Raw genomic sequence first — 57,671 nt, 5'->3', positions numbered from 1 at the left:
TAATAACGTTCAAGAGATCAATAGCGTGAAAGTCTCATTAAAGACCAAATAGGCTCTTAGATTGCTCTTTGCGAATTTCTGTCTCGTCCGCCCATTCAATCAAGCCCGTTTCCAAATCCATTAAACGCATGGTCATTTTGTAGTATACATCTTTGTCACTGCCTGCATTTTTCACGATGCTTGAAAGGTTACCATAAAGCATGTATTGCGCACCGACCATTTTACCGAATTGAATCGCCGTGCTTTGGTTCACCAGTTGATCTGAATTTTGGAAGTTCAACTGCTCACGAACGGACTCTACACGGTCCATGTCAACAAAGCGGAACTTACCTGAGTTCAGCATCTTAGTAGAGATTGAATCCGTGATCGATTCTGTATCAATGTGTTCACTTGTCTTATTCTTGATGCGCTCAACAAACACAATAGGACGTTGGTCTCGAGTGATCGCAGCCACAGAGCCTGACATCATCATGCTGTCGACCATTTCACCGGCAATTTTTTGCAGATCAGTTGAACCAAAATCAATCGTCGTCGTTTCAACCGCTTGCGCATCACCATAAGAGACTTTGTTTGAACAACCACCCAAAATGACGGCAAGACCTAACAGAGCAATAACACTTTTCTTCATGAGAGTTCCTTAGTTTGTGTTTCGTTCCAAGGCGTTTCCACCTTGGTAAAGCAGCATAACCGCTAAAAATTGTATCCACCAATGAGTGGGTTAATCATCTTGTGCTTCACGGATTTGAACGCGAAATTGAGTGCCATTTGGATTTACGGTTACCTCAGATAACGTAACTTGGTCAAATCCTCGCACGGTCATTTGTCGCCACGGGCCAGGTTTTGTGTTCACTTCCAAGCCCGAATTATCGTACCAATAAAAACGGTAAAGAATATGCTGGTCGCCTTTGTAATTGCTCGTAAGTTGCACCACGCCTCGCGGCCGATCATCAACATACGTCGTGGTAATTTTGTCAATCAGTAAACGACTACCTAGTACATTATCACCAAAAAATACGTTCTGGGTTTGACCATCGATTCGAATACCTGCGGTGTTGTCAGCACACCCCACTAAACCAATCATCACAACCAAACCAATAAGCCATGCTTTCATTACAACCTCCCAAGTTGTTTATGCCACACTGTTGAATGTGCCCCCTGACGAGATACCCAAACCAACGTTGTTTGTTGTGCTGGCACGTCAAATTGATACACCTGATCACCAACATTAAGGCTCTGCTCTCCCGGTTTAACAACTTTTGAAGCGGTTTTCACCGTTCCCGGTAGCGTTTGCCAACTTCTGGTATCAGGTTGCTCAGTTAATGTATTCCATACGTTGAAAATAAGATTACCAACGTCATCTCCTTGTGCCGCTTCTTTACGAATACGGTCTTTTGCCCAAACACGAATGGCTTGACGTAGAATGATGGTTGTTAAACGCTCATTTAAATCATTCTGTGCCATGTCGTTCACATTCACTAACGTGCTTGATGGTAATTTCTTACCGTTCAAAGCGACATCACCAAAGCGTTGTGTGCCACGCTTGGGATAATAAGGTAACGCTAATGAGTAGATGGCCCCATTCCCTCGACTGTCATAAATAGGTAAGTCAACACGCCAACCTTGCAACGCTTCCACCACTCCTTGCTCATCTATCACAATCACACGACCTTGTGATTTGCTTAGAGCTGATGGGGCCTTACCATAGCGTTTTTCCAACATACGCAAATCTTGGTTCATACCCAATTTTTTCGCGGCGTACATGGTACTTTCAATCACTTGCTTGTTTTCTGGCATAACCGCCAATGCACGACGGTAGTCCACATACGCACTGTTCAAATCTCGTGATGCTTCATAAAGCAAGCCAGAGAGATAAAACAAGTAACCATTCTGCACGGAACTTAACTTTTTCCCTGCGTCTGGATAGTTCGCTAATACACTACCCAAGTTAGCCGACATCCCTTGTTTGTTAAGATCTTTCTCCGCTTGCTTTAGTTCCCTTTCCCGAGCTTTTTTTGCAGCTTCTTGTACTTGGTTAGCACGACGCACCTCAACTAACGCTCCCTCAAGATCATTTTTCTGCAGGTAGTTCAGGCCAAGATACAAATGCAAAAAGCCGAGTTCATAATCGGCAGGCTGGTAATCATTTAAGTTATCGTTAATGGCGAGGGAACCAACACTTGTTGCGGTTTCTGATACGGAGATAGTCGCTCGATCTTGCTGTTTACGTACAGCTCGATCACTGTTTTCCAATGCACTCAAACTTTTGGGATAATCTTGAGCAAGAAAAGAAATACGGCCTAATTCGAAATTGCCAAGAATTTCACCGCCGACATCACTCGATTGCAATTGCTCAGCTTGTGCATATTTGCCCGCCAAGACGGCTTGATACACTTCTTGGTTTTGATCGCTGTAATGACTAAACAGATTGCCAGCAGATAAGTTTGCACACCCTGTCGTCAACAAGGCCCAGCTAATCAAACCGAGTAGCTTCAAAGCATATTTCACATTTATCTCCACAAATGTGTTATTCGACCAAACTGAAAAGTGGATGGCAAATTCGGCCATCCACGGTTCACATTCAAAATCATATCCTGCCTAATGGGGACTACTCAAGATAGCGACTACTGCTGAATTTTCGCTGACAGCGTCGCGCAGCAGAACATCATTTTAATTCGAGTTAGCTTAACACCATTGGCCCAAGAGGACGACCGCCCAACAAGTGCATATGAATATGGTAAACCTCTTGTCCACCATGGGCATTACAATTCATGATGAGACGATACCCATCTTCGGCAATGCCCTCTTCCTTAGCAAGTTTCTTCGCTACCGTGAATAAGCGTCCCATCATCGCTTCATCTTCCGCCTCTACATCGTTTGATGTTGGGATTAGCTTATTTGGAATGATAAGAATGTGGCTTGGCGCACGAGGGTTGATATCGCGAAATGCCGTAACTAAATCGTCTTGATATAGAACATCAGCAGGAATCTCTTTACGAATAATTTTGCTGAAAATTGTTTCTTCCGCCATGGGAACTCCATTTTATATAAGTGTGTTACCTATTTAGTATGCGCTATGCCAAGATTGAGCTCAATAAAAAACAGTGTTCACTTAACACTATCAACAGAACGCGAATCAGAGAATCTTTTTTTGTCGTGTGCGTCATAAAACGTGTGGAAGGAACTCAATACAATCCAGAGAATTTTGTAAATTTTTAAGTCATTACTTACTTATTTGGCTATTTTTTGGGAGAGGGCGCTCACTTATGCAGGGTTCAGTTATTAAAAGGATGTATGCAGGCTTTGCTCTGATCATCATCTTATTTGCTGTCACAATTGCCATTATGATGGGAGGTATGAATGACATTCATGGAAAATTCGAGAATGTTTCCAAGTCATCCTTACCACTCGTATCACTATCTAACCAAACCAGTGTAGAGCTTCTTTCTGCCGATAAGTCATTTAAAGACTTTCTAACTACTGAGAATAAACAACGTATGGAGGAGATGCGTCAAGAATTTGCCAAATCTCAGCAACAATTTGGCGCAACGCTAAATCAACTTGAAGAGGCAAGCCAGATTTATCCATCCCTTGCTGAACCTTTCTCTCAATTGAAAGAACTAGAGCAGAGCTACTTCAACGAAGCGCTGGAAGCCATGAACAATTACGAAGCGATGTTCGTTGCCCAAGAAGAAGTACAAAAATCTTCTCGTCGATTCCAGCAATTAAATACCGAGCTGTCCGTTGGCTTAAAAGAATACATTGCCGATCAATCAAGTATCTCGGTCAAAGTCATGGCTAAGAGTTATTTCATAAAACTCAATGACGCAGAGCTCATCACGTCTGATGCACTTGCTAGCACAAATCCTGAGCAAGTGATGCAAGCGCTCGCTAAAAACCGTAAGGCTGTGACTCATTTAAATTACGCATTTAACGGTCTTGTTACTCAACTTCCGGAGTTAAAAAAGGCGTTTGGAGAAACCGTTACGCAGTTTACTCGTGACGTTGGTCAACGTGGTGGTGTATTGGACCAACACAACAGCTACTTAGCCGCTCGCGCAGCACTTTATGACAACATTGCCAACTTAGCGGCAAAAGTCGATTCGACAATGACTATTCTTGAGCAGTTCAACACGACGGCGACTGACAAATTGAACGAATCATTGACAGAAGCCGGGACGATTTATTCTCAAGGGGTGACAAAAGCGATTGTTATCGGTGTCATCGTTGTTGTTTTTGCCACTGCGATTGGCTATCACATCGCAAACAGCGTTCGTGAACCTCTGACACGCATTTTAAAAGCGCTAGAAAGTTTAGCCAATGGAGACATGACACAGCGCATCGATATTCGTTACAACAATGAATTCAGCCGTGTGAGTGGCCATATCAACACTCTCGCCGACAGTCTTCACGACATTTTGGTGAAAATTAACGATGCATCAGAAAACTTAACCACCACTGCATCCAACAACGAGAGTACCTCTTCCTTTGCACAAATTAAGCTAAATTCACAACGTGCCCAAACCGCCAGTGTTGCCACTGCAATGACGGAGATGTCTAACTCGGTGCAAGAAGTCGCGCAAAGTGCACAAAGCTCGTTAGAGATGGTACAACGCGTTGAGTCGGCTTCGGATCAAGGCCGCAATGTGATGAACAGTAATATCTCGACCATCAATCAATTGGAGAGTCGTTTAAATGAATCCGTCTCTGCGGTATCTGAATTACAAAAAATGAGTGGTCAAATCGGTTCTATTCTTGACGTGATTCGTAATATTGCAGAACAAACCAATCTACTTGCGCTCAACGCGGCAATAGAAGCTGCCCGCGCAGGTGAACAGGGACGCGGTTTTGCGGTGGTCGCGGATGAAGTTCGTGTTCTGGCCTCTAAAACGACCCAATCAACCACCGAGATTGAGTCTATGATCAGTAACTTACAATCAAGTTCACAATCAGCAAACCAAGTGATTCAAAGCTGCATGAATGATATGGATATGTCCGTAGAACAAGCCTCTAAAGCCAACTGCTCGATGGAAGAAATCCAAGCTCTCATTCTGGAAATTAGTCAAATGAGTACGCATATTTCTCATGCGGCGGCAGAGCAAAGTGCAACATCTGCAGATATTGCCCGCAACATAGAAGAAATCAACAGTATTGCTGACGAGAGCTATCACGCAATGTCGAGCATCGCACAAACCAGCGAGTCATTGACACAGTTAGCACATCAGCAAAACGAATTGGTTCATCGATTTAAGTTATAGTTATTGAAATAGATAACGCTAAGAATCCATACAACCAACTGTACAAGGGCGACTTTTTACCAAGTCGCCCTTGTTTTTTTATGGCCCTGTCTACATATGGTTATTATGGCTTGCTCATCTTTTTCATTTATATTTTCGAGCAAGCCAAATATGAAGGATAACTTATGGCTGTTCATGTTGGTATAATCGACCAAGATCCCGTGAGATTGGTCACTCCGCTTTTAGATAATCGTACAATCAGTACTCATATCGTATTCATCGGTGACAAGAACCAAGAAGACGCCTACCATCGACTGAGTGCCGTATTAGAACAGCGAAAAATCACCTCTGAATTTTTTGAGATTCCTTCTGTCGTCAATACGTCTTTGATCAAACAATCAATTCAGACACTGGCTCAAGACTTACACAACCGCGGCGAAGAAGTTAAGCTCAATGCAAGCTGTGGGCTTCGTCATCGCTTACTCTCAGTTTATGAAGTTTTTCGTACTTACCATTGGCCTATCTTTGTTGTGGAACCAAACAGCGATAAGTTATGTTGGCTATACCCAGATGGCAAAGAAGACACGCAAGTGGAAGACCACATTACGATTTCTGATTACCTCACTATTTTCGGTGCGCGCGGTGAATTCCACCACGTAGATCTTCCACCTCAACTCGATCAAAAGCTTTATGAACTGGGTGAACGTTGGGCATCTAACGCGTTGGAGCTTGGCCCTGGCCTTGCAACGCTGAACTATCTTGCGACCACTTGTCGTAAAGAACAAAAGTTGGATGTAGAGCTTTCTGAGAAGCAACAAGGCTACCGTGAGCTCAATATGCTTCTGAGTGATTTGGTTGAGGCACAAATTGCAACTTACGAAAATGGTATTTTAACGTTCACGAATGAGGACGCTCGTCGTTTCTCTAACGGTGAATGGCTTGAAACACTGGTGCATAGCACGGTGAAACAAATTCAAGACAGTATGCCGACCATTCAAGATCGCTCATTAAACGTTCAGGTTTATCGCAAACTCGGTGAAAGCGAAGTTCGCAATGAGCTTGATGTTGCGACGGTGGTGAACAACAAGCTTCACATCATCGAATGTAAAACCAAAGGCATGCGTGATGATGGCGATGATACGCTCTACAAGCTGGAATCATTACGTGACTTACTAGGCGGTCTACAAGCTCGAGCCATGCTCGTCAGCTTCCGTCCACTGCGCCACAATGACATCACTCGTGCAGAGGATTTAGGGTTAGCCTTAATCGGTCCGGATGAGTTAAAAGACCTGAAAACACACCTAAGTGCTTGGTTTAAAGCCGCTGGCGGTTCTGACGAAATCTAATCTCTGAACACTATCAAAAGCAGCTCTCGTGGCTGCTTTTTCGTGTATGGGCCCAACAAACGAATACTAACGGTAATGCTAATTGTAGAAAATAACGGCTCACTCTCGCTTGTTATAACGCCCCTCCGAATAAAGCGCAGATAGAAAAAGCCAGAGGCGAACCTCTGGCTTTTCCCGTTTGTTTTACTGTCAGCCAAACCCTTTGGCAAAGAAGACTTAAAGCATCTTACGAGCGGCTTCAACTACAACCTTAATTGAGCGAGCTTCCGTTTCTTTTAGAGTTGAATGATCTGGAATCTCTTTTTGTGTACGGTTGATGATTACACCCGCCACACAACCTGCTTTAAGGCCAGAACTTGCACACATGGTTAGCAATGTTGCTGACTCCATTTCAAAGTTCAGGACACCCATATCTTGCCACTCTTGCATAGAGCCTTGGAAACGCTTAACCACACGGCCGGAGAACGTGTCGTAACGCTCTTGACCTGGGTAGAAAGTATCACTTGAAGCAGTCACCCCCATATGAACAGTTGCACCAGATTCTTCAACTGCCGCTTTCATTGCGGTTGCAATTTCGAAGTCTGCTACTGCTGGGAACTCCATAGGAGCAAAGTGCAAGCTCGCACCGTCTAGGCGAACAGAACCTGTCGTCACGATCATGTCACCCACATTAACATGCGGCTGGATTGCGCCCGTTGTTCCGACACGTAGGAAAGTGCGAACACCTAGTTGCGCGAGTTCTTCCACTGCGATAGACGTTGATGGGCCACCGATACCTGTAGAACAAACCACAACAGGTTTACCATCTAGCTCTGCACGGTAAAGCGTATATTCGCGGTGACTTGCTAGAAAGACTGGATTTTCCATTTCTTCTGCGATTTTTTGTACGCGTGCTGGATCGCCTGGAATGATGGCCAGTGTCGCACCATTAAGATCCGCTTCAGTAACACCTAAATGGAATACAGCTTGAGACATAAGTCGCTCCTTGTTGTGGCCTATTTTGTAAACAATAAGCTCATTAATAAGTTGTTGGGTACAGAAGCACTGTAGCGAACCTTTCCCCAACATTGAGTGATCACAATCACAATGAAACAATGTAATAAATCCACACTTTCAAATAAAAACGGTTTACATCACACTTTATGAGAAAGGATGTCACTTCGTTGCATAAGAATAAGTGATTTACCAAACGAAACATTCAACAAAGATATTTTTTGCTTAGCAGTTACAGCAAAGCCTGACGCATCTAAACCTCAGGCTAATTATTAAAGGGCTTATCTTGCTATTTTACTTGCTTAGATTCAAAACGAAGCAATCTTAAAGCATTCAACGTAACCAGTGCGGTTGCGCCACTGTCGGCGAGTACTGCTACCCAAAGGCCCGTAATACCAAGTAAACTCGTCACTAAGAACACACCTTTCAAGCCGAGCGCTAATGCAACGTTTTGACGAATGTTGTTTAAAGTCGCGCGCGATAGCTCAATCATTGCTGCAAGCTCAATCAAACGGTTATGAGTAAGCGCGGCATCTGCTGTTTCCAGCGCAACATCAGTACCACCACCCATCGCAATACCAATGCTGGATGCTTTCATTGCTGGCGCGTCGTTAATGCCATCTCCGACCATTGCAACGGTATGCTGTGCAGAGATTTCTTCAACGTAATGTACTTTGTCTGCTGGCAACAAGCTTGCTTTATAATCCAACCCAATTTGGCTTGCGATCGCTTCTGCGCTTCTTGGATTATCTCCGGTTAACATCACTGATGAGATTCCCAGTTTTTTCAGTGCTGCTACCGCTTGCTGAGCATCTTGACGGAGAGTATCTTGCCACGCAATCAAACCAATCACTTGTTCGTCATAACGGGCGATAACCACCGTTTTTCCTTGATCTTCCAACTCCACGACTTGCTTCTCAATCACAGATGACAGAGGGAAATCGGCTTTTGACGGTGCAATAACTTGAACCAACTTACCATCGACCACACCTGTTACACCCGCGCCAACCTGAGCGGTTTTATCATCGGCCTCCGGAATCATGATTCCCTGCCCTTGCGCTTTATTCACTAAAGAAATTGCCAAAGGGTGGCTTGAGCCAATCTCTATCGAAGCAGTCAAGCTCAGTAGTTGTTCTTCCGTCACATCAAATGGCACCACGTCAGTCACTTGTGGTTTGCCTTGTGTCAGTGTACCTGTTTTATCAAAAGCGACGGATTCCACACGACCAAGCAACTCTAGTGCAGCTCCACCTTTAATCAGTGCACCACGTTTTGCCGCTGCCGCTAAACCAGACGTAATGGCGGCTGGTGTAGAGATAACCAAAGCACACGGACATGCGATCAATAACAATGCCAATCCACGATATACCCAGGTTTCCCAAGGCTGAGCAAACAGCAATGGCGGTGTGATGATGACTAATAGTGACACAAGCATCATCAATGGTGTGTACCAACGGCTAAATTTGTCGAGGAAGCGTTCAAGCGGTGCTTTGCGTGATTCTGCTTCTTCAATCAAATGCAAAATACGGTCAATCGCATTTTCACCTTGACGAGATGTCACCTTAACTTGCACAACTTTATCGATAACCACAGCGCCGGCCATGATTCTTCCGCCTTCACTATGTTCAACCGGAACCGACTCTCCTGTCAGCGCACTTTCATCAAAACTCGCCGCAAGGGTCATCAATAAGCCATCTGCTGGCATTCGACCACCAGGCGAAACTTCAATAACATCACCCGGTTGAAGCTGTGACGCTGGTACCTCTTGACGCTCACCGTCTACGATCAGCGTTGTATTCTCTGGAACGAGATCCATCAGAGCTTGGACACCACTTCGAGCGCGAGATGAGGCATATGCTTCCAACTTTTCACCAATAAGGAAAAGCAATAGCACCATCGCCGCTTCTGCAGTTTCACCAAGATAAAGTGCGCCTAACGCTGCAACGCTCATTAATGTTTCTATTGCAAACGGGGTTCCGCTGCGAGCGAGCCTAGCTGCTTTCATGGCAACCGGATACAAACCAAGCAAACAGGTTAAAGTAAATAGCCAAGTACTCAGCGTTGGATTGAAGTCAGAAATGACACCAGCAAACGCCATTGCACCGGCAATTGACAAAATTTGGACATTGTCTTTAACAATGCCTAGCCAACCTTTCTTTTCCACTTTTGGACGAGGTGCATCTGTAGAAGTGAGTGGGAAACCCGTTTGTTGCGCGATTTGTTCAATTACAGAAGCCAGTGCGCGGTTATCAAAATCCACCACAAGCTTTTCTGTCGCGAAGAGCACTTTAGCGTTGATGACACCATCAACAGAACCGATTGCTTTTTCTAGCTTCTGCGCACAGGCAGGACAATCCATGCCAGAAACTAACCAGCTATTACGAACGGTAGATTCGAGGGGTTCGGCAGGGCCTTCTTCTTCAGCAGGATCCGTACTACAACCTCCACTGCTACAGCAAGAATCCTCTGACGGAATCACGCTTGCTTGAGTAATGTTAAGTGCTGGTTTCGCCGGTACGCAGCAAGCGTCATTTGCACCTACTGCCACCGCTGATTTGATTTTGCCAGATTGGCAGCCCTGATGTTTTGTACACATAATTCACTTTCCTTATTGGTGATAAGTCTCTATCTACCACTAAGCATAAACCTTAGAGCTAACTCTAAGGTCAAGCGTATTTATGTGCAATTCGTGTAATTTATGTTTTTTCTTCTTCGAGCACAGTCACCACATCTTCAATCAACACAGCATCATGGGAACAAAATGGTTGAGAGTTAACACATGTGATTGCAGGATCATCATCGATCGCTTCCTCGCCAAAGTTCTGCATTAGGTCCTTGATGTGTTTGTTTAAAACAACCAAAGAGAGCAAACCAAATATAATAGTGCCGACTGCTTGCCCGTATAGAACCCCCAATGCCCCAAACCATTGCGAACCAAAATAAACGAAAGGTAATGTACCTAGGGTTGCTTTTCCAAGATTGAGTGCCGTTGAATACAGTGGCTTACCTAAGTTATTGAAAGAAGTATTCGCCACAAACAGAGTGCCATTAAACACAAAGGAAATGGCCACGTATGTGCAAAACGCTGAAACGATGATCGCCGCATCACCGGTTAAACTAAACATTGCCACGATGTAATCTTGAAGACGGTATAACAAGACGCAAACGCCTAGCGTATACACCGTCGTAACAAGTAAAGAATCGCCTAATGTTCGTTTCACACGATCCATCCGCTCTGCACCAAAGTTCTGTCCGATAATGGGCCCTACGGCGCCAGATAACGCAAAGATGACCGCGAAACAGACAGGTGTCAAACGGCCAATGACAGCAAAGCCTGCCACAAAGTTCTCACCAAATTGTGCGATATGAGTGGTGACAATGGCATTACCTATTGGGGTCGCGGTATTGGTAATGATCGCCGGAACAGCAATCGCCAAAATGGTTTTTAAGTTACTTCTAATGATAGTGAAGTTCGGGAAAGAGACGAGGTTGTGCACTTTAACCAGTGGGTACAGTGAAAAAGCTAAAACCGTAAATCGTGCAATGACGGATGCCGCTGCTGCCCCTTCCACATTCCATTTGAAGACAAAAATAAACAAAGGATCGAGAATGGCATTAACTATCCCACCCGCCAATGTTGCCCACATGGAACGCTTCGCATCCCCCGCAGCACGCAAACCAGCACCAGCCGACATTCCCAAAGCAAGGATCGGCGCACTCGGAAGAAGAATATTCAGGTAAGCTTCCGCATGCTCTGCCGCGCCCCCTTCTGCACCAATCGCAGCCAGTAGTTCTGGGATATGGATATACATACTGATGGTGATGACTAAACTGATCATAAAGGCCACCAGCATGATGCTGCCACTCATCAACCTTGCCCGCTCAAAATCCTTTGCACCAATGGCTTTAGAAACCAAAGCACCCATGGCTATTGACGTACCGATTGATGCGGAAGTTGAAAAGAAAATCAACGTGCCTGCAAACCCGACCGCAGCAGCAAGTTCTACTTGCCCTAGCATACTGATGAACAGCATATCGAGCAGATCAACAATAAACAGAGCCATCAAGCCGACAGAGCCTGCTCCAGACATCACTAAGATGTGGCGCATCGTAGAACCTTGAACAAACTTAGCGTCTTGCGTGGACATATTTTTCCTCAACAACAAAAAGACGCCGAAGCGCCTTTCATCAAATATCTTAATTTTGGGGGATTAAACAGGGTGCTTAAAGCACTCGTTGAGCGTTTTACCAATAGCACGCAACACATCACGACGCGTGATTACGCCAACAAGTTTCTCTTTATCGTCCACAACTGGATACATCTTCGGCTTACCTATCTGCATCATATCAGCCAATTCAATGATCGACATTTCAGGAGAGACAGACAATACATCATCGTGCATACACTCTTGCACGGTATGCGTATCCTGACAATGGTAACTGGCTTTGACAAGTTTATCTAAAAGATCTTGTTCTGAAAGGAATCCAATCACTTTCTCATTTTCATCAATAACTGGACCACCGAGCGTTACACTTTGCATCACCTTGTCGAGTGCAGCAGTCAATGACTGATTTGGTGTAAAGGTCACAGCTTGTAATGTCATGTAATCTTTTACTTTTAGTGAGTGCATGCTTATCTCCTTATCGGCACGTTTTAGCTGCCTTTAGGATAAGTGTCGTCTAATTTCTTGATTTTACTAAATTGAAATTGGCAATTTTATTTATAGATTGTGCCTATTAATCGCCATCACAACGAATCCATAAGGTAAAACAATAAATATATAATTGCATAATTATTTAGTAAAAAAGCGAGGTTTTTCTTAGGAGACAAAGGGGAAGAAAAGATTTGAACATATATCTGATAACGGTTGCCCCAATTTATTCACAGCGACAAATGATCAACTAGCTATGCAGCCGAAATAAAAAAGCCAGCCTCAAAATTGGCTGGCTTTCGGCGCATCATTACGCAAAGAAATTATGCATTTTCCATCGCTTCAACGATGTCACGAGCAACGGCTTCCGCCACTTTAATGCCATCAATACCTGCAGATAGGATACCACCAGCGTAACCTGCACCTTCACCCGCAGGGAAGAAACCTTTTAGGTTAACACTTTGGAAATCTTTACCACGCTTGATACAAACTGGCGAAGATGTACGCGTCTCAACACCAGTTAAAAGACCATCTTCCGATGCGAAACCTTTGATCTTGCGATCGAACGCAGGAATTGCTTCACGAATCGCTTCGATAGCAAATGCTGGCAGTGCTTTTGACAGGTCAGTCAGTTTGATGCCTGGAGTAAATGATGGCTCCACATCACCAAGTGCACTTGGATCGCGACCTTTCAGGAAGTCACCAATTTTCTGTGCTGGTGCGTCGTAGTTCTCGCCGCCTAGCATGTAAGCGCCTGATTCCAATTCACGCTGGAAACGGATACCTGCTAGTGGATCGCCTGGGTAGTCCACTTCCGGAGAAATACCCACAACGATTGCACTGTTCGCGTTGCGCTCTGCACGTGAGTATTGACTCATACCGTTAGTTACTACGCGCCCCTCTTCAGACGTTGCCGCTACTACAGTACCACCAGGGCACATACAGAAGCTGTAAACCGTACGGCCATTCTTACAGTGGTGAACCAGCTTGTAGTCCGCCGCGCCAAGAATTGGGTGGCCTGCGTTTTTACCAAAACGTGCTTCATCGATCATCGCTTGCTTATGCTCGATACGGAAACCAACAGAGAACGGTTTCGCTTCCATGTAAACACCGCGGTCATGCAGCATTTCAAACGTATCACGAGCACTGTGACCTACCGCTAGCACTACGTGACGAGATTTAATTTCTTCACCGTTTGATAGCGTTACACCTGTAATTTGACCATCTTCCATATGAAGATCATCTACGCGCGTACTAAAGCGGATTTCCCCACCTAGCTCGATGATTTTTGCGCGCATCTTCTCAATCATAGTAACCAGTTTAAAGGTACCGATGTGCGGCTTACTTACATATAAAATTTCTTCTGGTGCACCAGCCGCGACAAACTCAGTGATCACTTTGCGACCGTAGAAGTTTGGATCTTTCACTTGGCTGTATAGCTTACCGTCAGAGAACGTACCTGCACCCCCCTCACCAAACTGTACGTTTGATTCTGGGTTGAGTGTGCGCTTACGCCAAAAGCCAAACGTGTCTTTAGTACGCTCTCGCACTTCTTTACCACGCTCAACGATGATTGGGTTAAAGCCCATTTGAGCCAAAACCAAGCCAGCAAACAGACCACAAGGACCAAAACCGATCACCACTGGGCGCTCAGTTAGATTCTCTGGTGCTTTCGCCACAAACTTGTATTCCATATCTGGCGTTTGGCGAACGTGCGGATCTTTTTCAAATTTTGCTAGCAACGCTTCTTCATCACCTTCAACAATGATGTCTAGCGTATAAATCAGGTGAATATTGGTTTTCTTACGAGCATCATAGCCGCGTCTAAAGACGTTAAAAGAGATAACTTTCTCGGCAGCAATACCAAGTTTGTTAGTAATCGCGTCAAGTAGCGCGCCTTCCTCATGATCAAGAGGAAGCTTAATTTCATTAATACGAATCATGTGATGTCTCGATGTAGTAGGTGTCTTAGCCAAACCACACGCTCTCTCATCATATTTGAGAAATAATAGGGTTCAGCTCACAATGGCGCGCATTTTACGAGAATTTGGTTTGTCTGTCATACTAAATCCAAGTTGCTGGCCGATTTCACACCTCGAATGTTGAATTTTACTTTGGGACGAGTATTATCCCCATTCTTCAATTTTGACTAACTTAAGAGCGGATTATCATGGCATTTGTCGTAACCGATAACTGTATCCAATGTAAGTACACCGACTGTGTCGCGGTATGCCCTGCAGATGCCTTCCATGAAGGCCCAAACTTTATGGTAATCAACCCGATTGAATGCATCGATTGTGGCTTGTGTGTGGATGAATGTGCTGCAGCTGCCATCTTCCAAGAAGACGAGCTACCAGAAGATCAAGCGATCTACAAAGAGCTCAACGCGGAGCTTGCGGAAATCTGGCCAGTACAGACCGAAGTGAAGCCAGCGATGGATGAAGCGGAAAAGTGGAATGGCGTGCCAAACAAGTTGAACATGTTAGAAAAATAAGCGCATTAAAACGAAAAAAGCGTAATGACCCTCAATTTGACATAATCTGAGTCATTACGCTTTTTTTGTATTTGAAATTCGCGGATTCACTTAGCTGTGTTGACGACGCATGTTATCCAGAATGATACCTGTAGCCATTGCTACGTTCAGTGACTCTGCACCGCCAAATGCTGGAATAGTAATCTTATCGGTCACAAACTTTGATGCCGCTTCACGCACGCCGTGAGACTCACTGCCCATTAACAAAACACCCTCTGCAGAGAATGCTGTTTTATGCACACTCTCACCCTCAAGGAATGCGCCATATACTGGCAAATTCACGCTTTCTAAATAACTTGGTAAATCCACAAGGCTAACTTGCACACGACCAAAGCTGCCCATGGTGGCACTGATGGTTTTTGGGTTATAAGGATCGGCACAATCTGTGCTCGCAATGATGTGCTTAATGCCGTACCAATCCGCAACGCGGATGATTGTGCCCAAGTTACCCGGGTCAGACACGCCATCCAGTGCAATCATCAAACCTTGAGCTTGTGGCACTTTTACATTTGGAATCTCCACCACGGCGATGGCTGCATTGTTACTCACAAGTGTACTTGCTTTGGTCAAATCATCGAGTGACGCTTCAATGCATTCGAATCCATTTAGCTCTTGGCGGTGCTGCTCTAAAAATTCAGCTGTCGCAAAGATCTGTTTGACCGTTAGCGAACTGTTTGCCAATTCCAGTACGTTCTTTTCACCTTGAACCAGAAATAAGCCGTGCGCTTTACGCTGCTTCTTTTGACCCAAAGCACGAAGCAGTTTTAATTGGTTTTTTGAAATCATGAAAATATCCCAGGTGAAAATGGTGAAGTACCGGATGAAAACGGGGGGGATTATATACCTAAGTGGCTTCAGGGTGCTAGATTCAGGAAAAGAAAAAAGTAACGCTAACAAGAGGCATTGGTAGGCTAAGACCAGCTCATTATCCTACCACTTACAGTGAGTTATTTTGCAAAAATTAAATACAAGAGCCTAAGATGAATAAAAATGACAGTAATGACCATAACACAAAAATACGCACTTTTATTTTTAGTTATTTTTGTCCATAAATATCAATCTCTCATCTCTCATCTCTCATCTCTCATCTCTCATCTCTCATACATTCTAGATGTCACCAATTAAGATACAAATATAGAGTAATTAGCCTCAACTCCCTCCAATAAGCAACGCCAGATAATTCCTACAAGCATTGAACTTCCAATCATACAAAATAAGTGTAATGATAGTAATCTTTAGAACTTAAATATATCCTGTAACATTTATTATCATCTGTAAAAACAACTTATTCATTTCCTTTGTTAAAGTGGATACATGATTATGGTGCTTTCATCACAAACTGAATCAATACACGAAATCGGTCATGCAAACTTTAAATTTTAACTATTCAAGCGATGCATACTACATCAGTAACGGAAAATCTTATATAAAAACTGAATTCCATTTTCAAAAAATTATTGATATTCGCTCTCATTCTACTATTTATTATGAAGTGCTATCCCTACTAACACACCAATCAGGGGAAACTTTTGAAAATTCCGACTTTTTTGATAGCGTGGATGGACAATTCATTAAAAAGTTATCTTTAATCCAACTCAAATATGCTCGAAGAAAGAAATTACCACACCCTCCCACTATTAATTTGACATTATCCTGTTTAGAAGATAGTGACTTTATTACAGAAATACTAAGTTTTTCTGATTTAAAATACGCATTAGAAATTAATGACATAGATGTAAACATAGATAATCCGCTGCTACGAAAAAATCTATATATGTTAAAATCGGCAGGAATTAAGCTTTGGTTAGACAACTATAGCCTCGATAATGTAAAAGCAAATACAACACTTGGAGAGATAGAATGGGATCGAATAAAAATCGAAATTTCTACCATTAAAGAATTTGGAAACACACCAAATATGCTTTCATCACTTCTCTTTGTGCTCGCTCCATTTGTTGTCGAAGGAATTGTCGTTGAAGGGATAGAAACTGAACAAGAATCGGAGTCGATCTCCAATTTTAGTGCATTTGGGCAAGGGTATTATTATCATTTCCCAACAAAGTTGTCACTTATTTAGCAAGAGAAAAAAGTGAGCAAAGTAAATAATTTCGTCGCACGCCAGTTCAAATTAACGAAAACCTCCTGCCTAGCGATCCAAAAAGAGTGGTGTAATAAACGTAACCATGTCATATCTACAAATGGAACGGGATTTATATCGTACAGGCACAATATTATATCGTTTAAATCACACGATTTTATTTTCATACCCAAAGGAACTACAGTACGTATAGCTGTGTATCATACTGATGAAAATATTTTTTCAATTACTTTTTATAGATTTACTAATAAAAATATAGCATCCATCGATAATTTGATAAAGCACTTACTAGAAACTCGTAGATTAAAGAACTCAATAAAGTCAGAAGTTAGACACCAATCTATCAAAAAAATCATGTGTAATATAATCCAAAAAAACATCATTGCAATAATTCGTTCAGACTTAAAGTATCGGTGGGCCGTTAAAGACATATGTAATCAGCTATTTATTTCAAAATCGACGCTTTATCGAATTCTAAAAAAAAATAACGTAACATTCTCTGAAATATTGATATTTGAGCGTCTTAATTCCGCCAAAAATCTGTTAATTCAAACAAATCTGTCAATTAAGTCAATTGCATATGAATGTGGATTTCAAAGTCCGTCATACTTTGGAAAGCGATTCCGAAGCACTTTTGGTGTAACTCCATCTTACTACCGAAAGTCTATCTCAAACTAACATTTACAGCAATTGATACCAACAATTGATGTGATTTTTATATTTTAAAATACTACTCCCCTATTTGTGTATTATGTTTTATTTCCCTAAAATAATTATTCTAGTTTGTTTATTTTATTCTTCCTTTTCTTTTAGCAATGAGTTAGGAATTAAAAGAATTTCGAGCATAGGCCTTACGCCAAATATAACATCTCATTTAATAATACTACTTTATGGAGAACGGGATTATTTAAACCGTGAACAAAACATAGTTCACTCTCTCTATGATTTGAATAATCAGAAAAAACAAATTGAGTTCGCATTCAAACTAGCCACAAGAACTCTGTTTGAAATGAGGTTATCACATCTACTCATCAATAAATTAGGCCTAAGCATTCAGAATGACCACATCCATGCACAGAACCTCACATCACAAAAACATCAAAACATTCAATATTCTTACGAGAACAACAAACAGTTTCTCAAATGCATATCGATTGTATTTGTGCTGTCAATTATAATTTCTGGAATATTATTTCGAAAGAAAATTCATCTAATTTCTTTGGAAGTAAATAAAAAAGATCTGCAACTAAAACGTTCTTCTGAGCAGTTAATGTTATTAAATACTGTGATTGAAAAATTTCCTGGCATGATCGCTATTGTTGACCAAAATAATGAAACCATTATTGCCAATACCGAATTTAATCAATGTATGCGAGGGTGTAAACAAAGCAAGTGCACGAGTAAACTAACGTTATGTCAATTCTTAGATTCTCTCAACTCGAATCAATCTAATCAATCTAATCAAGACTTCACTGTTTGGAAAAATAACTGTTCAATCAATGGCAAGTATTACCAAGTATATCGCGAACGGATCATCAGCCCGTTCACTCATATCGAATATCGAATATCGAATATCGAGTTTTAATGTACACGGACTGTACGAGTCATCAAATCCATCGAAAAGAACTAGCCGAGTCGAGGGCGGAAGCCATCAACGCGCTGCATGTTCGAGAAGCATTTCTCGCGACGATCAGTCATGAACTTAGAACACCATTAGCCGCAATCATGGGGCTTCTTGAGTTACTCAACCCTGAAATCAAAACACTCGAAAACCAAGAGTTGCTATCAAGTGCACAGCAATCAGCGAAACGCTTAAGTCTACTTGTTAACGATATATTAGACTTTTCTAAAATTGAAGCTGAGCAATTTATACTGGACTCCGAGGACGGAAATATTTTCGATGAGCTAGGCCCAGTATTGAGAACTTTTGAAGCCATGGCTAAAAACAACAATATCGACTTTATTGTAAACTGGTCTTCTACACCATTGGCCATCGCGAGCCTTGATTGGTCAAGAGTTATTCAGATACTGAGCAACGTCATCAATAATGCTATCAAATTTACTCATGTAGGAGCTGTCGTCATCCGCATCCAACATACCTCAACTATACTTCAAATCACAGTGCAGGACTCCGGTTGTGGTATGACGCAGAAGCAATTATCACTTGTCTATCAACCATTTGTGCAAGCCGATCGTTCTATATCACGAAAATTTGGCGGATCTGGACTTGGTATGGCAATAGTGAAAAAGTTAGTAGATCTCATGTCCGGAACAATTACCATCACTAGCCAACTTGGCTTAGGTACAAGCATAGAAATATTATTGCCTGCCAAATTCAAAGCACTATCACTTTGTAAAACAAAAAGTATTTATACTGAGAATGAGCAACTTATGAATTGGTTATTAAGTTGGCAAGTACCTGTCGCAGTAATTCCTAAAAGCAATATCCCTAAGCTAAAACATTGCTTTGACAATATTTATCCAGATCTACTTCTCAAGCAGATCTGTGAAAATGAAAACAATCATAGTGTCAATCAAGCCATGCCCTCCTACTGCGGCTTTATTCTAGTTGTCGACGATGATCCTATCAACCGATTGATCTTTACAAAACAACTCAAATATTTGAGGATTGCATTTTATTGCGTGTCTGACGGTCAACAAGCGTATGAGTATTTATTGAACAATGTTGGAAAAGTCGATATGGTCATAACGGATTGCCACATGCCGATAATGAATGGTTATGAACTCACACAAAAAATACGACAGAATCCAAACACGAAACACATACCTGTGATTGGTTGTACCGCAGAAGACTCCCGAATCAATGCCGACAAAGCCATCAAGACAGGTATGAATATTGTTATTTACAAGCCCTATACTTTGGAGACCCTCATTAAAACGATCACAGAGTTTTATATCTCACCTTAGGTCATCGTGAATATTCCTGCTTCAAAATTAATGGTCGAAAAATATAACTACGAGTTAACACAAACTAAAGCATCCTCAGTAATGCCACTCAAGTAAAAAATACTAATTAGGGAAAGTGTGTTCGAATTAAGGCTACAAAAACTAACAGTACAAGCTGAGGATGAATAGCCTTAATAATACCGACTTCAGAAAACTCACCATAACCAAACCTATTAGAACAAGTTTGGAGTTATTTAAGGCGACACTACTTCGCCAATCAAACGGTCACTGATTATAACGACATTATTTCCAAGGCTTATTACTCTTGAAATGGCTTTCTTGAGTGCAAAGATCGCATCACAAAAATATGCAAAAGAAACTGGATAAACCTGAGCAGTTAATTTTTCGGATTGGAAGTGCTCTTGGTAAAGAAAGAAACACATTGAAACGAAAAAGCCTCGCTGTTATAGCGAGGCTTTCAAAGGGTGGGACCCCAGCCACATCCCGGCACACAAGTCACCCGCTGCGGCTGCTTCCTTCCGGACCTGACCGAGTTCACGAGCTATTGTTGCGAGAGGACCAGAGCCCCATAATTCTGTTTTGAGAGCTTGTCTCAAATGATGGGTGGATTATTCAGTATCCCCCCATAGATTGCAAGTGCTAAAACGATGTATTTGTTGTTTTTACTTCTGTTTGAACAAAAGTCATTCAATTACTTCCCTACCACCTCGCATGCTGTTGCCTGATTGGTGTCCACTGGCTTTGATCTCATTTTGCTGTTGTACATATCAGCGTCTGCTAAGTGCAAACCTTTCTCCAAACTAACAAAGCGTTCCCGCTGTCTAGACACGCCAACCGAGATAGTTACCTTACTGATATCACCAACGAGGCCATCTTTAGCACCCAACTTGCGTAACTCTTTCAATGCCAGCGCTAACTGCTCGTCTGATGGGTACCCGAGGAGAATAAACTCATCACCACCAATCCGATAACCTGTTCCATCCCATACCCGACGTATTTTTGCAGCGATAAGTTTTAGCACTTCATCCCCTGATTGATGACCATAAGTATCATTGATTTTCTTAAACTTATTAATATCTAAATAAAGTATGGTCAGGTCTTTAGAAAAGCCATTACGATACTTAACTTGCAATGCACGTCGGTTCCTTAACCCCGTCAGATTGTCTGTATTTGACTGTCTATAGAGATACAAGGAGATTCCAACTGCCACAACCAGCACGGAAAAAAACAACACTTGTGTCTGATTAGCTAACCGTATTTCATATTCCAACGCGGTTCGCCAATCTGGCCGTAAATCATACGTAGCAATGATTTTTTCTAAATCCAACATTGAAATCGCACGGCTAAAGTACGGTGCCAATAATCCGCCTCGTTCATTGTCCACCAAACCAATGGACAATTGAGAATGATAAAACTCACCTATCGCGTTGTCCTGCTCTATTGGGATCAGCTCACTTTGGCGCAATAAATGATTCAGCATCGCCGTATCCATCGGAATATAGTCCACCTCTTTTGCGAGCATGGCATCAAGGAGCTCAGGCTGGGATGGGTAACGATGAATGTCTTTAAGCGGTAACATTCTGGTTAGCATCTGATCAAAAAAGTCGTCTTTAACGACACCAATACGCTCAGAAATCAATTGTGACACATGGGAATACACGTTGGTTTTATACCCCAGTCTTTTCACCATGACGGCTGCGGGAGAATAATGAGGTTGTGGGAAGTGGCTAAAATGTTGGCGTTTTTGACTAATCGTAAATGGAGCAAGAACGTCAAAATCACCTTTGATAAACTCTTGGTACATTGACTCCCAACTTTCATCAGGGTTACTGATAACCTGACAATTCAGCGCCAATATATCGCAGCTTCTCAACACAACATCTGCGGTCAGTCCGTTAACTGAGCCATCTGGTTGATAAACAACATAAGGGTAAAGTGGCTCAAACTTAATTGTGATCGGCTTATCCAAATCAAAAGGTAGTGTTTTGATCGATTCTCGTAATGCCGTTTGACGCAATTCAAATTGATATTGCGTAATTTCATGTCGCAACAGCTTTTGAACTTTTTCACTATGAATAAATGAGGAAAACTTCTCTAGCTCATCAATGTGAATCCCTTTTCGACTGACAATCGACACCGGTTTAATGGAGATATGATCATTAAGTAGTGTCGCATCAAACCCCTCAAGCAACATTGGTTTTAGCTGATTGATTGCATCGACAACACCATCAACCCGCCTAGTGCGCATTAGTGATACTGCTTCTTCATGACCTTGATAAGCGATTAACGTGATGTATGGATAATTCTCTGTAATAAGATCCGCATAGATAGTGCCGTGCGGAACGCCAATAACGGAAGTATCACGCAACGAGAGGTCACTGATAGCATAAAGGTAGGTATATTCAATATTGGTTGGCCTAGAGTAACTAAAGCGCTTTGCCCTTGCCTCCGTATAGGTGATATTGCCAGCAAAATCGGCTTCACCCTTTGCGACCGCTTCAAGAATCGCGTCAAAATTTGAATAAGTAACATATTCGATGTGAATGCTAAATTCTTTGGCAATCGCATCAAACAATACTCGTGTAACAACATCGTCTGCTTCTGTCGCTACTTTATAAGTACTTAGCGTTGTTACTTCTGCCTTAACGCATAAACTGAACAACAAGCAAGCCAAAAACAACAAACTTCGCACAACTTTAACCATGATAGACATTTCTAATACTTATCTACCTACATAACAGCTTGGAAACGTGTCTAAACAAAGATAGATACAGCGTCCGGATAACGCTATGCCCTCCTGACTCATTGATCTGACTAATTATATAGGTGGCGACGTATATTTATTATTGTAAGTGATTTTTTCATTATGAATGACTAACCATATAGCATTACTATCTCTAATGCATAACTAAATCAATAGAGTGTCGCTTCTGTCACTATTCAATGATATATCACAACTCATTGTCAAAGTTCCGCTTGCTCATCGTTACTGCGAAGAATGTAGTCTGTCATCCAAGCCGTGCCAAGCAAGCACAACCAAACAACAAAAACCGGGTTCGGCACTTCAATATTAGGACTGACGACTAGCACGGCAAAGCCCACCGTTGGTAGAGTCCAACACAATAGTTTCCCCCAACGCATTGGATTTTTTATCCTGGTCAGTACTTCCACTGAGGCCAATATTCCAGTGATACTAAGCGCGATAAGTACCGCATAAGGCAAATCGGCCAGCCAGAGAGGTAACAGTAACAACAATGACCACCAACCATGTTTCGAAGATGGCTTCCATTGAGTTGCAGCCCACCACATGAGAATTACAGAGACCGTTTGTACTATGGTCAACCATGCCGATCCTCCCAACTTACCCGCTTGCTGTGTCACCATAATACCGATTTGAAGCGTGACAACAATTAAGCCAGCGGTGAGCAATACACCGAAAGAGCTGCGTCGAGAAAACACGACCATGAGAAGTGGAAAAAGAATCAATATTCCAATAGAAAGCGCGATAGGTTGTGTCGACAGCGTGAGCCCATAAACTGTCATTGCACCAAGCAATAATAATCCTGCTAACCCACCTTGAGGCAGGATCCATAGCGCAGGAATCATTAATGTGAGAACGGGAATATCCCCATCACTTAGACTGATCGCGCGAGCACAAACGACCGCTAGTAATGTGGTAACCAAAAATTGAAGTGTCGAAAAAATCATAATGCCTCCTGGCTTCCCCAACCGACTTGGTAACCCAACCGCATATGAAACGAAATAGAAACGGCGATTGAGTGGGTTTTGCTTTGAGCTAAGCTCAAACTCCTATTTGTACTTTACAATTATTTAGATAATCAACAACCTACTCAAAAAAGGCGACAGTGCCAAATAAAATGATGAGTAGCAGGTGACGTTAAGGAACAATATCAATAGAAAAGTACAAGCCATGTATATTACCATTCCTTGGTAAATCACAGTGGATACTTTGAGTATGGACCAATTTTTAATGCAAATCTTTGCTGTAATTCACCAAATTCCAAAAGGAAAAGTGACCACTTATGGGGAAATTGCAAAGTTAGCTAACTACCCAGGCTATGCACGACATGTAGGGAAAGCCCTCGGTAACTTACCTGAGGGTAGCCAGTTACCTTGGTTTCGTGTCATTAATAGTCAGGGTAAAATTTCTCTAAAAGGTGAGGAGCTTCAACGGCAGAAGCGCAAACTCGAAGCTGAGGGCGTTGAAGTGTCTGAAATTGGGAAAGTATCTCTCAGAAAGTACAAATGGCAGCCTTAAGCTGCCATTTTTAGTCCTGCATTGGTAACAATTATCGCGTACCCACTAGACGAATATTCGCTTCATGTGTTTGATCAGGATCAGTAATCACTGGAATGCTAGTATCATTAATAAAACGCAGTTTACCATCAACTTCAATACGAGCGCGTAAGCTGTAACGATGATTTGGTTTGATATCATTACTGTTGTAGCTTAATTCAAATGCAAAAGGCACTTGCTTACCTGCGGTTTCGAATGTCTGTTTTGCTAGCACTTTTGCTGGAGCATCAGCTAAAGACACGTCTTCAAGTGCAACGGTTACAACGGCATGGGGAGGTAATGCAATGCGCTCTCGGTATGCCACTGTACCTGTAATTGTATTCATTGATGCCTCCGCGGATTCAACTTCAGTCACTTGAGATGATTGACAACCCACAAGCGCTGCACCAAACAATAAAGAAGTAACAAGTAGTAGCGTTTTTTTCATATTAGCCTCATAGCATGTATCAATTCGAGCTAAGTATAGAGATTGTTTATTAAACTGTCTGCATGAAATGGTTTTATTTGACAATAGTTTAACTAAGTTAGAAATTATCAAACAATTGAATTTGTTTCATAATTGAAGCAACTAAAGTCACAACGGTGAGGAAACATCATGAGTAAACCACTACGAGAATTACTGAGCCTATTACAACTCGAAAAATTAGAAGAAGGCTTGTTCCGTGGACAAAGCGAGAACCTAGGTTTACCTCAAGTTTATGGCGGTCAGGTGATTGGGCAAGCATTATCAGCAGCACGATATACCGTCGAGGAAACACGTACTGTCCATTCTTTTCACAGCTACTTTCTTTACCCTGGTGATCCTGAAAAGCCTATCATTTATGATGTTGAGAATTTAAGAGATGGCCGCAGTTTTAGTACTCGACGCGTTAAAGCCATCCAAAATGGCCGTCCGATCTTCTATCTTACGGCATCATATCATGGAGAAGCGCCGGGCTTTGATCACCAAAATACAATGCCTGACATTCCCGGACCAGAAAACTTCCCCTCAGAAACCGAACTCGCAAGCCACATTGCCGAGTATTTGCCTGAGAAGCTTCGCAAAACTATATGTGGTGAAAAGCCGATAGAGACACGACCAGTCAATATCATTAATCCACTCAATCCAAAAAAAGCAGAAGCAAAACAGTACCTTTGGATACGTGCTAATGGTGATATGCCAGAGAACCAATTGATTCACCAATATTTGCTTGGTTATGCTTCAGACTGGGGTTTTTTAGTGACGGCGCTATTCCCCCATGAAGTGTCACTAATGACACCAAACTTCCAAGTCGCAACGATCGATCACTCCATTTGGTTCCATCGCCCATTTAGAATGGATGAATGGCTTCTCTACGTAATAGAAAGCCCAACAGCGAGTAATACCAGAGGCTTAGTGCGTGGCGAAATTTACAACCAACAAGGTCACCTTGTCGCCACAGCCGTGCAAGAAGGTGTTATGCGTTTTACCAAATAAACGGCATACCATGATAATAGCAAGTAATGTAACAATCCACGTGATGCGATAGTTTACGCGATGCAATCGTCCGTGTGACGAGGGATAGCAAGGGAGCAGCTTCACTCCCTTGCTATCCCTCTTTACACCGTTGATATCGCTCTACTATCCCGTCCTATTAAAAACTAATAGGCAGTTCTGTTGTGTACTTAATCGGCTCCATCGCAAAGGTAGAGGTCACATTAGATAAGCCTTTCACGCTATTCACTAAGCGTTTATAAAACTCATCAAAACGCTTCATATCCCGAACCAACACTTTCATCATATAGTCGTATTCTCCCGCCATACGATAAAACTCCATCACCTCTGGAAAATCACTCACCGTCGTAACAAAGTGATGATACCAATCCTCTGAGTGATCGCTGGTTTTCAATTGCACAAAAGCGATAAAGGACAGATCGAGTTTTTCTGCGTTGAGCAATGCCACTCGCTTTTCAATATATCCCTCATCTTCTAGCTTTTTAAGGCGTTTCCAGCATGGTGTGGTGGTCAGATTGATGCGTTCAGCTAAGTCATTCAAAGACAAAGTAGCATCGGTTTGGAGTAAAGAAAGTAACTGCCTATCTAATTTATCTAAGCTCATTCCTAGAACTTCCGTATTTAGGAGAAAAATTTTCTACCATTGATGAATAACAAAGCAATATTAGCAAAGTTTTTCTCTAAGTTTATAGGTAGATTAGCCTTATAGACAAAAAAAATACCCTACAAATTTCCAAGGAGCCATGTTATGTGCACAGACCACAACTGGATCAATAACGCAGTCCGTAAAATTGAAGCTGACTTCCAACGTTCTGCCGATACTCACCTATTCAAACTCGATCTTCCATCTTTAGAAGGTATTGATATCTATCTGAAAGATGAAAGTACGCACCCAACAGGTTCATTGAAGCACCGACTAGCACGCTCACTATTCCTTTACGCAATTTGTAATGGTTGGGTTGGTCCTGAGACAACGGTTATCGAAGCTTCATCAGGCAGCACTGCCGTTTCTGAGGCTTACTTCGCACGCCTTCTTGGTTTACCTTTTATTGCGGTGATGCCAAAGAGCACTGCTCGTAAAAAAATTGAGCAGATCGAGTTCTATGGCGGTAAAGCACACCTTGTTGATCGTTCAGACCAAATCTATGATGAGTCTCGCCGTCTGGCAGAAGAGCTTAACGGTCACTACATGGATCAATTTACCTACGCAGAGCGCGCGACAGACTGGCGTGGTAACAACAACATCGCTAACTCCATCTTCAGCCAAATGAAGCTAGAAGATCACCCTATCCCAAGTTGGGTGGTAATGAGCCCAGGTACTGGTGGCACATCTGCAACCATCGGACGTTTTATCCGTTACCAAAAATACGACACAAAACTGTGTGTCGTTGACCCTGATAACTCCGTATTCTTTGACTACTTCCAGTCAGGCAATGCAAACATTCGAGGTGAGAATGGAAGTAAAATCGAAGGCATTGGCCGCCCACGCGTTGAGCCTAGCTTCATTGCTGGCGTCGTTGACGAAATGCGCAAAATCCCGGATGCAGCAAGTGTTGCAACAGCACATTGGGTATCAGGCCTAATTGGTCGCAAAGTTGGCGCATCTACGGGAACTAACCTTTACGGCGTTCTTCAACTTGCTTGCGAAATGAAACAACGCGGCGAAAATGGCTCTATCGTGACTCTACTTTGTGACTCAGGTGAGCGTTACCTAGATACGTATTACGACGCAGAATGGGTAAAAACAAACATTGGTGATATCCAGCCATACTTGACTCAACTTGAAATCATTCAAGCAAAAGGCTGTGTCGAACCAACATGCTGCGGCCCAGTTACTAAGTAAAACGAACACGCTAGAGAAACAACAGCCCGCAAGTTAGCGGGCTATTTTGTATTTGATGCAGAATGATACTAACCGGCGTTCAAACGACATTGTCGAGCATGATAACAAACTAGGATGCCCCTTTATTTACCACTAGTGATTTACTACTAACTATTCACTACTATTGGTATTACTTCTTTTGACGCGCTTCAAATGCGGCAAGCTGCTCCGGTGTAGCTTCAGGCTGATGGTTCTGCTTCCATTCATCATAAGTCATACCGTATACGCGCTCACGAGCGTCATCAATACTAATATCCATACCACGATCTTCCGCCTCAGCTTTATACCACTTGCTAAAGCAATTTCGACAGAATCCCGCAAGAATCATCAGATCGATATTTTGCACATCTTTGTTCGCATCCAAGTGCGCCAATAAACGACGAAATGTTGCTGCATCCAGCTTATCTTGCTCTTCTTGCGTTAGATTTTTGTATTTAAATTCAGCCACTTTACTTTCCTTTATTGAGCTAACCACACATCTCAGAGTTTAGAGCAGCAAACTACGCGCAACAGAATGAAGCAGAAAATTTGTGCAAACAGAGCAAATTCTCACCTTAAATCACGCACTCACCCAAAAGACTGATATGATATGGCCAGTTATCTTATTGATTAATTTAATACTAATTAAAAATAGTCTTTTCCAAAGGTTACCGCTAAGTTATGAAAAACGCTATCCTATTATTGTCCGCATTGACAGTAGCCATGCCAGTATTCGCAGCACAAGAGCAAGCTCATCAATCTTACCTCTATTTGGGTACAGGTCATGTTGGGTTTGATACGCCAGACTTTGGTACGGATCGAGATAGCGAATGGTCAACACCTCATCTTACCGTTGGCTGGGGTTATCACGTAAATCAATACCTCGCTTTTGAAGGGGTATTACGCTATTCACAAAGTGAGCTGAAAAATAGCTCAGCAAACCTTGATCTGGACTTGCATTATTATCAAGCGGGTATGTCGGTAGTGATGACCAGCGACAATCTAGGTGATACACCTCTGTCCCTATTTGGTCGAGTCACTGCATTAGGTACTCAAGCTGAAATGTACGTACCTGAAGTTCAAAAGGTGACGGATGACTCAGGTGCGTTGTTCAACCTTGGTGCGGGCATACAGTGGGATATGAACAAAGACATTTGGCTACGAGCCGAATACATCTACAACGTTGCAGAGATGGGGTTTGATGACTTCTACGACCGTTATGATGGTTTACAAGTGAGCTTAGGTAAACGTTTCTAAACACTTTCCCAAGCCCCCATGTAAAAAAGCCCGCTTTGGTATTTCAAAGCGGGCTGACTCATTGAATAAATTTAACCGACGGAAGTCCCATCAGTTAAAGCAGCACTATGCATCTTGTTTATCGTTGCTCACCATATGCAAGTGAACATCTTGTTGGGGGAAAGGAATAGAGATCCCCTCACGATCAAAGCGCAACTTCACTTCTTTGGTTACGTCCCAGTATACATCCCAATAATCATCCGTTTTTACCCAAGGGCGGACAATAAAATCAACAGAAGATGTATTCAAAGTGTGTACTTTAATCATCGGCTCTGGGGAGCGAAGAACCGCAGGATGGGAAGTGATGATGTCATTCAACACAGACTCGGCTTTCAACAGATCGTCAGCGTAGCCAATACCAAAAACCATATCGACTCGACGAATACGCTCATGCGTAACGTTCTTAATCACATCGCCCCAAATCTTACTGTTTGGCACCATAATGATCTGGTTGTCGAAAGTACGAATTGTGGTGTTCACCAAACTCATGTGGCTTACTTTACCATCTACGCCACCCGCGTAAACGAAATCGCCAACATCAAACGGGCGATAAATCAACAACATCATGCCTGCCGCAAAGTTTGATAGCGTATCTTGCAATGCAAAACCAATGATCACACCAGCAATACCGAAACCGGTCAGGATAGGCGCGAGGTTCAAGCCTATCTGAGACAAACCGACCATGATACCAATCACCCATACTGCCTTGCCAGACATCGAAATAAAGAAATCTTGCATTAGATGGGACAATTTTAAATTCTTAGACGCGACGGCTTTGCTCACCACTTTTCGTGTCAGTTTCGAGAGCGCTCGTGCGATCAAAAGAATTAAGGCAAAAACAAAAAGCTGAAATATATGTTGTGCAGCATTTTCTGCAAACCAATCCCCAGCAGAGCTAGACCAATGGCTTAGAATAGACAGCACTACTTTGGCATTGAGCAAATCATGCGTGATGCTGCCCGTTACTTCAAAGATCTGACGTTGGTATTCTGAAGTTTCTAGCCCTAGTCCATCTCCTATCGAAATCAATGAACGTAAGCTATTCGTCGCAATATCCAACCTTTGCTTGAGGATAAGTTCATTCAACTGCAACGCCGTTTTTTCTGACTCAGGGCTTGACGATATTTGTGCGCCAATAAACTTTTTTTGCTGATTTAGGTACTCAATAGAAGCCGACAGCAGACGCATGCGCTTATCAACGCTATCTTTAAATACTTCCTCTGCTTCATTATCTTGAACACCCAGCTCTTTCAGCCAAATTAAGTTCTGCGAACCTGCTTCGAAGCTGACATCTAAGTACTGCTGAAGCTCGCGGTAAACATTAACAAGAGAGAGCTTATCTTGATCTTTCGCCGTGTTAATTTGTTCATTGAGCACTTTGACACGATCATCTAAATAAGCAAATGAACCATCTGAATATTTTTGTTGCGTTCTAACGAGTGCAATGAGCTTTTCTTTGGGAATGGATTTGTTATTTATTGCCGCTGAAAGACGATTTCTCAGCTCTTCATTTTTCTGAAAAAGTTGCAGTTGCAAAGCATCTCGCTCATCTCCAGTGGCTTGTTTAAGCGTGGCAGACAAATCCAAAATATCTTGATTAATATTATCAATCGTTCGCTCAGCGAGAGAGGTTTGTTGTTCACTATTCGCCTCTGTTGCATGAATCGTAATAGGCCCCAAACTCAGAATACAAGCAAGCAAAAAACTGAAAAGTGCGGCCGCACGAGAACGCGGTGTAAAAGAATATCGGCAGGTCATATTTACCTCACAAGAGACGGTCACCGAGTTAAAACTCGCCTATTAGGCAGTGAAAACATATGCCTAGAGTCTACTACATCAATAAGCACGTTGGGCGGTAATTCATAATTAAAATGTCAAACTTGCGCCAACGCCTTTATTTACTAACGCCTTTGTACTGTTCTTCAAATTCTGCATTTTTAGTATATGAACCGACACAGCAACAATTAAAAATCTTTACTACAGTAAAGATACCCTTATGACTTCAAAATATAAGGTTCAACCAATTTGAAATTATTTGGGAATATTGAGCAGTTTACCCCTTGCTAGGCACTCAATCAAAAAATCACTAAACGCGAAGGAAATGCATATACCTCTGCACAAAAAGTCAGCCGTACGCGGCTCAATTCTCGATGATGTTTACTCTTCAAAATATTTATCTGTCGTCATGCCAAAATATCGCATTCCCGAAAATGAACACTCCCCAAATCACGCTTATCAGGTGGTCCATGATGAGTTAATGCTTGATGGAAACTCACGACAAAACCTGGCTACATTTTGCCAAACATGGATGGAAGGGGTCGCTGCAGCACTTGTGCCACCTCTTCTTGCTTGGCTCTATGGCTTGTATTTTAGGAAATTAAACCCAGCAATTCTTGCCGGCGCTTGTGCTGGAGGAAGAAATAGCACACCAGCAATGAAAGGTGCCCAAGATGCAAGCCATAGTGATATGCCTGCCATTGGCTACTCTGTGCCCTATGCATTGACATCGGTACTGGTTCTTATCCTTGGCTATATTGCTATGGTTATCAGTTAATTATTATTTCAAATAAACAGTTAAATATGAACTATCATTGTTAACGTAAGAATCATTAAAAAGGAGTATTTATGGGGTTTTTATCTTGGATTATTTTGGGGTTGATTGCCGGTGCATTAGCAAAATGGCTCATGCCTGGTAACGATGGTGGCGGATGGATAGCTACGATGGTGCTCGGAATTTTAGGGGCGTTTGTAGGTGGATTCTTGGGCAGTTTTATTGGTCTAGGCGGTGCTGATGGCGTGAATATCGGCAGTATCGTCACTGCGACATTAGGTGCTTTCGTTCTTCTGTTTGTTTATAACCGATTTATTCGGGGTTAGCCGACGACGCTAAAAAAATCAATACAAAGAAGCCTTTCACATCGCGACCTGTAAATGACCTTAGGTACCGTTGAAAGGCTTATTGTTTGAATCACTGTTTTAACATTTCAGTTTTAACGTTCTCGTTTTTAGCTACTGACGATTTGGGTGATTCAAAATGTGGTCTTCCCAGTTCACCACATCAATTTCATACACCACTTTGTTTCGCACACTTTCACCTGCTGCATGCATTGCCGACTTCGATCCGGTGATCAAAGGATGCCATTCTGGCAAAGACTGTTTTTCTGCCAGTAAACGATACGCACAGGTATGAGGTAGCCACGTAAAGTCTTCAATATCTTCTCGAGTTAACTTTGTGCACTCTTCACCCGATGTGAAACGGTTCGGGTAATCTTTGCATGAACACGTTTTACTATTTAGCCAACTGCAAGCCACATTGGTGTAATAAATCTCATCCGTATCTTCATCCATCAGTTTATGCAGACAACATTTACCGCAACCATCGCAGAGAGATTCCCATTCCTCTTCTGTCATGTGTTCCAACGATTTACTTTGCCAAAATGGAGTACTCATTACGTTTACTACTTATTACGATGTGGGATTGGGTGCGTTTTATACCCCTCTAACAGAAAAAGTTCAAGTTTTGCTGAATATCTGCATAGGTCTAAGCTTGACCCAGTTGACAAGACTTAAATAGATAACGCTTCCAATCTAGTCAGAAATCGCCATAATGCCCCCTTATTTTTTGCGAGGGTTTTATGATGGATTGTCGATTGGGTTGTGGGGCGTGCTGTATCGCACCGAGTATTTCCTCTCCTATTCCTGGGATGCCAAACGGCAAACCTGCAGGTGAACGTTGTATTCAATTGAATGACGATAATCTATGCAAACTCTTTGGTAATCCCGAGCGCCCAAAAGTGTGTCATGACTTTAAGCCATGCCCTGTCGTATGTGGCAAAAGCAATCAAGAAGCACTGACGAATATTACCGAACTAGAGCAAATTACCTAATCCTTCAGTTATGTTGATGAGATAGTAGACCGCTTATCTGCGTTCTATTGCCTTTAAATCCGTCTCAATTATGAAACAGCCAATTCAATATCACTGTTTTCATCCAACTTTTCTATCTCCACTCACACGCAGCTGACAATTCTCAACTATGTTCAGCGGGTAATCTCATCCCGAATATAGGAAATAATATGAATAAGTATATGGCAGAGTTATTTGGCACGTTTTGGTTGGTGCTTGGTGGCTGTGGTAGTGCGGTTTTGGCAGCAGGTTTTCCAGATTTAGGTATCGGTCTACTAGGTGTGTCTCTTGCTTTTGGTTTAACCGTCTTAACGATGGCGTTCGCAATCGGTCATATTTCTGGATGCCACTTGAACCCTGCTGTTACTGTCGGCTTATGGGCCGGTGGTCGTTTTGATACCAAAGATGTCGTGCCTTACATCATCGCACAAGTGATCGGAGGCATCATCGCAGGCGGTATTCTTTACGTCATCGCGACAGGGCAAGCTGGTTTTGATGTGGTTGGCTCAGGTTTCGCTGCGAATGGTTATGGTGAGCACTCTCCTGGTCAATACTCTTTAACAGCAGCACTCGTAGCAGAAATTGTCATGACGATGATGTTTCTAATCGTCATTATGGGGGCGACAGATAAACGCGCACCTCAAGGGTTCGCTCCTATCGCAATTGGCTTATGTTTAACTCTGATCCACTTAATCAGCATCCCTGTAACCAATACATCAGTTAACCCTGCACGTAGTACGGGTGTCGCTGTATTTGTTGGTGATTGGGCTGTATCCCAACTTTGGTTATTCTGGGTTGCACCAATCGTGGGTGGCATTCTCGGTGCGCTGATTTACAAGAATCTTCTCGCTGGTGAATCAAACGACTAGCACTCTCGAATAAACCTAGCTACCTCGAATAGAGACTTGCTTTCTTGTATAAAACAGACGCTCTCACACAAAAAAGCCGCTTTCGTAAAGCGGCTTTTATTAAATCTTATGTCGACCCAGTAGTGAATGAGACAACGTTGTCCCATCAACAAGCTCCAACTCACCACCAACAGGAACACCATGAGCGATGCGACTCGCCTCAACTTGATGTTCTCTGCACAGTTCAGCGATATAGTGTGCCGTTGCTTCACCCTCAACCGTTGGGTTGGTGGCAAGAATCACTTCCGTAACATCACCACGACGAAGACGATAATCCAATACATCAAGCCCAATATCACTTGGACCGATGCCATCTAGCGGCGACAAATGCCCCATAAGCACAAAGTATCGACCAGAATATTGTCCAGTAGCTTCTACTGCCGCAATGTCCGCCGGGCTTTCTACCACACAAATCTGGCCGTTTTCTTGGCGTTTTGGGTTGGCACAAATATGGCAGACGTCTTCCTCAGTGAAAGTTCGGCATTCATTACAATGACCGATTTCCGTCATGGCTTGGCTCAGCACATCTGCAAGTTGCAGACCGCCTTTTCTATCACGCTGTAACAAATGAAAGGCCATACGCTGTGCCGACTTGGGGCCAACCCCAGGTAGACAACGTAAGGCCTCCATCAATTGTTCCAGCATATGGCTGGTACGCATTTAAAATCCGCTTAATTAGAGTTCAGCAGATTAGAATGGCATTTTCATGCCTGGTGGTAATTGCATACCGCCAGTAACAGAAGCCATTTTCTCTTTTTGTGTCTCTTCAACGCGACGAGCAGCATCATTGAACGCAGCAGCGATCAGATCTTCTAACATCTCTTTGTCGTCTTCCATCAGACTTTCATCGATGTCAACACGACGCACGCTGTGGCTACCAGTGATCGTTACTTTAACTAGACCAGCACCAGACTCGCCGGTTACTTCCATATTCGCGATTTCTTCTTGAAGCTTTTGCATGCGTTCTTGCATTTGCTGGGCTTGCTTCATTAGGTTGCCCATACCGCCTTTACCAAACATGTTTATCTCTCTGGTTTCATTAGGTGTTGCATCTGTAAATGGGGCTATCAATAGACATTTTCAACCCCACTCCGTTCAATTTTTAGATAGGCCGAACACTATCTTTATCAAGCTCTGCGGCGAATCGACGTTCAATAAATTGAACATGTGGATCGTTTTCTAAACTGTTGAGAGCTTTTTGTAATTTCTCTTGATAGAGCCTATCTCTAAGCTCTAAAGGCGTTTCACCATTTTCACTTATATCGATACTTAGGTGGCAATCTTCACCTAACACTGTATTCAGCGCACTCAGCAATTCACTTTGTGCTCTGTCAGTATTTAAATGTGCTTGGCTACTTCTTAATTGTAGTGAAACACTCGAGTCTGTTTTGTCAAAGTGCGAGTTAAGAGCCAATTGTTCCACCAATTTTGGTGTCTCCATTTGGCTAATTAACTTCGCCCATTCGCTCTTCTCGAGTGATTCATCAACCAATTTTTGCGCCATCTCTGGCGTTTTTTCATGCTCTAAAGCTTGCTTGAGCTGTGTCGGTGTCAGTTCCGTTTTGGCTTTTTTTTCTACTGGCTTACTAGGGCGCCAACGGTATGCTTCATCCTCAATTTTTTGCTTTTCAGCTTGAGGGATGGCTTTAGACGACACCTGCGCAGAATTGCCATGAAGTTGCGCTACACGGTTGATAACCGAGTCTTTACTTGCAGATGTCGTTCTAGACTTTTTTGGGCCACCACTTTGGTTTGTCGCTTGTTGCTGTCCCTGCCGTTGGGAGCGAAGCTGATGACGAAGTCCGCCTAAGCCAGTGCGTACAGGTGCTTCAGACGCTGCCTGACGCTGCTGATGCGCATGTTCTACGGACGTAGAGCTTCCACCCACTGGAGGCGCAATATCATACTGTGCCGGTGCCACATCATGTCCAGGCTGGTATTCCGGCGAATAGTGCGAGGCATCAGGCATCGGGGGAACTTGTGGGTTCGCCGCGGGAGGAAGTGATGATGCTGCCATGCTAGAAGCATCGCCCCTCGCTCGTTGCGAATCCTGTAAAAGCTGCGTTTGGGCATGCGAAGATGACGCTTGAGAGGTTGGCTGCGACACTTCTCTTACTTGACTTGCCCCATGAGTCGGAACAGATTGAGACGGTGAAGCCGTCGAAATAATATTCGCATGAGTGTTCGTCGCGGGACGGAATGCCATCATACGCAATACGATCATTTCCATGCCGACACGGCCATTTGGCGACAAGGTTAAGTCTTCACGGCCTTTTAACGCAATTTGATAGTAAAGTTGCACATCTTGAGGTGTCAGCGCTTTACTCAATAATTCAATTTTTTCAGCGTCAGGTTGAGCTTGATCCAACGTCGATGGCAGTGCCTGATACATTGCCACGCGATGTAATTGGGTAGCGATTTGCTGAAGCAAACCATCCCACTCAACACCATTCGAAGCAAGTTGTTGGATCTTATCCATTGCTTGTTGAGGTTGCTTACTGCTGATCGACTCAAGCAAATGAATAGCTTGGTCTGTATCAATCGTACCGAGCATATGACTAACAATGTCGGTTTGAATCGACCCGTTACCCAAAGCAATCGCTTGATCGGTTAAGCTCAAAGCATCACGCATACTGCCATCGGCTGCATGAGAAATCATGCCGAGCGCTCTCGCATCCGCAGAGACTTGCTCTTTTTCCAAAATATGATCAAGTTGCTGATGAATATCATCAACACTGATTGGTTTTAGATGGAATTGCAGACAACGAGACAAAATTGTTACTGGCAGCTTTTGTGGATCCGTTGTTGCCAACAAGAACTTCACGTATTCCGGCGGCTCTTCCAAAGTTTTTAACAACGCATTGAAAGAATGACGCGACAGCATGTGCACCTCATCAATGAGGTACACTTTAAAGCGCCCGCGAGCAGGTTTGTACTGAACGTTATCTAATAGTTCACGAGTATCTTCAACTTTAGTACGAGATGCAGCATCGATCTCTAACAAGTCGACAAAGCGACCCTCATCAATCTCACGGCAAGTATCACACTCACCACATGGGTTAGCTGTTATCCCCGTTTCACAGTTCAGACCTTTTGCAAATAAGCGGCCAATCGACGTTTTACCAACGCCTCGAGTACCGCTAAATAGGTACGCATGGTGTAAGCGATTTTGCGCTAACGCATTTTCTAAAGCAGTAAGGACGTGACGCTGACCTACGACTTGTTCAAATTTGTTAGGACGCCATTTTCGCGCTAAAGCTAAATAACTCATCGAATGTATTAGTGTCCTTCAAACTCGCAAATGCTGTATACGTTCAGGCCTAGCGCTTCTAGACGCTTATCACCACCAATTTCTGGTAGGTTAATCACGAACGCCGCATGCTCTACTTCACCGCCAAGTTGACGGATCAGTTTTGTTGTCGCTTCGATAGTGCCACCTGTCGCTAGCAAATCATCAACAACAAGTACTTTATCACCGTCAACGATAGCATCAGTATGAATTTCTAGTGTATCAACACCATACTCAAGCTCGTAAGACTGCGCGATAGTAGGACGTGGTAGCTTGCCTGGTTTACGCACAGGAACAAAGCCTACACCGAGTTCAAGCGCTAAAGGAGCACCGAATAGAAAACCACGAGCTTCTGTACCCACTACTTTTGTAAAGCCCATGTCTTTATAACGTTCAACCAATAGATTAATCGTTGCTTGATAAGCTTGTGCGTCTTCTAAAAGGCTCGTTACATCACGAAATAGAATGCCCGGTTTTGGGTAATCTTGAATGCTTTGGATGCTAGATTTGATCAGTGAGATTGTTTCTGTAGTCATAATACCGATTTACTTAGATTGGTCTATCACCCTCTATTCTTATCGCAACATCACGAGGGCAACAAACAATAGGTTTTCACCACTATGGATTTACTTTCATAAATGTCACAAGCGCTGAAAATACAAACGCCCACTCGAAGAGTGGGCACACTATTCTCTACAATCTTAGTGATTTTCTTCTCGGTCAGCAACCAACTCAATCACAGGTAAGCGTATAAACCAACTTAGTAAAACGATTAGCATCACTAAAAGTGCAATTTTCACCCACAGAAGAGGTACAACAAAAATAGAAAGGAAGAAGCTAAGCACGATAAATACGGCACCACGCTGTTTTACTTTACGGGTGACGGCACGATTGTTATGCCAATTTTTTAGTATTGGACCAAATGTTTTGTGCTCATGAAGCCAACTGTGAAATGCAGGGCTCCCTCGCATAAAGCATGCGCTAGCTAAAAGAATAAAAGGAGTGGTTGGTAGGAGTGGAAGGGCGATACCCAAAATGCCTAGAATTAAACAAAGTCCACCAGCAACATTGAAGAAATAACGCTTGATACGAATGGTGGACTCCAAAAACAAACACGCGATTAAAAACCTGCGTAACCGTTCATTACGCGAAACCAGGTTAACGTTGCAGGTAAAGTTGGGATTAAAAGGACTGCAATGAAACCCAAGAAGTAAAAAATATTATAAGGCTCTTTAAAATTTTTGTCTGCCATGTTGCTTATTCTCACTCGTTAACTGTACTTCCCTCATTGCCTCAACGCCAACCCGTTCAGAGTTAATGCATCGTTACACAAATGAGCATTTATTGTTGAAACACAAATATACCGCAAACAAAGTCTTCTAAACACCGATCAAAAGCAAGGTTATTATTCTAAAGCGATCCCAGTAGCATTATTTTTATACAAAAAAGCAGCGCAAATACGCTGCTTTGTTAATTTGTGAGTAAATATTACGCTAGCCGACTTTTACGAACGATATTCAAGCTAAAACTCGATGACCCTAAGCACCCTATTGTCAGCTGTCCGGTAACATCAATCGGCAAGTCTCTGGTAATAAAGTTCTTCATACTACCGTGTCCTAACTGATTACCCGCAGCGATGTGTTGGTTATCATGGCCATCTGACCACTGGCTATCTAACCCTGCTGGTAAAATAGAAACCGATGAAGAAGCCAAATCAGCCATACCAAATAGCGCGTTGACGGCACCAGTCCCGTTCGAACACTGAATGCCTTTCTCTACAATTCCTGCCAGATCTTTAAGGTCCGCGCTAAAGCTATTGAGATTTCTTAAGTAATCATCAAACAATGCTCGAACTAATAATGTCGATGCGACGCCGGCATGCTCTAGCGAGGCTGAATCTACTAAATAAAAAACAAATTGCCCGTTCATTAACCAACGGTAATCAAAAACAAGTGGCATCACATCAGTCGATTGCAACAAGCGGTAAGAGCACTTCCAATCGCCTTGAGATGTGTCTTTCTCTGGCAACAACGCATGCAATAAATCTCGAGCTGCATTAGGGTTTTGCTGCAAATACTCTAAATGCCAGTAGAGTTCTTGCTCATCAGGCATTTCCCCACCGTCATCAACCCGAAACCACTGACTGGCAAAATCACGCTGTTCTGAAAAATGGCAATCACTGTCCTCTAGCGTATTGTCTATCGCTTTTGATAAGTGCTCGTAGTTTATAATTGGTTTTGCCAAAAAGTCTTTAATGCCAAATCGTAGTGCTTTAGCAACGTCAGACATTTCATCCGTTCCGGATACAACAATTAATGGCATAGATGGATATTCAAGGCTCACTTCCTCAACAAACTCTATTCCGTCTAAGACAGGCATGGACAAGTCACATATCACTAAGTCTGGTTGGTATTCTCTTAACAACTTAAGAGCCTCCAAGCCATTCTCAGCTTCTACCAGGCTATATCCTTGGCTGCCTAGATAGGCACCAGTCACTCCACGAAATACTGGATCATCGTCAACTAACATTATCAGTTTGTGATGAACCACTTCCTGCGCCGAGACCATTGCCGTTTGACTGTGAGTTTTAAGCATATCTTTTACCTCACAAAGCTCAGTCAAAAAACAAATTTGAAGTTCTTATTCTTATTTTATTCACATCTTACAGATCGCTATGCAGCAAGACATCAGGCCCTTTCACCTTGCCTTAAAAAGTAGCTTGTTATTAGCATATATACAAATATTCGATTATTAAACAGTGTTTACTCACTAAGGGGTAGTGTGTTCAAATAATGCAACATGTTGACTTAACGCAACCTTTGATTGCAAAGTTAGTTATAAATTAGTCCAAATGGTAACTGAGTGTGTCTGGAAATATGAAATTAGATGATTTAAACCTGTTTCGATTAGTTGTCGAAAATGGGAGCTATACTGCAACTTCGCGTAAGACCATGATTCCTGTGGCGACGATCACTCGACGCATTCAAGCGCTTGAAGACTCAGTAAACCTAAGGCTGCTGAACCGCCATGCGCGTAAACTTTCTCTTACAGAAGCAGGCGAACGTTTTTATCATGAGTGTTCCCCACTTTTACAAAGACTGACTTCTGCTGCCGAAGAAATTACCGATGATTGCCGTGGCGCATCAGGAAAAATCAAAATTTCTGCACCATACAATCTCACCAAACGCATGATGATGCCGATGTTTAATCGCTTTATGCAGCAATACCCGGACATCAACATCGAGCTAACGACAGAAAGTAATGCAGATCAGTTAGACCCAACTGAATGGGATGTTATTTTCCGAGTTGGTCCACAACGCGATTCAAGTCTAATTGCTCGTAAGATTGGTGAAGTGAAAGATATTTTGGTCGCGAGCCCAGATTACTTAGCCACTAACCCTGCGCCAAATCATGCAGAAGAGTTGTCCAATCACTCTTTACTTAAAGGATACCCTCTCATTAAGTGGACACTCATCAATAGCAAGGGGGAATCTGTCGTGAATGTAGAACGAGGCCGCTTCCAAGCAAACGCTCTGAATGTAGTTCGCAGTTCATGTTCTGAGGGTTTAGGCATCACGTTAATGCCGGATGTAATGATCAAGGAGTTCATTGAAAGTGGTGATTTAGTGCGTATTCTTCCAGATTGGAGTGCAAACCCGCGCGACATCTACATGCTTTACAACCACAAAGATCACTTACCAGAGAAAGTGCGCTTGTTCATCGACTTCGTGATTGCTTACAACATTCACTAAGCTGAAAAACATAAACGAATAGAAACAAAAAACCAGAGCCTTTGAAGCTCTGGTTTTTCATATTATATTGAGAAGTGCTATTTAAGCGCCTTCGTTGTGCAGCTCTAAATTAGCAAGATCTTGCTGAATTTCAGCTTGCGTCTTCGCATCATCATTCCGCAGACCATCAAGGAAATCGAGGTATTGCTGGTCAATATCTCCCGTAACATATTCGCCATTAAATACTGAGGTATCGAATTGACTGATGTTTTGGTTACCAAGGCCAACAGCTTCCACAAGATCATCAAGACGTTGATAAATCAGTGCATCTGCGCCAATTTGTTTACAAATGCTGTCGTTATCACGGCCATGAGCAATAAGTTCAGTGGCGCTTGGCATATCAATACCATAAACGTTCGGGAAGCGAACTTCTGGTGCCGCAGAAACCATGAACACTTTGTTTGCACCTGAATCGCGAGCCATCTCGATGATCTGTTCAGATGTTGTTCCGCGCACAATTGAATCATCAACAAGCAGTACATTCTTGCCTTTAAATTCAGAGCGAATGGCATTCAGTTTACGACGAACTGATTTCTTACGCTGTTGCTGACCCGGCATGATAAAGGTACGGCCTACATAACGGTTTTTCACGAAACCTTGGCGGTATGGTTTATCAATAGCTTGAGCAATTTGCAACGCAATATCGCACGATGTTTCAGGAATCGGGATAACCACATCAATATCAAGTTCAGCGTAATCTTCACGAATACGTTCACCAAGCTTTTTACCCATCTCTACACGTGCGCTGTAAACGGAAATCTTATCGATAAACGAATCTGGGCGGGCAAAATAAACGAATTCGAAAATACATGGGTTCAGTTTTGGATTGTCACCACACTGTTTCGTAAATAGCTCGCCATCGAACGTTGCATAAATCGCTTCACCTGGCGCAACATCGCGAACAAAGTCGAAACCAACCGCATCCAATGCGACTGATTCTGACGCGACCATGTATTCTGTTTTGCCATTGACTTCACGCTTACCTAAGCACAAAGGGCGAATACCGTGTGGGTCACGGAAAGCAATCATGCCATGGCCAATGATCATTGCCGCTACTGCATAAGCGCCGCGGATTGTACGGTGTACGTTTGTAACCGCGCGGAAAACATCATCAGCCGTCACATTGCCCTTTACCGTATCGATCTCATGTGCAAGTACGTTTAAAAGCACTTCAGAGTCTGAGGTGGTGTTGATATGACGACGATCTTTTTCAAACAGTTTCTGACGGACTTCATTCGCGTTAGTCAGGTTGCCGTTGTGAGCTAAGGTAATACCAAAAGGAGAGTTTACGTAGAAAGGTTGAGCTTCAGAGGCACTTGAACTACCTGCAGTTGGGTAACGAACATGACCAATACCAACCTCACCCTGTAAGCGTTGCATGTGTCTTGCTTCGAACACTTCTTTCACCAAACCGTTCGCCTTACGCAGACGAAAACGATTGCTTTCTATGGTACAAATACCAGCGGCATCTTGGCCACGATGCTGTAACACCGTTAACGCGTCATAAATAGACTGGTTTACAGGCGTTGTGCCCACGATTCCAACAATACCACACATGTCCTGATCCTCGATTTGCGACAGTAGCTGGCACTACTTAATAGTGCCAGACAAAAAACTTGATGTTGCTTGTAAGTGCTCGAAGAATGGGGCAATGATACGGCTGAACTCAGGGACCAACTGTGATTCTTTCCACCAATCCGAGCTTGGGAATGCAGTAAACGCATCCATAAAAAACAGCAACGCAGAAACAATCAGTACTCCGCGTAAACCACCAAACACAACACCGAGAATTCGGTCAGTACCTGATAGCCCTGTTTTTTGTACCAGTTGACCAATGACGTAATTCACCACTGCACCAACCACTAAGGTTGCGACGAATAACGCCGCAATTGCGGCTCCGTTTCGAAACATGTCATCTTCGATGTTGGTAAAATACACCGCCAATTTGGCGTAGTAATTACTGGAGATAAAAAATGCTCCGAACCAAATCACCAAAGACAAAGCTTCTTTAGCAAAACCGCGAACTAAACTGATCAGAGCTGAAAATCCGATCACACCTAAAATGACAAAATCTAACCAATTCATGTTTTCTTCATCTTAAGTTGGCGCGCATTTTAACAGAAAAAATGCTGACGCAAACGTTTTCTTATGGATTTAATGGCTTAAATTTAAGCAATTGACCTTTTGAGCCTGTAATTTTTTGTAATTCCTTGACCTGTCGTTCAAGTTTACTTTTTGACACATCAGGACCAACAATGACTCGAGTAAAGGTATTTTCTTTTTTCACATGAGCTTGATAACCACGCTTCTGTAAATCCTCTACTAATGCAACAGCATTCTCATGGTTTTTCAATGCCATCAACTGAATGATCCAGGCCGAATCTTCATATTGATTTTTTTCTTCAACCGGACGAACAGCCACTTCCACTTGTTCGGGTTGGCTTGCTTCTTTTGGCTGAGTAGATACTTCCGGCTTTGAGTCAGAATCAGCAATAGTCGAATCTTCTGATTCATCCACTGTCGCAGAGACCGGAGACTCTGGCAGAGTGATATCGTCCTCCACCGGTTCTAGTATTTCAAAATTTTCCACATCACTATCAAGCTCAGGTTTGATAGGAATGCTGGCAAATTCTTCTTTATAGTGCAGTTTCTTACCATCTAGAACATCAGGGAGCACAATGACCCCCACTGCGACCAAGATGATGGTGCCGACTAAACGACTTTGGAATTTACTTGCCATCAAATTACCTTTGATTACTCATTATTTGATTGCCAATGCTCCAATACCTCACCGACAGTATGGAAAGAACCAACCACCAAAATGACATCATCTTTCGCTGCATTGTTTGTCGCCGCCTCAAATGCGTCTACTGGCGTTTTGAACTGAATTTGTCCCTGAGGTAAATGCTGGCACAACTCATCGGCTGTTGCGGCGCGCGGGCCTGTAAGCGATGCAGGGTACCATTGCGTTGCGATTGGGGTTAGCGCTTCAATCGTCGCCTTAATGTCTTTATCGTGCAACATCGCCACCACGACATGGATATTCTTATCCTTGTATTGGAGTTTCACTTTCTCAACAAGATACTCTGCTGAGTGTGGGTTATGCGCGACATCAAGCACGATTTCTGGGCCCGTTTGCAGAACCTGCATTCGGCCAGCTAGGCGAGCATTATTCAAGCCATTAACAATGTTAATGTCAGTGATTTGCAATTCTGATGCACCTAATGCCATCAATGCGGTTGCAGCGTTAGGTAATGGAAGCGCCGGAACAGGCAAATCGTCTAAATCAAATGCACCACTGCTCCACTTCCAGCCTTTCTCTGTCAATTGGTAATCGAACTGAATGCCGACTTGGAAGAATTCCGCTTTGATGTCATCTGCATGCGCAGCTACGGTTGCTGGCGGCATTGGCTGGCCACATATAGCAGGTTTGCCTGCACGGTAAATACCGGCTTTTTCAAAACCAATGACATTGATGTCATCACCTAACCAGTCAACATGGTCGATAGCCAAGCTCGTAATCACTGAGACATCGTGATCCACCACGTTAGTCGCATCTAAACGCCCCCCAAGGCCAACTTCTAACAGGACTACATCGACGTTCTCAACTTGGAAAATACGAAGTGCGGCAAGTGTGCCGAATTCAAACAAGCTTAGGCTGATTTCGCCGCGTTGCTGCTCAACATAATCAAATGCTTCACAGTGTTTGCTGTCTTCAGCGTCTACACCGTTAATACGAACGCGCTCGTTGTATCGAATTAGGTGTGGTGAGCTGTAAACACCCACTGAGTAGCCTGCATCGAGTAAAATCGCTTCCATCAACGCACATGTTGAGCCCTTACCATTGGTGCCGGCAACAGTAATCACAGTAGGAGCTGGTTTGGTGAGGTTCGCCTTTTGTGCTACCGCTTGAACGCGGTCTAAGCCAAGGTCGATTGCTGAAGTGTGAAGATTTGTTAAATAATCAAGCCACATCGTTAGAGAGGATGTGGCTTGAGGAATAGAGTTTTGGGTCATCTAACTTTAACCATTAATTTCTTTGGTTTTTATGTTAGTTGCTACTTTACCCTTTTTCGTCCACTTCTGGTACAGAATATGGTTCTTCATTTGGAGATTCGTTAACCGAAACCACCATTGGAGACTTGTGATTAGTTAGCTTAGCCACTAAACCGCCCACACGTTGACGCATTTCACGACGGTCAACAATCATATCAATCGCACCGTGCTCTAGCAGAAACTCACTGCGTTGGAAGCCTTCCGGAAGATCTTCACGAACTGTCTGCTCGATAACACGGCGACCAGCAAAGCCGATCAGCGCTTTAGGTTCACCAATATTGATGTCACCCAACATCGCCAAACTCGCTGATACACCACCCATAGTTGGGTCAGTCAGTACAGAAATAAATGGCAGGCCTTTTTCTGATAATCGTTCAAGTGCCGCACTGGTTTTCGCCATTTGCATTAGAGACATCAGAGCCTCTTGCATACGAGCGCCACCACTTGCTGAGAAACAAACAAGCGCACAGTTGTTTTCAATTGCCGCTTCAACCGCTTTAACAAAGCGAGCACCGACAACAGACCCCATTGAACCGCCCATAAATGAGAATTCAAACGCACACGCGACTAGCGGCATACCAAGCAATTCACCTTGCATAACCACTAAGGCATCTTTCTCTCCACTGCTCTTTTGTGCAACAGAAATACGCTCTTTGTAACGCTTTGAATCTTTGAATTTAAGTTTATCTTGCGGTTCAAACTCTGTACCAAGCTCAACACGATCACCCTCGTCTAAGAATGTTTCCAGACGACGACGCGCTTTCATGCGCATGTGATGATTACACTTCGGACAAACTTCTAGGTTACGCTCTAGTTCTGCATGGTATAGAACCTGCTCACAAGAGGTACATTTCGTCCACACACCTTCAGGAATAGAAGCTTTGCGTGAACTAACAAGGTTGCTTTTTTCTAAAATCTTTTCAAGCCAACTCATGGAAGACCTTTTCTTTCAATTCTTCCGCGTCATTGCGAAAGAGATAAATTCGGAATATTGCAGATGGATTAAAACATATCTTGCTGCGACTGTAGATAAAAAACTGGTTGTACCTATTTTTGCTACCACTCACAACGCATTGTTTTTCTATTAATTACGTCTAACGTACCGATATTTTGAAACAAAGTCGCAAACTTAGTTCAAATTATCTGGCAAAAATAGCGGACCGATCGGCACTTGTGGTAATCCAAATTCTTCTGGGTAGTCGACATCAACCAAATACAAGCCCTCTGCTTTTGCGGTTGCGCCTGCTAATGTACGATCCTTTGCATCGAGCAGTTGCTTAATCCACTCAGGTTTTTCTTCACCACGCCCCACTTTAATCAAGCTACCCGTAATGTTACGTACCATATGGTGAACAAAAGCATTCGCCTTGATATCAATCACCACATAATCACCATGTCGAGTCACGTTTAAATGCATCATATTGCGGAATGGACTCAATGATTGGCAATGTGCCGCACGGAACGAGCTGAAGTCATTTTCACCGAGCAGGTACTGCCCTGCTTCATGCATTTTTTTCTCATCCAACTCACCATGATAGTGGCTGACACCTGAATTTAAGATGCCAGGACGTAAGGCATGATTGAAAATGATGTAGCGGTAACGACGCGCGGTCGCTGAGAATCGAGCATGGAAATCATCCGAAACCTCTGCGGCCCAACGCACTGCAATGTCACTCGGCATATTGGCATTAGCGCCCATGGTCCAAGCCACCATTTTTCGACTCACGTTTGTGTCAAAGTGGACAACCTGACCTGTGCCATGCACTCCAGCATCTGTACGACCTGCACACTGAACTTCTACAGGATGATTCGCTACGATAGAGAGCGCTTTCTCGAGCTCTTCTTGAACACTTTTCACGTCTCGTTGGCGTTGCCAGCCAAAGTAGTTTGTACCGTTATACTCGATACCTAATGCGATTCTCATTTTAACCTTCGGACTCTAAAATGGGGCGGGAAGTATATACCTAAGTTACCTCTCGTTGCTAGTTTCAGCCCATGTGACTTACATTACAGGTACAAAAATGGGCAACATTTGCTGCCCATTTTTTATTTATCGACCGTGAATGGAATCAATGAGGCTCTTAGCTTCTCGTCGAATATCATCATCACCGTAGACAATGGCTTCCTCTAGCAACTTAATCGCGCCTTGCGGATCATTCATTTCAAGGTAGATTTTTGCTAAGTCAAGCTTACCTGCGGCTTCTGCATTATTATCAACATCAAAGTCACTGATATCCCCAATCACATCAGGAAACTCATTTAGACCAACATCAAGTTTAAGATCTTGCTCCTCAAAATCGCCACCATCTTGATCCACTTGAGCCATTAGCTCATCAATGGTCATGAACTGATTTTTCTTTGGATCAAAGTCCGTAAGATCATCTTGCTCTGCCCAGTTTTCTTGCGCGATCTGTGGTTGTGCTAACGCTTCGGCGGAGCCCCACACATCTCGCTGATCTTCCGGAAACTCTTCGGCTGATGCTGCATTATTGGACGGTAATTTGAAGCCATCCCAATCATCACCTACATCGAGCATAGCTTCAAAATCCATGCCCGCGCTGGCGATCGTATCGCTATCAAGCTTTCCTTCGAAAACTTCCGACTCAGCATCCTCTGATAAAAGATTTGCCATTGCCGACTCTTCGAAGTCACTCAATGTTGTGTCTGCTTCGTCATTCGCTAGTTTAGAATCAACCTCTGCACTAAACGCTTCAGGTTGGGCAAACATGTCAAACAATGCGTCATGATCGTTATCAGCTTGAATAACAGGTTGAGAGTTCTTGAGTGGCTCTGCCGCAGCAGTCAAAGGTTCTTCTGCTTCTGCCTTTACATCTTGGTCAGTGAGGGAGGCTAAAGCATCTTCTTCGTTGAACTCTGGTAGATCCCAGTCTTCAAGATCGAACTCATCTTCGTCTGCTGCGCTTTCAACTGACGCTTGAGGCTCAACCATTTCTGAAGCGGCTAGCGTAGGCTCTTCCGCCATTGAAGCAAGCGCATCTTCTTCGTTGAATTCTGGTAAATCCAAGTCTTCAAAATCGAACTCGTCTTCGTCTGCTGCGCTTTCAACTGACGCTTGAGGCTCAGTCATCTCTGAAGCGGCTAGCGTAGGCTCTTCCGCCATTGAAGCAAGCGCATCTTCTTCATTGAATTCTGGTAAATCCAAGTCTTCAAGATCGAACTCGTCTTCGACTGTTGCGCTTTCAACGGGTGCTTGAGGCTCTGCCATTTCTGAAGCGGCTAGCGCAGGTTCTTCAGACATTGATGCGTGCGCATCGTCTTCGGTGAACTCTGGTAAATCCAAGTCTTCAAGATCGAACTCGTCTTCGTCTGCTGCGCTTTCAACGGGTGCTTGAGGCTCTGCCATTTCAGATGCCGTGAGCGCAGGTTCTTCAGACATTGATGCAAGCGCATCTTCTTCACTGAATTCTGGTAAATCCCAATCTTCAAGATCGAAATCGTCTTCGTCTGCTGTGCTTTCAACTGAAACTTGAGGCTCTGCTATTTCTGAAGCGGCTAGCGCAGGCTCATCCGCCATTGATGCGCGAGCATCGTCTTCGGTGAACTCTGGTAAATTCAGCTCATCGAAATCAAACGCTTCATCCTCAGTCGGCTTCGATTCGTTCGAGCTTGCCGCAGTTGGCTCTTGTTCGATTTTACTCTCAGGCTCAATCTCATCGATTAACCAATCTTCTTCTTGAGGGATACCAAACTCATTTTCAACCGTATTTGGCGTTGGAGTAAATACAGGCTCTTGTGCAAGCTCAGATTTTGTCTCCGCTTCATCTTCAACTTGAGGTGATTCAGTAACCTCTTCTGGCTGAGCATCCGATACATCAACGTTTTCACCAAGGTCGTCTTCGCTTGGCGCTAAAGACGCATCAAGCTCTGGTGCAAACTCTGGTTCAAAATCAGATTCAAGTTCTCGCTCAGAATCACTAGCGTCCGGATCTGGTTGCTCAGTGCCTGCACTTGGCAGCTCTTCCTGCGCTTGCTCATCAATCTCAGATTGCTCATCTATCACCGATTGGTTGTCGCTTAACAGCGCATCAATATCCAAACCTGAATCTAGACCAAGCGCCGCTTTTTCATCTTCAAAATCCGTCGAAGTTTCAGCCACTTCTGGAGATTGAGGTGGTGATTTTTGCGCTTCTTCTACTTCCGTTGTTGACTCTGGGTTGTCAAAACCGAGTGATGCTAGAAGTTCGTCATCGCTTAGTGAATTTTCTGTGTGCTCAGGTTGTTCTGACTGTTCTAATTGTTCTGATTGCTTAGGCTCATCATCTTCACGAATCAAGTCATCAAAAGGATCAACGTTTCCGTCGGTTTCGCTTTGCGTTTCTTCGGAAGAATCGTCGCTCAGAAGTTCGTCTAATAAGTCAATACTGTCTTCGTCGATGTCTTCCAGTCCATCGTCACTTTCAAAACCAGACAGCTTCTCTAATTCATCCAGTGGATCAAAATCGTCGTCTGATGAATCTTCATCATCAAAGCCGATCAACTCATCCAGTAACTCTGTACTGTCTTCATCAATGGAGGGTTCTTCATTCAAGCCTGAGATATCTTCTAGCTCTTCTAGCGGATCCAATCCATCTAGAGACGCGCCGTCGTCTTCACCGAGCAACTCATCCAGCAGAGCAGACTCATCTTCTTCGCTTGACTCCGTATCCGATAGGCCTGATAGCGATGCCAACTCTTCAAACACATCATCATCAGATTCTGAGCTTTCTGATGGTTGGTATTCAGCCAGCAATTTATCGATGTCGTCATCTGAAGCGTCATCCAAAGAAGCGGTTTGCTCAAATGATTCTGTTGAGGAGGATTGACCCTCAACATCAAGATCGAGGTCTTCCGTCGCATACTCAGCAAACAAATCATCAAGCATGGCTTGATCGACCGTATCGTTTTCAAGTGATTCTTTCGCATCATCACCCGATAACAAATCGGCAAATGGATCGTCGTCTTCGTCTTCATCAGACAAATCAAAGTCTGAATCTTCGCCGCCAAGTTCAATGTCTAGTTCTGGTGAAACTTCATCCAGCGCACGTTCCATCTCTTCGAGACCGAGTGCTTTTTCATCACCATTAACTTTTATACCATTGCTTGATGAATCAAACTCATCAAAACCAACATCTAAATCGCCGTCGTCATCAATACTTGCGAATGGATCATCACCATCATCCCCTTCAAGGTTGAAATCAAGATCTTCATCATCAAGATTGCCAAAGACATCGTCTTGTTTTTGTTCCTCTTCCTGGTCGAACAGGTTCTCTGTCGCATCATCACCGAATAAGTCGTCATCTAGGCTAAGCTCTTCTTCTAGCTCTTCCGCAGCCGCTAAACCTATTGGCGCCGCCATAGGATCTAGGCTTTGCGGTGCTTGTTCAGCTTGCGCTTGTGCCTCTTCTTCTTTCGCGTTATTACGACGGCCCATTAACATGACAATGAGCAAGGCGATCAACGCACCTGGAATTAGGGCAGCAAGACCAACAAGCCATCCATTTGACAAGATTTTGTCCATGGTGCTTGGCTGCAAGCGCTGTTGCTCTGCGATGCGCTGTCTTTCTTCCTCAAGCAGTTTCTCGACTTCGGTACGAATGCGCTCTTCATCATGCAGTTCGTTCTTTAGACTCTCAACTTCACTCTGAACTTCAGACAGCATCAAACGCAAACGGTGATTCTTTTCTTCTAAGGACTCCATTTCACTTTGTGATACTTCGAGCTTGTCTTTAAGAGCCGAGACCTGTTTCTGCCCCTCTGGAGAGGTATTGGCCACCGGAATCGGCTTAACTGCCTCAGCAGGCGCACTTAAGCTATCTAGAGATTTCGCTTCAGGTTTCGCTTGCGCTTTAACGACAGTCTGTGTTGGTGTTTCTGGCTTAGGATCTGAAACAACAGGCTTAGGAGGCGAAACAACCGGCTTCGGTTGTTCCGCTTTTGGTTTAGGTTGTACTGGCTTCGCTTTGGCTTGAGCCAACTTAGCTTCATGCGCTTTCATGATCGCGACCGCTTGTGCGGTGGTTGCGCTCTGCACTTGATCTAAGGATGGGACACGTAAGCGACTTCCAGGAATAAGCTCGTGGATATTTTGATTTTCAAACGCTTGAGGGTTAATTCGATAAATGGCAAGTAGCGTTTGCTGTACAGAAACCTGACGAGACGGTCGCAATTGAGAAGCGATAGACCATAACGTTTCATTTCCATCTGTTGGACCGAAAAAGCGTGATGGCTGGTCATTTTCAGGAGGCGTTGGTAGCGCTCTTTCAATCTCCTCAGCATAACTAGGAGATGTTTGCACTTCACCAGAGGGCCCTACAAGTCGAATTCCTTCGGCTTGAACCACTGACGATGTCTGAGTAGCGCTGATTAGAACGAGAGTTGCTAATAAACGCTTATAATTTTGACGCATAGAAGGCTCAGTTTGGTGCTAGTAACAATTTGAAATGGTGATCGGTTAAATATATCGGATATAGCACGCAAAACTATAGCTTTGAGGGTAAAAAATGTGTGGCTCTCACCATATTCGTACTAATCTCACACAAATTTACCCCGTTCGTACAAAAAAGCCTCGCTTAATGCGAGGCCTTGAATGATAAATCAGACACAGCTTAGTAATAATCGCGAATCAACAATTCTGCAATTTGTACCGCATTCGTTGCTGCACCTTTACGTACGTTATCCGCAACCACCCATAAGTTTACACCACTGTGGTGACTAATATCGTTGCGGATACGGCCAACCATAACATGATCTTTGCCGCCAGCATCACGCACTTGTGTCGGGAAGTCTTCACCGTGGAACACTTCTACACCCTCAGTTTGCTCAAGTAGGTTAATCACTTCTTGCGCATCAATTGGAGCTCGCGTTTCTACATGAACGGCTTCTGCATGACCGTAGAATACTGGCACTCGAACACAAGTCGGGTTCACTGTGATTGATGGGTCGTTAAGAATTTTTTGCGTCTCCCACACCATTTTCATTTCTTCTTTGGTGTAGCCGTTTTCCATCATCTGATCGATCTGAGGAATACAGTTAAACGCAATTTGTTGTGAGAATTGCTTCTTATCTGCAGGCAGACCGTTTAGCAGTTTCGCCGTTTGACCTGCAAGTTCATCGATACCGCCTTTGCCAGCACCAGATACCGACTGGTAAGTTGATACGTTAATACGTTCAATGCCTACCGCATCGTGAATTGGTTTTAGCGCCACCAGCATTTGGATAGTTGAGCAGTTCGGGTTTGCAATGATATTGCGGTTACGAAACTCAGCAATGGCTTCTGGGTTCACTTCTGGCACAACCAGAGGAATGTCGTATTCGTAACGGAAGTGAGAGGTATTGTCGATAACAATCACGCCTTCATCTGCTGCAATTGGAGCCCATTTAGCAGACAGTTCACCGCCCGCAGAGAACAGCGCAATGTGCGCTTGAGACCAATCAAACTCTTCCACATTCTGGATACGGATGGTTTTACCGTTGAAACGGTAAGTCTTACCCTCGCTGCGCTCACTCGCCAACAGGAAGATTTCACCTACAGGAAATTTGCGCTCTTGAAGCACTTCCAAAATTGTTTCACCGACCGCGCCGGTCGCACCTAATACGGCAACATTGTATTGTTGGCTCATTGACTTACCTCAACCTGAAAACCTAATTCTGCTAATGGAGAAAGATTGCATGTTTCTGTACCCACTAGCGTGACAGCACTGTATTCACGACGATCCCAGTAATTTTTACGCATCAGGTCAAAAGAGCCTGGCTTACTGATTTCACGACGGAAAAGCGCGTCATCTTTACGCACATCATAGATCAACTGTGTGATGTTGTGCAGCGTTGCTTCATCCCATGCTCTGTCCAAAACCAGTGTAGGGACAGGCGCGGTTGGCAGTAAATCGCTGGCATGCGCATGTAATTCGTTATTTAGAAACTCGCAGTAACTGTTGAATACCATTGCCGTACCACGAGCTTTCCCTTCCAGACCATAGCCTGCAACGTGAGGGGTTGCGAATGCTAGCAGAGGCAGAAGCTCCATATCAACCTCTGGTTCAAATTCAAATACATCAAGTGCTGCGGTAAAGCCGTCGTTTTTCAGTAAACGTTGCTTCAGCGCTTGGTTATCAACAACCGGGCCACGTGCAGCATTGATAAGAATTTGATCGCCACGAAGACCATTTAATACCACCTCATCGATCAAATGGTGCGTAGGGTAAGGGCCATCTTTGGTGATAGGCGTGTGCAGCGTGATGATGTCAGAACGTTCGATCAGCTCTGCTAACGGAGTGAAAGTACGAGAGTCACCCTCTTCTAGTTTGAATGGATCGTTGATAAGCACGTTAATGCCCATGCCTTTCAAACATTTCTCAAGGTAACTGCCCACTTGACCAGCGCCAACAATGCCTACTGTCTTCTCAAAAACAGAGAAACCTTGCTGCTGTGCTAGGACCATCATCACACTGAATACGTATTCCGCGACCCCTACTTTGTTACAACCTGGCGCTGCGGTGAAGAAAATGTCTTTCTCGTTCAAGAGAGCCTGATCAACATGATCCATACCTGCCGTTGCCGTACCGACAAACTTAAGCTTGTTGGCTTTGCTGATCAGGTCTGCATTTACTTTGGTGACAGAGCGAATCATCAGGGCATCAGCATCCACTAAGTCATCAGAAGTAAGGGTACGGCCCGGTTTTAAGATCACTTCCCCGAGTTGGCTGAAAAGTTCTTCAGCGTACGGCATGTTTTCATCAACAATAATTTTCATAACGCCAGCGTTTTAAGGTCCATTTTTGTGAGTTTGTTTGTTCGCAAGAAGCGAAATTAGAATGATTGTGCCCTTTTCCCACAAAATCTCAAGAAATATACCTAGGATGAATCTCGTTAACTCTTACTCAGGGTACTGAGATCAGAGAGAATGGCGTCACTTGCTAATGTAGAGCAACTTCTGGGTCTGGTTGCTCTAAACCAATAGTCGGTCAAAGTATGCTTGCTGCAAAACAGCATTGTCACTTTTAAGCAAAATGATGGATAGAAGAAAATATGCGGGACTCAATAATGCCGATTCCCGCAGATTCATGTTGAGGCGCAATATCCCAAGAAGTGAAGTGTCTGCTCACTGCCCCGTTGTTATTAGCCTCGAAGTACATCATGTAACAAAAGAAATTCACTCACGTAAAACGTTATTTCAATGATTCAAACAAGCCAGTAATACCTTTCAAAGGGAAAAGCCTTGCTTGATCCAACCCTCTCAACGTTACCGTATTGAGATCATCAATAAAGAAACGACTGGTCATCGTGTGTTTTCCACCATTAATGAAAATCTCGATGACAGAATTGTCGATATACATCTCAATCGTCTGCTTAGCGTCCAATCTTGGTGCTTTTCGAATGCCACCAAATTCTTCGGCGTACAAGTGAGACATGTGACGACGGTCCAGCATAAACTCGTGCTCTGTCGCACTAAACACGATGTTGTCACCTTTGTGGTTGCTCAGCTCAAGTTCAAAGCCATCGCCCTCAAGGTCTAGTTGGATCAAACAGCTGGTGCTTTCCAATGTATGGGATTGTGCAAAAACCACCTCTTCTTTTCTTAAACTTTTCAGCTCAGGGAGTGGAGTTTGAACAAGGAAACCCTCTCTCAACGTTAACTCACGAGGAAGAGACAACATTCCTGCCCACTGGTGTGTGACCGATGGAGTATCGATTTCTGGCAACCCTATCCATGCAATAAGAATGCGGCGCCCATTATCATCTAAATAGGTTTGTGGGGCGTAGAAATCAAACCCATAATCTGGCTGCAAAATATCTTGGTGGTTTTCTAAAGTCATCGACTCTAGGTTCAACTGATCACCCACGATATACGCAACAGAATAGATATTTTTGAAATCATAAGGATTACTACTGCTCACGCCCTGTGGAGAAAATAGCATCACCGATTGACCATCAATCTCAAAGAAGTCTGGGCACTCCCACATGTACCCAAGGTCGGAGAACTTGGTCTTAATTGGACCTTTATGCTGCCATGTTTTCAAATCTTTGCTTTGATAGAGCACCATTGAGCCATGCTCAGTTTTGGTTTGAGCTCCCACCACCATCAAATAGTCGTCGTCTTTCTTCCAAACTTTTGGATCACGAAAGTGCTCCGTGTAATGTTCGTTTTCGATGACCACTCCATTTTTTTCAATGTTGCCTTCTGAATCCATAGTGGCAAAACATTGTGTTGGGATTCGAGTCCAGTTTTTGTCACGCTTATTGCCAGTAAAAAACAGCAAAACGTTGTCATTTTCAACCAAAGCACCACCAGAATAAACACCATGTGAATCGTAGTCTTGGTCAGGATGAAGACCGACGCCATGATCCGTGAAATGAACAAAATCTTTGGTAGAAAGGTGGTACCAATACTTCATGCCATGGACAGGCCCCACAGGAGTCCACTGGTAAAAAATATGGTGCTCTCCATGGTAATAACACAACCCATTTGGATCGTTTAATAGGCCAAATTGAGGTGCTATATGGTAGCTAGGAAAGCCTTTATCTTGCTGAGCTAAAGATATCATTTTATCGATATCCTGCTTAGGCATTTGCTCTAGTCGACGATACCTTTGCTCTACAGTCCAACTGTTGTTTAAGCTCATAATTTTTCTCAACTGAAATTGGGTCTGAAGATCATTGCTGAATGAATTGCAGCAGTTCCATTTGAGTCGGAAGTGCGGTCATAGCGCCTTTTTGTGTCGTCGCCAATGCACCACAACCGTTTGCCCATCGGATTGCCGCACTGACAGCATGATGTTTTTTCCAATCAGAATGTTGAGACAAACTCGCTAGAAGGCCGCCGACAAATGCATCACCCGCGCCAGTGGTATCGATAGGGCTAACGACTTGACCTGTGATCAACTCACCTTGGTTTTCAAATACACGCCAAACCCCTTTCGCACCTTGTGTTACTAGAACTAAAGGAATGTTCAATGCGGCAATTTGTTGTAAACCCAGCTCCATTGACGTTGAATCAGTTAAAAATAGCAGCTCTTCTTCTGAGAATTTAACCACATCAGCCATGGCAACTGCTTTCATCACTACAGTTTGGATTTCTGACTGGTCTTGCCAAACTTCATCACGCAAGTTAGGGTCAAAACTAATGAAACCACCCGCGGCTTTTGCTCTTTTGATAGCCTCAAATGTGCTACTTCGGCTTGGCTCATTTGCCAGTGAAATCGAGCAGATATGCAGCCAATCCCCTTGCTGAAAGTTTGGGATATCTTCAATCGACATAAACTGATCTGCGCTTGGCTTCACCATAAAAGTGAAACTGCGTTCACCTTGGTCATCTAAATCAACCACAACCGTTGATGTTCTTTGTTCAGGGTCCTTAACAAGACGCTCCGTGCACACGCCCTCTTGATCGAGCGTTGATTGCATAAATTTACCAAACGGGTCATCACCCACTCGGCCAAAAAACGCACTCTTACCAGATAGACGAGCAATTGCTACGGCGACATTTGCTGGCGCGCCTCCGGGACACTTAAGTAAAGTCGTCTCAGATTCCGGAATTAGGTCTACGACAGCATCTCCAGTTACCCAAACTTGATTCATCTTGCTTACCTTAACATTAATATCTTGATAGCTAACCGTGCTTAACACCATCACCACCAAGTAAAATTTTTAAAAAGGCTAGCCAAGCTATTTTTGCTTGGCTAGCACCCCAAACATTTAGGAAAAGAAGTGGATTTTGGGGGACTCCACCCTTAAGGAGTTCAGATTAAGCCGTCGCTTTTTTGCCCACTTTAGCGCGGTCACGCATACCAAGCACGATGGTGAGAACAAATGCAGTCACGAACGCAATCATCATACCTGCAACGTAGTATCCAATCTTATCAGGCGTGATAGAAATAATACCCGGAAGTCCTGCCGCACCCAATGCCTGAGCTTTCACATTAAACATTGTAATGAACGCGCTCGATAACGCCGCCGCGCAAACTGCCGCAATAAATGGGTAGCGTAGTTTTAAGTTAACACCGAACATGGCTGGCTCTGTAATACCTAACAAACCAGTGACACCTGATGGTATCGCAATACCTTTCATCTTCTTATCTTTGCTCATCACGCCCACGGCTAAAGCGGCTGCACCTTGAGAAACGTTTGACATCGCCGCAATTGGGAAGATAAAAGTTCCGCCCGTCGTTGCGATATCCGCTAGAAGTTGCGTTTCGATCGCGATGAAGCTGTGATGCATACCAGTAATTACAAACGGTGCATAGATAAGACCGAATACCGCGCCGCCAACAAAGCCAGCGGTGTTGTATAGCCAGTTCAGACCATCGCCCAATAGGAAACCGATATCACGCGTGAATGGACCAACAACAGTAAAGGTCAACAATCCCGTGATGAAAATAGCGAGCATCGGCGTTAAAAGGTTGTCTAGAACGGATGGAATAACTTTGCGTAGCCCCAGTTCAATCTTCGCTAGAATGAATGCCGAAACCAAAACCGGCAGTACCGAACCTTGATAGCCGACTTTTTGGATTTCAAAACCTAAAATATTCCATACTGGAATGGTGCCAGATACCGATGCACCACCAAATCCCCACCCATTTAGTAACTCTGGGTGAACCATTAACATACCTAACGCTGCACCTAAATATGGATTACCGCCAAACTTCTTGGTAGCTGAAAACGCCAATAAAATTGGTAGATAAACAAACGGCGCATTCGCGAACGTGTTGATCATGTTCGCTAGATCAGTCAATCCCGGATTGGCGTCAATCAAAGATTTGCCATCAATAAACAGACCTTGAGCTGTCAGCAGGTTGTAAATTCCCATCAGCAAACCACCAGCAACAATTGCCGGAATGATCGGGACAAAGATATCCGAAAGACCTTTAACCGCGCGCTGAATGATGTTTTGCTTTTCTGCACCCGCAGATGCCACATCATTGGTCGACATCTCACTCATGCCCGTTAACTTTGCCATTTCTGCATAAACTTGGTTTACGATGCCTGAGCCAAAA

The 57,671-nt window shown here is 43.5% G+C and carries 50 protein-coding genes, 1 other RNA gene and 2 pseudogenes (1 of these 53 running past the window's edge); 17 read left to right on the top strand and 36 right to left on the bottom strand.

All coding sequences use genetic code 11. The features are described 5' to 3' along the window. Window positions 1-37: 37 nt before the first annotated feature. The 4 genes from lpoB to hinT form a co-directional block, all read right to left on the bottom strand. On the bottom strand, window positions 38-628 hold the full coding sequence (gene lpoB, locus KHN78_RS12445; RefSeq protein ID WP_128810514.1) for a penicillin-binding protein activator LpoB: 591 nt from the start codon (window positions 626-628) through the stop codon (window positions 38-40). A 90-nt stretch (window positions 629-718) separates the two neighbouring features. Next, window positions 719-1,111 carry a YcfL family protein gene (locus tag KHN78_RS12440; RefSeq protein WP_211916265.1) on the bottom strand — a complete coding sequence of 131 codons (393 nt, stop codon included), beginning with the start codon at window positions 1,109-1,111 and terminating at the stop codon, window positions 719-721. Beyond that, a complete protein-coding gene (locus tag KHN78_RS12435) occupies window positions 1,111-2,505 on the bottom strand; it encodes a COG3014 family protein (protein ID WP_211916264.1) in 1,395 nt (464 codons plus the stop codon). Before KHN78_RS12435 ends, KHN78_RS12440 begins: the two co-directional genes overlap by 1 nt. A 172-nt stretch (window positions 2,506-2,677) precedes the next feature. Continuing rightward, entirely contained in the window at window positions 2,678-3,028 is a 351-nt protein-coding gene (gene hinT / locus KHN78_RS12430) for a purine nucleoside phosphoramidase (RefSeq protein ID WP_128810511.1), read from the bottom strand. 235 nt (window positions 3,029-3,263) lie between these two features. Between hinT and KHN78_RS12425 the strand changes: the two genes are divergently transcribed. After that, window positions 3,264-5,255: a methyl-accepting chemotaxis protein gene (locus KHN78_RS12425; protein WP_211916263.1), complete on the top strand. Its 1,992-nt coding sequence runs from the start codon at window positions 3,264-3,266 to the stop codon at window positions 5,253-5,255. 164 nt (window positions 5,256-5,419) lie between these two features. After that, window positions 5,420-6,580, top strand: coding sequence for a DUF1887 family protein (locus KHN78_RS12420; protein WP_211916262.1), 1,161 nt, complete (start codon window positions 5,420-5,422; stop codon window positions 6,578-6,580). Window positions 6,581-6,796: 216 nt separating this feature from the next. On the opposite strand, the gene udp is transcribed toward KHN78_RS12420, so the two are convergent. The 5 genes from udp to KHN78_RS12395 form a co-directional block, all read right to left on the bottom strand. Beyond that, on the bottom strand, window positions 6,797-7,555 hold the full coding sequence (udp, locus tag KHN78_RS12415; RefSeq protein WP_005437517.1) for a uridine phosphorylase: 759 nt from the start codon (window positions 7,553-7,555) through the stop codon (window positions 6,797-6,799). Between the two features lie 307 nt (window positions 7,556-7,862). Beyond that, window positions 7,863-10,169, bottom strand: a complete 2,307-nt coding sequence (locus KHN78_RS12410) for a zinc/cadmium/mercury/lead-transporting ATPase (RefSeq protein WP_211916261.1) — start codon at window positions 10,167-10,169, stop codon at window positions 7,863-7,865. A gap of 100 nt (window positions 10,170-10,269) precedes the next feature. After that, the gene (locus KHN78_RS12405; RefSeq protein WP_211916260.1) at window positions 10,270-11,721 is read right to left on the bottom strand and encodes an MATE family efflux transporter; all 1,452 of its coding nucleotides are present in this window, start codon (window positions 11,719-11,721) and stop codon (window positions 10,270-10,272) included. Window positions 11,722-11,784: 63 nt separating this feature from the next. After that, complete coding sequence (locus tag KHN78_RS12400; RefSeq protein WP_128810506.1) at window positions 11,785-12,204, bottom strand: CBS domain-containing protein; 420 nt, start codon at window positions 12,202-12,204, stop codon at window positions 11,785-11,787. Window positions 12,205-12,548: 344 nt separating this feature from the next. Next, window positions 12,549-14,168, bottom strand: coding sequence for an NAD(P)/FAD-dependent oxidoreductase (locus tag KHN78_RS12395; RefSeq protein ID WP_211916259.1), 1,620 nt, complete (start codon window positions 14,166-14,168; stop codon window positions 12,549-12,551). 227 nt (window positions 14,169-14,395) lie between these two features. Between KHN78_RS12395 and fdxA the strand changes: the two genes are divergently transcribed. Continuing rightward, the gene (fdxA, locus tag KHN78_RS12390; protein WP_211916258.1) at window positions 14,396-14,719 is read left to right on the top strand and encodes a ferredoxin FdxA; all 324 of its coding nucleotides are present in this window, start codon (window positions 14,396-14,398) and stop codon (window positions 14,717-14,719) included. A gap of 90 nt (window positions 14,720-14,809) precedes the next feature. Here fdxA and KHN78_RS12385 read toward each other — a convergent pair whose 3' ends face one another. Then, window positions 14,810-15,544: an RNA methyltransferase gene (locus KHN78_RS12385; protein ID WP_211916257.1), complete on the bottom strand. Its 735-nt coding sequence runs from the start codon at window positions 15,542-15,544 to the stop codon at window positions 14,810-14,812. A 577-nt stretch (window positions 15,545-16,121) separates the two neighbouring features. On the opposite strand from KHN78_RS12385, the gene KHN78_RS12380 reads away from it, so the two are divergent. The 4 genes from KHN78_RS12380 (at window position 16,122) to KHN78_RS12365 (ending at window position 19,784) form a co-directional block, all read left to right on the top strand. Then, a complete protein-coding gene (locus KHN78_RS12380) occupies window positions 16,122-16,835 on the top strand; it encodes an EAL domain-containing protein (RefSeq protein WP_211916256.1) in 714 nt (237 codons plus the stop codon). Window positions 16,836-17,210: 375 nt separating this feature from the next. Beyond that, the gene (locus KHN78_RS22155) at window positions 17,211-17,534 is read left to right on the top strand and encodes a helix-turn-helix transcriptional regulator (protein WP_223917786.1); all 324 of its coding nucleotides are present in this window, start codon (window positions 17,211-17,213) and stop codon (window positions 17,532-17,534) included. A gap of 592 nt (window positions 17,535-18,126) precedes the next feature. Then, the gene (locus KHN78_RS12370; protein ID WP_211916254.1) at window positions 18,127-18,441 is read left to right on the top strand and encodes a hypothetical protein; all 315 of its coding nucleotides are present in this window, start codon (window positions 18,127-18,129) and stop codon (window positions 18,439-18,441) included. Beyond that, window positions 18,441-19,784 (top strand): hybrid sensor histidine kinase/response regulator, encoded by a 1,344-nt coding sequence (locus tag KHN78_RS12365; protein ID WP_211916253.1) that lies wholly within the window; start codon window positions 18,441-18,443, stop codon window positions 19,782-19,784. The genes KHN78_RS12370 and KHN78_RS12365 overlap by 1 nt, the downstream gene beginning before the upstream one ends. Before the next feature lie 467 nt (window positions 19,785-20,251). On the opposite strand, the gene ffs is transcribed toward KHN78_RS12365, so the two are convergent. From ffs to KHN78_RS12350, 3 genes are all read right to left on the bottom strand, one after another. Further along, window positions 20,252-20,348, bottom strand: an RNA gene (ffs, locus tag KHN78_RS12360) — signal recognition particle sRNA small type. A gap of 127 nt (window positions 20,349-20,475) precedes the next feature. After that, entirely contained in the window at window positions 20,476-22,488 is a 2,013-nt protein-coding gene (locus KHN78_RS12355; RefSeq protein ID WP_211916546.1) for a GGDEF domain-containing protein, read from the bottom strand. 260 nt (window positions 22,489-22,748) lie between these two features. Next, complete coding sequence (locus tag KHN78_RS12350) at window positions 22,749-23,492, bottom strand: hypothetical protein (protein ID WP_211916252.1); 744 nt, start codon at window positions 23,490-23,492, stop codon at window positions 22,749-22,751. A gap of 268 nt (window positions 23,493-23,760) precedes the next feature. On the opposite strand from KHN78_RS12350, the gene KHN78_RS12345 reads away from it, so the two are divergent. Beyond that, window positions 23,761-24,063 (top strand): MGMT family protein, encoded by a 303-nt coding sequence (locus KHN78_RS12345; protein WP_211916251.1) that lies wholly within the window; start codon window positions 23,761-23,763, stop codon window positions 24,061-24,063. A gap of 31 nt (window positions 24,064-24,094) precedes the next feature. On the opposite strand, the gene KHN78_RS12340 is transcribed toward KHN78_RS12345, so the two are convergent. Beyond that, window positions 24,095-24,529 carry a YbaY family lipoprotein gene (locus tag KHN78_RS12340; protein ID WP_211916250.1) on the bottom strand — a complete coding sequence of 145 codons (435 nt, stop codon included), beginning with the start codon at window positions 24,527-24,529 and terminating at the stop codon, window positions 24,095-24,097. A gap of 168 nt (window positions 24,530-24,697) precedes the next feature. On the opposite strand from KHN78_RS12340, the gene tesB reads away from it, so the two are divergent. Beyond that, complete coding sequence (gene tesB / locus KHN78_RS12335; RefSeq protein ID WP_211916249.1) at window positions 24,698-25,558, top strand: acyl-CoA thioesterase II; 861 nt, start codon at window positions 24,698-24,700, stop codon at window positions 25,556-25,558. Window positions 25,559-25,715: 157 nt separating this feature from the next. Here the strand turns inward: tesB and KHN78_RS12330 are convergent, their stop codons facing one another. Beyond that, the gene (locus KHN78_RS12330) at window positions 25,716-26,180 is read right to left on the bottom strand and encodes an Lrp/AsnC family transcriptional regulator (RefSeq protein ID WP_211916248.1); all 465 of its coding nucleotides are present in this window, start codon (window positions 26,178-26,180) and stop codon (window positions 25,716-25,718) included. Window positions 26,181-26,324: 144 nt separating this feature from the next. Between KHN78_RS12330 and KHN78_RS12325 the strand changes: the two genes are divergently transcribed. Then, window positions 26,325-27,419: a PLP-dependent cysteine synthase family protein gene (locus KHN78_RS12325; protein WP_211916247.1), complete on the top strand. Its 1,095-nt coding sequence runs from the start codon at window positions 26,325-26,327 to the stop codon at window positions 27,417-27,419. Between the two features lie 169 nt (window positions 27,420-27,588). Here the strand turns inward: KHN78_RS12325 and KHN78_RS12320 are convergent, their stop codons facing one another. Further along, window positions 27,589-27,906, bottom strand: a complete 318-nt coding sequence (locus KHN78_RS12320) for a DUF1244 domain-containing protein (RefSeq protein ID WP_211916246.1) — start codon at window positions 27,904-27,906, stop codon at window positions 27,589-27,591. Between the two features lie 212 nt (window positions 27,907-28,118). Here KHN78_RS12320 and KHN78_RS12315 point away from each other — a divergent pair, with 212 nt between their 5' ends. Beyond that, a complete protein-coding gene (locus KHN78_RS12315; protein ID WP_211916245.1) occupies window positions 28,119-28,694 on the top strand; it encodes a porin family protein in 576 nt (191 codons plus the stop codon). A 105-nt stretch (window positions 28,695-28,799) separates the two neighbouring features. On the opposite strand, the gene KHN78_RS12310 is transcribed toward KHN78_RS12315, so the two are convergent. Continuing rightward, window positions 28,800-30,491 (bottom strand): mechanosensitive ion channel family protein, encoded by a 1,692-nt coding sequence (locus KHN78_RS12310; RefSeq protein ID WP_211916244.1) that lies wholly within the window; start codon window positions 30,489-30,491, stop codon window positions 28,800-28,802. A gap of 349 nt (window positions 30,492-30,840) precedes the next feature. Between KHN78_RS12310 and KHN78_RS21835 the strand changes: the two are divergent. From KHN78_RS21835 to KHN78_RS12300, 3 genes and pseudogenes are all read left to right on the top strand, one after another. Beyond that, window positions 30,841-31,047: pseudogene (locus tag KHN78_RS21835) on the top strand (glutamate decarboxylase); the annotation flags it as partial. Beyond that, window positions 31,048-31,287, top strand: a pseudogene (locus tag KHN78_RS21830) (transporter); the annotation flags it as partial. A gap of 71 nt (window positions 31,288-31,358) precedes the next feature. After that, a complete protein-coding gene (locus KHN78_RS12300; RefSeq protein WP_211916243.1) occupies window positions 31,359-31,610 on the top strand; it encodes a GlsB/YeaQ/YmgE family stress response membrane protein in 252 nt (83 codons plus the stop codon). Window positions 31,611-31,742: 132 nt separating this feature from the next. Here the strand turns inward: KHN78_RS12300 and KHN78_RS12295 are convergent, their stop codons facing one another. Then, complete coding sequence (locus KHN78_RS12295) at window positions 31,743-32,183, bottom strand: YcgN family cysteine cluster protein (protein ID WP_211916242.1); 441 nt, start codon at window positions 32,181-32,183, stop codon at window positions 31,743-31,745. A gap of 188 nt (window positions 32,184-32,371) precedes the next feature. Here KHN78_RS12295 and KHN78_RS12290 point away from each other — a divergent pair, with 188 nt between their 5' ends. Together KHN78_RS12290 and aqpZ are read left to right on the top strand one after the other, a co-directional pair. Continuing rightward, on the top strand, window positions 32,372-32,620 hold the full coding sequence (locus KHN78_RS12290; RefSeq protein ID WP_211916545.1) for a YkgJ family cysteine cluster protein: 249 nt from the start codon (window positions 32,372-32,374) through the stop codon (window positions 32,618-32,620). A 188-nt stretch (window positions 32,621-32,808) separates the two neighbouring features. Beyond that, a complete protein-coding gene (gene aqpZ, locus KHN78_RS12285; RefSeq protein ID WP_211916241.1) occupies window positions 32,809-33,507 on the top strand; it encodes an aquaporin Z in 699 nt (232 codons plus the stop codon). Between the two features lie 99 nt (window positions 33,508-33,606). On the opposite strand, the gene recR is transcribed toward aqpZ, so the two are convergent. The 6 genes from recR to KHN78_RS12255 all read right to left on the bottom strand — a co-directional run bounded on the left by recR (window position 33,607) and on the right by KHN78_RS12255 (window position 39,430). Continuing rightward, complete coding sequence (gene recR / locus KHN78_RS12280; protein WP_211916240.1) at window positions 33,607-34,206, bottom strand: recombination mediator RecR; 600 nt, start codon at window positions 34,204-34,206, stop codon at window positions 33,607-33,609. A 30-nt stretch (window positions 34,207-34,236) separates the two neighbouring features. Continuing rightward, window positions 34,237-34,566: a YbaB/EbfC family nucleoid-associated protein gene (locus KHN78_RS12275; RefSeq protein ID WP_005460082.1), complete on the bottom strand. Its 330-nt coding sequence runs from the start codon at window positions 34,564-34,566 to the stop codon at window positions 34,237-34,239. Between the two features lie 82 nt (window positions 34,567-34,648). After that, window positions 34,649-36,817, bottom strand: a complete 2,169-nt coding sequence (dnaX, locus tag KHN78_RS12270) for a DNA polymerase III subunit gamma/tau (protein ID WP_211916239.1) — start codon at window positions 36,815-36,817, stop codon at window positions 34,649-34,651. Window positions 36,818-36,825: 8 nt separating this feature from the next. Next, window positions 36,826-37,371, bottom strand: a complete 546-nt coding sequence (gene apt, locus KHN78_RS12265) for an adenine phosphoribosyltransferase (RefSeq protein WP_211916238.1) — start codon at window positions 37,369-37,371, stop codon at window positions 36,826-36,828. A gap of 165 nt (window positions 37,372-37,536) precedes the next feature. After that, window positions 37,537-37,941: a YbaN family protein gene (locus tag KHN78_RS12260; RefSeq protein WP_211916237.1), complete on the bottom strand. Its 405-nt coding sequence runs from the start codon at window positions 37,939-37,941 to the stop codon at window positions 37,537-37,539. 382 nt (window positions 37,942-38,323) lie between these two features. Beyond that, complete coding sequence (locus tag KHN78_RS12255; RefSeq protein WP_211916236.1) at window positions 38,324-39,430, bottom strand: response regulator; 1,107 nt, start codon at window positions 39,428-39,430, stop codon at window positions 38,324-38,326. Between the two features lie 281 nt (window positions 39,431-39,711). Here KHN78_RS12255 and KHN78_RS12250 point away from each other — a divergent pair, with 281 nt between their 5' ends. Next, window positions 39,712-40,587, top strand: coding sequence for a LysR family transcriptional regulator (locus tag KHN78_RS12250; protein WP_128812252.1), 876 nt, complete (start codon window positions 39,712-39,714; stop codon window positions 40,585-40,587). A gap of 81 nt (window positions 40,588-40,668) precedes the next feature. On the opposite strand, the gene purF is transcribed toward KHN78_RS12250, so the two are convergent. The 12 genes from purF to KHN78_RS12190 form a co-directional block, all read right to left on the bottom strand. Then, window positions 40,669-42,183, bottom strand: a complete 1,515-nt coding sequence (gene purF, locus KHN78_RS12245) for an amidophosphoribosyltransferase (RefSeq protein ID WP_211916235.1) — start codon at window positions 42,181-42,183, stop codon at window positions 40,669-40,671. 33 nt (window positions 42,184-42,216) lie between these two features. After that, on the bottom strand, window positions 42,217-42,711 hold the full coding sequence (locus tag KHN78_RS12240; RefSeq protein ID WP_211916234.1) for a CvpA family protein: 495 nt from the start codon (window positions 42,709-42,711) through the stop codon (window positions 42,217-42,219). Between the two features lie 61 nt (window positions 42,712-42,772). Beyond that, window positions 42,773-43,366, bottom strand: coding sequence for an SPOR domain-containing protein (locus KHN78_RS12235; RefSeq protein WP_211916233.1), 594 nt, complete (start codon window positions 43,364-43,366; stop codon window positions 42,773-42,775). Window positions 43,367-43,380: 14 nt separating this feature from the next. Then, window positions 43,381-44,643, bottom strand: coding sequence for a bifunctional tetrahydrofolate synthase/dihydrofolate synthase (gene folC, locus KHN78_RS12230; RefSeq protein ID WP_211916232.1), 1,263 nt, complete (start codon window positions 44,641-44,643; stop codon window positions 43,381-43,383). Between the two features lie 46 nt (window positions 44,644-44,689). Next, entirely contained in the window at window positions 44,690-45,616 is a 927-nt protein-coding gene (gene accD, locus KHN78_RS12225; RefSeq protein ID WP_211916231.1) for an acetyl-CoA carboxylase, carboxyltransferase subunit beta, read from the bottom strand. Between the two features lie 195 nt (window positions 45,617-45,811). Beyond that, window positions 45,812-46,606: a tRNA pseudouridine(38-40) synthase TruA gene (gene truA / locus KHN78_RS12220; RefSeq protein WP_211916230.1), complete on the bottom strand. Its 795-nt coding sequence runs from the start codon at window positions 46,604-46,606 to the stop codon at window positions 45,812-45,814. A 126-nt stretch (window positions 46,607-46,732) separates the two neighbouring features. Continuing rightward, the gene (locus KHN78_RS12215; protein WP_211916229.1) at window positions 46,733-51,088 is read right to left on the bottom strand and encodes a FimV/HubP family polar landmark protein; all 4,356 of its coding nucleotides are present in this window, start codon (window positions 51,086-51,088) and stop codon (window positions 46,733-46,735) included. Window positions 51,089-51,287: 199 nt separating this feature from the next. Next, the gene (locus tag KHN78_RS12210; protein ID WP_211916228.1) at window positions 51,288-52,301 is read right to left on the bottom strand and encodes an aspartate-semialdehyde dehydrogenase; all 1,014 of its coding nucleotides are present in this window, start codon (window positions 52,299-52,301) and stop codon (window positions 51,288-51,290) included. Further along, window positions 52,298-53,431 (bottom strand): 4-phosphoerythronate dehydrogenase, encoded by a 1,134-nt coding sequence (locus KHN78_RS12205; protein WP_211916227.1) that lies wholly within the window; start codon window positions 53,429-53,431, stop codon window positions 52,298-52,300. Before KHN78_RS12205 ends, KHN78_RS12210 begins: the two co-directional genes overlap by 4 nt. Window positions 53,432-53,846: 415 nt before the next feature. After that, entirely contained in the window at window positions 53,847-55,301 is a 1,455-nt protein-coding gene (locus KHN78_RS12200; protein ID WP_211916226.1) for a sucrose-6-phosphate hydrolase, read from the bottom strand. A 31-nt stretch (window positions 55,302-55,332) separates the two neighbouring features. Next, window positions 55,333-56,256 (bottom strand): aminoimidazole riboside kinase, encoded by a 924-nt coding sequence (locus KHN78_RS12195; protein WP_211916225.1) that lies wholly within the window; start codon window positions 56,254-56,256, stop codon window positions 55,333-55,335. 166 nt (window positions 56,257-56,422) lie between these two features. Further along, on the bottom strand, window positions 56,423-57,671 hold the 3' portion of the coding sequence (locus tag KHN78_RS12190; protein WP_211916224.1) for a sucrose-specific PTS transporter subunit IIBC. Its footprint extends 191 nt past the window's final position; 1,249 of the gene's 1,440 nt are visible here — the last part of the coding sequence; its start codon lies beyond the right edge, outside the window — the gene reads right to left on this strand; its stop codon occupies window positions 56,423-56,425.

Origin of the sequence: Vibrio sp. B1REV9 (genome assembly GCF_905175395.2) — a bacterium.
GTDB lineage: Bacteria > Pseudomonadota > Gammaproteobacteria > Enterobacterales > Vibrionaceae > Vibrio > Vibrio alfacsensis.
Note: the sequence above shows the minus strand (reverse complement) of the source record. Positions and strands in the feature narration are given on the sequence as shown.

Coding starts and splice junctions, on each gene's coding strand:
- KHN78_RS12295 (WP_211916242.1), bottom strand. CDS start 32,183: ATGAGTACTCCATTTTGGCAAAGTAAATCGTTGGAACACATGACAGAA.
- KHN78_RS12200 (WP_211916226.1), bottom strand. CDS start 55,301: ATGAGCTTAAACAACAGTTGGACTGTAGAGCAAAGGTATCGTCGACTA.
- udp (WP_005437517.1), bottom strand. CDS start 7,555: ATGTCTCAAGCTGTATTCCATTTAGGTGTTACTGAAGCGGATCTTAAT.
- KHN78_RS12215 (WP_211916229.1), bottom strand. CDS start 51,088: ATGCGTCAAAATTATAAGCGTTTATTAGCAACTCTCGTTCTAATCAGC.
- KHN78_RS12350 (WP_211916252.1), bottom strand. CDS start 23,492: ATGATTTTTTCGACACTTCAATTTTTGGTTACCACATTACTAGCGGTC.
- folC (WP_211916232.1), bottom strand. CDS start 44,643: ATGACCCAAAACTCTATTCCTCAAGCCACATCCTCTCTAACGATGTGG.
- KHN78_RS12345 (WP_211916251.1), top strand. CDS start 23,761: ATGGACCAATTTTTAATGCAAATCTTTGCTGTAATTCACCAAATTCCA.
- KHN78_RS12400 (WP_128810506.1), bottom strand. CDS start 12,204: ATGCACTCACTAAAAGTAAAAGATTACATGACATTACAAGCTGTGACC.
- hinT (WP_128810511.1), bottom strand. CDS start 3,028: ATGGCGGAAGAAACAATTTTCAGCAAAATTATTCGTAAAGAGATTCCT.
- KHN78_RS12325 (WP_211916247.1), top strand. CDS start 26,325: ATGTGCACAGACCACAACTGGATCAATAACGCAGTCCGTAAAATTGAA.
- KHN78_RS12330 (WP_211916248.1), bottom strand. CDS start 26,180: ATGAGCTTAGATAAATTAGATAGGCAGTTACTTTCTTTACTCCAAACC.
- fdxA (WP_211916258.1), top strand. CDS start 14,396: ATGGCATTTGTCGTAACCGATAACTGTATCCAATGTAAGTACACCGAC.
- KHN78_RS12315 (WP_211916245.1), top strand. CDS start 28,119: ATGAAAAACGCTATCCTATTATTGTCCGCATTGACAGTAGCCATGCCA.
- KHN78_RS12300 (WP_211916243.1), top strand. CDS start 31,359: ATGGGGTTTTTATCTTGGATTATTTTGGGGTTGATTGCCGGTGCATTA.
- KHN78_RS12425 (WP_211916263.1), top strand. CDS start 3,264: ATGCAGGGTTCAGTTATTAAAAGGATGTATGCAGGCTTTGCTCTGATC.
- KHN78_RS22155 (WP_223917786.1), top strand. CDS start 17,211: ATGTGTAATATAATCCAAAAAAACATCATTGCAATAATTCGTTCAGAC.
- purF (WP_211916235.1), bottom strand. CDS start 42,183: ATGTGTGGTATTGTTGGAATCGTGGGCACAACGCCTGTAAACCAGTCT.
- KHN78_RS12205 (WP_211916227.1), bottom strand. CDS start 53,431: ATGAAAATTATTGTTGATGAAAACATGCCGTACGCTGAAGAACTTTTC.
- KHN78_RS12440 (WP_211916265.1), bottom strand. CDS start 1,111: ATGAAAGCATGGCTTATTGGTTTGGTTGTGATGATTGGTTTAGTGGGG.
- KHN78_RS12255 (WP_211916236.1), bottom strand. CDS start 39,430: ATGCTTAAAACTCACAGTCAAACGGCAATGGTCTCGGCGCAGGAAGTG.
- KHN78_RS12235 (WP_211916233.1), bottom strand. CDS start 43,366: ATGGCAAGTAAATTCCAAAGTCGTTTAGTCGGCACCATCATCTTGGTC.
- dnaX (WP_211916239.1), bottom strand. CDS start 36,817: ATGAGTTATTTAGCTTTAGCGCGAAAATGGCGTCCTAACAAATTTGAA.
- KHN78_RS12250 (WP_128812252.1), top strand. CDS start 39,712: ATGAAATTAGATGATTTAAACCTGTTTCGATTAGTTGTCGAAAATGGG.
- truA (WP_211916230.1), bottom strand. CDS start 46,606: ATGAGAATCGCATTAGGTATCGAGTATAACGGTACAAACTACTTTGGC.
- KHN78_RS12365 (WP_211916253.1), top strand. CDS start 18,441: ATGTACACGGACTGTACGAGTCATCAAATCCATCGAAAAGAACTAGCC.
- accD (WP_211916231.1), bottom strand. CDS start 45,616: ATGAGTTGGCTTGAAAAGATTTTAGAAAAAAGCAACCTTGTTAGTTCA.
- KHN78_RS12275 (WP_005460082.1), bottom strand. CDS start 34,566: ATGTTTGGTAAAGGCGGTATGGGCAACCTAATGAAGCAAGCCCAGCAA.
- KHN78_RS12310 (WP_211916244.1), bottom strand. CDS start 30,491: ATGACCTGCCGATATTCTTTTACACCGCGTTCTCGTGCGGCCGCACTT.
- lpoB (WP_128810514.1), bottom strand. CDS start 628: ATGAAGAAAAGTGTTATTGCTCTGTTAGGTCTTGCCGTCATTTTGGGT.
- KHN78_RS12370 (WP_211916254.1), top strand. CDS start 18,127: ATGTTATTAAATACTGTGATTGAAAAATTTCCTGGCATGATCGCTATT.
- KHN78_RS12290 (WP_211916545.1), top strand. CDS start 32,372: ATGGATTGTCGATTGGGTTGTGGGGCGTGCTGTATCGCACCGAGTATT.
- KHN78_RS12195 (WP_211916225.1), bottom strand. CDS start 56,256: ATGAATCAAGTTTGGGTAACTGGAGATGCTGTCGTAGACCTAATTCCG.
- KHN78_RS12405 (WP_211916260.1), bottom strand. CDS start 11,721: ATGTCCACGCAAGACGCTAAGTTTGTTCAAGGTTCTACGATGCGCCAC.
- KHN78_RS12355 (WP_211916546.1), bottom strand. CDS start 22,488: ATGGTTAAAGTTGTGCGAAGTTTGTTGTTTTTGGCTTGCTTGTTGTTC.
- aqpZ (WP_211916241.1), top strand. CDS start 32,809: ATGAATAAGTATATGGCAGAGTTATTTGGCACGTTTTGGTTGGTGCTT.
- KHN78_RS12380 (WP_211916256.1), top strand. CDS start 16,122: ATGCAAACTTTAAATTTTAACTATTCAAGCGATGCATACTACATCAGT.
- KHN78_RS12240 (WP_211916234.1), bottom strand. CDS start 42,711: ATGAATTGGTTAGATTTTGTCATTTTAGGTGTGATCGGATTTTCAGCT.
- KHN78_RS12410 (WP_211916261.1), bottom strand. CDS start 10,169: ATGTGTACAAAACATCAGGGCTGCCAATCTGGCAAAATCAAATCAGCG.
- KHN78_RS12420 (WP_211916262.1), top strand. CDS start 5,420: ATGGCTGTTCATGTTGGTATAATCGACCAAGATCCCGTGAGATTGGTC.
- KHN78_RS12210 (WP_211916228.1), bottom strand. CDS start 52,301: ATGAGCCAACAATACAATGTTGCCGTATTAGGTGCGACCGGCGCGGTC.
- tesB (WP_211916249.1), top strand. CDS start 24,698: ATGAGTAAACCACTACGAGAATTACTGAGCCTATTACAACTCGAAAAA.
- KHN78_RS12340 (WP_211916250.1), bottom strand. CDS start 24,529: ATGAAAAAAACGCTACTACTTGTTACTTCTTTATTGTTTGGTGCAGCG.
- KHN78_RS12395 (WP_211916259.1), bottom strand. CDS start 14,168: ATGATTCGTATTAATGAAATTAAGCTTCCTCTTGATCATGAGGAAGGC.
- KHN78_RS12385 (WP_211916257.1), bottom strand. CDS start 15,544: ATGATTTCAAAAAACCAATTAAAACTGCTTCGTGCTTTGGGTCAAAAG.
- recR (WP_211916240.1), bottom strand. CDS start 34,206: ATGCGTACCAGCCATATGCTGGAACAATTGATGGAGGCCTTACGTTGT.
- apt (WP_211916238.1), bottom strand. CDS start 37,371: ATGACTACAGAAACAATCTCACTGATCAAATCTAGCATCCAAAGCATT.